The organism is uncultured Winogradskyella sp. (genome assembly GCF_947498005.1).
Classification (GTDB): Bacteria; Bacteroidota; Bacteroidia; order Flavobacteriales; family Flavobacteriaceae; genus Winogradskyella.
In genome coordinates, this window is the sequence record NZ_CANMIW010000008.1 from 1 (window position 1) to 57,671 (window position 57,671).

At 32.3% G+C, this 57,671-nt stretch carries 55 protein-coding genes (1 of these 55 running past the window's edge); 31 read left to right on the forward strand and 24 right to left on the reverse strand.

The window, feature by feature from the left end:
• Positions 1-2,003 (reverse strand): PKD domain-containing protein (locus Q0891_RS13985; protein ID WP_299102562.1); only part of this gene is annotated, 2,003 nt, incomplete at its 3' end.
• A 15-nt stretch (positions 2,004-2,018) separates the two neighbouring features.
• Positions 2,019-2,480, reverse strand: coding sequence for a hypothetical protein (locus Q0891_RS13990; protein ID WP_299102563.1), 462 nt, complete (start codon positions 2,478-2,480; stop codon positions 2,019-2,021).
• Positions 2,481-2,677: 197 nt separating this feature from the next.
• On the opposite strand from Q0891_RS13990, the gene folE reads away from it, so the two are divergent.
• From folE to Q0891_RS14020, 6 genes are all read left to right on the forward strand, one after another.
• Positions 2,678-3,355: a GTP cyclohydrolase I FolE gene (gene folE, locus Q0891_RS13995; protein WP_299102564.1), complete on the forward strand. Its 678-nt coding sequence runs from the start codon at positions 2,678-2,680 to the stop codon at positions 3,353-3,355.
• 34 nt (positions 3,356-3,389) lie between these two features.
• The gene (cysS, locus tag Q0891_RS14000) at positions 3,390-4,871 is read left to right on the forward strand and encodes a cysteine--tRNA ligase (RefSeq protein WP_299102565.1); all 1,482 of its coding nucleotides are present in this window, start codon (positions 3,390-3,392) and stop codon (positions 4,869-4,871) included.
• Positions 4,872-4,873: 2 nt separating this feature from the next.
• Entirely contained in the window at positions 4,874-5,107 is a 234-nt protein-coding gene (gene yidD / locus Q0891_RS14005; RefSeq protein WP_299102566.1) for a membrane protein insertion efficiency factor YidD, read from the forward strand.
• 65 nt (positions 5,108-5,172) lie between these two features.
• Positions 5,173-5,997 (forward strand): prolipoprotein diacylglyceryl transferase, encoded by an 825-nt coding sequence (gene lgt, locus Q0891_RS14010; RefSeq protein WP_299102567.1) that lies wholly within the window; start codon positions 5,173-5,175, stop codon positions 5,995-5,997.
• Positions 5,997-6,503, forward strand: coding sequence for a DUF192 domain-containing protein (locus Q0891_RS14015; protein WP_299102569.1), 507 nt, complete (start codon positions 5,997-5,999; stop codon positions 6,501-6,503). Before lgt ends, Q0891_RS14015 begins: the two co-directional genes overlap by 1 nt.
• The gene (locus tag Q0891_RS14020) at positions 6,496-7,359 is read left to right on the forward strand and encodes an alpha/beta fold hydrolase (protein ID WP_299102570.1); all 864 of its coding nucleotides are present in this window, start codon (positions 6,496-6,498) and stop codon (positions 7,357-7,359) included. The genes Q0891_RS14015 and Q0891_RS14020 overlap by 8 nt, the downstream gene beginning before the upstream one ends.
• A 56-nt stretch (positions 7,360-7,415) precedes the next feature.
• On the opposite strand, the gene secDF is transcribed toward Q0891_RS14020, so the two are convergent.
• The 7 genes from secDF to asnB form a co-directional block, all read right to left on the reverse strand.
• Positions 7,416-10,472 (reverse strand): protein translocase subunit SecDF, encoded by a 3,057-nt coding sequence (gene secDF / locus Q0891_RS14025; protein WP_299102572.1) that lies wholly within the window; start codon positions 10,470-10,472, stop codon positions 7,416-7,418.
• Between the two features lie 174 nt (positions 10,473-10,646).
• Positions 10,647-11,258: a hypothetical protein gene (locus tag Q0891_RS14030; RefSeq protein ID WP_299102573.1), complete on the reverse strand. Its 612-nt coding sequence runs from the start codon at positions 11,256-11,258 to the stop codon at positions 10,647-10,649.
• 39 nt (positions 11,259-11,297) lie between these two features.
• The gene (locus Q0891_RS14035; protein ID WP_299102574.1) at positions 11,298-12,203 is read right to left on the reverse strand and encodes a hypothetical protein; all 906 of its coding nucleotides are present in this window, start codon (positions 12,201-12,203) and stop codon (positions 11,298-11,300) included.
• 74 nt (positions 12,204-12,277) lie between these two features.
• Entirely contained in the window at positions 12,278-13,204 is a 927-nt protein-coding gene (mdh, locus tag Q0891_RS14040; RefSeq protein WP_299102575.1) for a malate dehydrogenase, read from the reverse strand.
• A gap of 129 nt (positions 13,205-13,333) precedes the next feature.
• Positions 13,334-14,380: a DUF6588 family protein gene (locus tag Q0891_RS14045; protein ID WP_299102577.1), complete on the reverse strand. Its 1,047-nt coding sequence runs from the start codon at positions 14,378-14,380 to the stop codon at positions 13,334-13,336.
• Positions 14,381-14,573: 193 nt separating this feature from the next.
• Positions 14,574-16,523, reverse strand: a complete 1,950-nt coding sequence (gene gyrB / locus Q0891_RS14050) for a DNA topoisomerase (ATP-hydrolyzing) subunit B (RefSeq protein ID WP_299102579.1) — start codon at positions 16,521-16,523, stop codon at positions 14,574-14,576.
• Positions 16,524-16,833: 310 nt separating this feature from the next.
• On the reverse strand, positions 16,834-18,498 hold the full coding sequence (asnB, locus tag Q0891_RS14055; protein WP_299102581.1) for an asparagine synthase B: 1,665 nt from the start codon (positions 18,496-18,498) through the stop codon (positions 16,834-16,836).
• Between the two features lie 172 nt (positions 18,499-18,670).
• On the opposite strand from asnB, the gene Q0891_RS14060 reads away from it, so the two are divergent.
• Both Q0891_RS14060 and Q0891_RS14065 read left to right on the forward strand, forming a co-directional pair.
• Entirely contained in the window at positions 18,671-19,948 is a 1,278-nt protein-coding gene (locus tag Q0891_RS14060; protein WP_299102583.1) for a YCF48-related protein, read from the forward strand.
• A 77-nt stretch (positions 19,949-20,025) separates the two neighbouring features.
• On the forward strand, positions 20,026-20,571 hold the full coding sequence (locus tag Q0891_RS14065) for a DUF2911 domain-containing protein (RefSeq protein ID WP_299102585.1): 546 nt from the start codon (positions 20,026-20,028) through the stop codon (positions 20,569-20,571).
• A 174-nt stretch (positions 20,572-20,745) separates the two neighbouring features.
• Here Q0891_RS14065 and Q0891_RS14070 read toward each other — a convergent pair whose 3' ends face one another.
• Both Q0891_RS14070 and Q0891_RS14075 read right to left on the reverse strand, forming a co-directional pair.
• Positions 20,746-21,291 carry an HNH endonuclease gene (locus tag Q0891_RS14070; protein WP_299102587.1) on the reverse strand — a complete coding sequence of 182 codons (546 nt, stop codon included), beginning with the start codon at positions 21,289-21,291 and terminating at the stop codon, positions 20,746-20,748.
• A 55-nt stretch (positions 21,292-21,346) separates the two neighbouring features.
• Positions 21,347-21,979: a 7-carboxy-7-deazaguanine synthase QueE gene (locus Q0891_RS14075; protein ID WP_299102589.1), complete on the reverse strand. Its 633-nt coding sequence runs from the start codon at positions 21,977-21,979 to the stop codon at positions 21,347-21,349.
• Positions 21,980-22,159: 180 nt separating this feature from the next.
• Here Q0891_RS14075 and Q0891_RS14080 point away from each other — a divergent pair, with 180 nt between their 5' ends.
• Genes Q0891_RS14080 through Q0891_RS14105 form a run of 6 tightly spaced genes read left to right on the forward strand, consistent with a single transcriptional unit; the run spans position 22,160 to position 26,713 of the window.
• Positions 22,160-23,698 carry a helicase HerA-like domain-containing protein gene (locus Q0891_RS14080; protein ID WP_299102591.1) on the forward strand — a complete coding sequence of 513 codons (1,539 nt, stop codon included), beginning with the start codon at positions 22,160-22,162 and terminating at the stop codon, positions 23,696-23,698.
• 14 nt (positions 23,699-23,712) lie between these two features.
• Positions 23,713-24,270 (forward strand): hypothetical protein, encoded by a 558-nt coding sequence (locus Q0891_RS14085; protein WP_299102594.1) that lies wholly within the window; start codon positions 23,713-23,715, stop codon positions 24,268-24,270.
• Between the two features lie 34 nt (positions 24,271-24,304).
• Positions 24,305-24,670 carry a cupin domain-containing protein gene (locus tag Q0891_RS14090; RefSeq protein WP_299102595.1) on the forward strand — a complete coding sequence of 122 codons (366 nt, stop codon included), beginning with the start codon at positions 24,305-24,307 and terminating at the stop codon, positions 24,668-24,670.
• A 4-nt stretch (positions 24,671-24,674) separates the two neighbouring features.
• Positions 24,675-25,502 (forward strand): alpha/beta hydrolase, encoded by an 828-nt coding sequence (locus tag Q0891_RS14095; RefSeq protein WP_299102597.1) that lies wholly within the window; start codon positions 24,675-24,677, stop codon positions 25,500-25,502.
• Positions 25,503-25,523: 21 nt separating this feature from the next.
• Complete coding sequence (gene rluF, locus Q0891_RS14100) at positions 25,524-26,291, forward strand: 23S rRNA pseudouridine(2604) synthase RluF (RefSeq protein ID WP_299102599.1); 768 nt, start codon at positions 25,524-25,526, stop codon at positions 26,289-26,291.
• Positions 26,291-26,713, forward strand: coding sequence for a VOC family protein (locus tag Q0891_RS14105; protein ID WP_299102838.1), 423 nt, complete (start codon positions 26,291-26,293; stop codon positions 26,711-26,713). The genes rluF and Q0891_RS14105 overlap by 1 nt, the downstream gene beginning before the upstream one ends.
• Here the strand turns inward: Q0891_RS14105 and Q0891_RS14110 are convergent.
• The 5 genes from Q0891_RS14110 to Q0891_RS14130 all read right to left on the reverse strand — a co-directional run bounded on the left by Q0891_RS14110 (position 26,695) and on the right by Q0891_RS14130 (position 33,089).
• Positions 26,695-27,426 carry a TIGR02206 family membrane protein gene (locus tag Q0891_RS14110; protein ID WP_299102601.1) on the reverse strand — a complete coding sequence of 244 codons (732 nt, stop codon included), beginning with the start codon at positions 27,424-27,426 and terminating at the stop codon, positions 26,695-26,697. The two genes, Q0891_RS14105 and Q0891_RS14110, sit on opposite strands and share 19 nt — an antisense overlap.
• 8 nt (positions 27,427-27,434) lie before the next feature.
• The gene (locus Q0891_RS14115) at positions 27,435-28,319 is read right to left on the reverse strand and encodes a bifunctional 5,10-methylenetetrahydrofolate dehydrogenase/5,10-methenyltetrahydrofolate cyclohydrolase (RefSeq protein WP_299102603.1); all 885 of its coding nucleotides are present in this window, start codon (positions 28,317-28,319) and stop codon (positions 27,435-27,437) included.
• A gap of 114 nt (positions 28,320-28,433) precedes the next feature.
• Complete coding sequence (locus tag Q0891_RS14120; protein ID WP_299102605.1) at positions 28,434-28,805, reverse strand: four helix bundle protein; 372 nt, start codon at positions 28,803-28,805, stop codon at positions 28,434-28,436.
• Positions 28,806-28,878: 73 nt separating this feature from the next.
• A complete protein-coding gene (gene ffh, locus Q0891_RS14125; protein WP_299102607.1) occupies positions 28,879-30,210 on the reverse strand; it encodes a signal recognition particle protein in 1,332 nt (443 codons plus the stop codon).
• A gap of 257 nt (positions 30,211-30,467) precedes the next feature.
• Positions 30,468-33,089, reverse strand: a complete 2,622-nt coding sequence (locus Q0891_RS14130; RefSeq protein WP_299102609.1) for a hypothetical protein — start codon at positions 33,087-33,089, stop codon at positions 30,468-30,470.
• A gap of 104 nt (positions 33,090-33,193) precedes the next feature.
• Between Q0891_RS14130 and Q0891_RS14135 the strand changes: the two genes are divergently transcribed.
• From Q0891_RS14135 to Q0891_RS14155, 5 genes are all read left to right on the forward strand, one after another.
• A complete protein-coding gene (locus Q0891_RS14135) occupies positions 33,194-33,709 on the forward strand; it encodes a sigma-70 family RNA polymerase sigma factor (protein WP_299102610.1) in 516 nt (171 codons plus the stop codon).
• A gap of 110 nt (positions 33,710-33,819) precedes the next feature.
• Entirely contained in the window at positions 33,820-34,716 is an 897-nt protein-coding gene (locus tag Q0891_RS14140; protein WP_299102612.1) for a FecR family protein, read from the forward strand.
• Positions 34,709-37,015, forward strand: coding sequence for a TonB-dependent receptor (locus Q0891_RS14145; RefSeq protein ID WP_299102614.1), 2,307 nt, complete (start codon positions 34,709-34,711; stop codon positions 37,013-37,015). Before Q0891_RS14140 ends, Q0891_RS14145 begins: the two co-directional genes overlap by 8 nt.
• A 34-nt stretch (positions 37,016-37,049) precedes the next feature.
• Entirely contained in the window at positions 37,050-38,324 is a 1,275-nt protein-coding gene (locus Q0891_RS14150; RefSeq protein ID WP_299102616.1) for an acyloxyacyl hydrolase, read from the forward strand.
• A gap of 3 nt (positions 38,325-38,327) precedes the next feature.
• On the forward strand, positions 38,328-38,870 hold the full coding sequence (locus Q0891_RS14155; protein WP_299102617.1) for a YfiT family bacillithiol transferase: 543 nt from the start codon (positions 38,328-38,330) through the stop codon (positions 38,868-38,870).
• Positions 38,871-38,925: 55 nt separating this feature from the next.
• Here Q0891_RS14155 and Q0891_RS14160 read toward each other — a convergent pair whose 3' ends face one another.
• From Q0891_RS14160 to argS, 3 genes are all read right to left on the reverse strand, one after another.
• Complete coding sequence (locus tag Q0891_RS14160; RefSeq protein WP_299102619.1) at positions 38,926-40,221, reverse strand: carboxypeptidase-like regulatory domain-containing protein; 1,296 nt, start codon at positions 40,219-40,221, stop codon at positions 38,926-38,928.
• Between the two features lie 94 nt (positions 40,222-40,315).
• The gene (locus Q0891_RS14165; RefSeq protein WP_299102621.1) at positions 40,316-41,374 is read right to left on the reverse strand and encodes a helix-turn-helix domain-containing protein; all 1,059 of its coding nucleotides are present in this window, start codon (positions 41,372-41,374) and stop codon (positions 40,316-40,318) included.
• A gap of 90 nt (positions 41,375-41,464) precedes the next feature.
• A complete protein-coding gene (gene argS / locus Q0891_RS14170) occupies positions 41,465-43,240 on the reverse strand; it encodes an arginine--tRNA ligase (protein WP_299102622.1) in 1,776 nt (591 codons plus the stop codon).
• Between the two features lie 460 nt (positions 43,241-43,700).
• Between argS and Q0891_RS14175 the strand changes: the two genes are divergently transcribed.
• Entirely contained in the window at positions 43,701-45,758 is a 2,058-nt protein-coding gene (locus Q0891_RS14175) for a tetratricopeptide repeat-containing sensor histidine kinase (RefSeq protein WP_299102624.1), read from the forward strand.
• A 44-nt stretch (positions 45,759-45,802) separates the two neighbouring features.
• On the forward strand, positions 45,803-46,429 hold the full coding sequence (locus Q0891_RS14180) for a chromophore lyase CpcT/CpeT (protein ID WP_299102626.1): 627 nt from the start codon (positions 45,803-45,805) through the stop codon (positions 46,427-46,429).
• Positions 46,430-46,432: 3 nt separating this feature from the next.
• On the opposite strand, the gene ctlX is transcribed toward Q0891_RS14180, so the two are convergent.
• Positions 46,433-47,365 carry a citrulline utilization hydrolase CtlX gene (gene ctlX, locus Q0891_RS14185; RefSeq protein WP_299102627.1) on the reverse strand — a complete coding sequence of 311 codons (933 nt, stop codon included), beginning with the start codon at positions 47,363-47,365 and terminating at the stop codon, positions 46,433-46,435.
• Positions 47,366-47,426: 61 nt separating this feature from the next.
• Positions 47,427-47,795: a hypothetical protein gene (locus Q0891_RS14190; protein WP_299102629.1), complete on the reverse strand. Its 369-nt coding sequence runs from the start codon at positions 47,793-47,795 to the stop codon at positions 47,427-47,429.
• A gap of 39 nt (positions 47,796-47,834) precedes the next feature.
• On the opposite strand from Q0891_RS14190, the gene Q0891_RS14195 reads away from it, so the two are divergent.
• Together Q0891_RS14195 and Q0891_RS14200 are read left to right on the forward strand one after the other, a co-directional pair.
• Positions 47,835-49,592, forward strand: a complete 1,758-nt coding sequence (locus Q0891_RS14195; RefSeq protein ID WP_299102840.1) for a M14 family metallopeptidase — start codon at positions 47,835-47,837, stop codon at positions 49,590-49,592.
• A 24-nt stretch (positions 49,593-49,616) separates the two neighbouring features.
• Positions 49,617-50,108, forward strand: a complete 492-nt coding sequence (locus Q0891_RS14200) for a hypothetical protein (protein ID WP_299102631.1) — start codon at positions 49,617-49,619, stop codon at positions 50,106-50,108.
• Here Q0891_RS14200 and Q0891_RS14205 read toward each other — a convergent pair.
• Complete coding sequence (locus Q0891_RS14205; RefSeq protein ID WP_299102842.1) at positions 50,105-50,686, reverse strand: NUDIX domain-containing protein; 582 nt, start codon at positions 50,684-50,686, stop codon at positions 50,105-50,107. The genes Q0891_RS14200 and Q0891_RS14205 overlap by 4 nt on opposite strands.
• A 119-nt stretch (positions 50,687-50,805) precedes the next feature.
• Between Q0891_RS14205 and pyrE the strand changes: the two genes are divergently transcribed.
• Both pyrE and Q0891_RS14215 read left to right on the forward strand, forming a co-directional pair.
• Positions 50,806-51,450 carry an orotate phosphoribosyltransferase gene (gene pyrE / locus Q0891_RS14210; RefSeq protein ID WP_299102632.1) on the forward strand — a complete coding sequence of 215 codons (645 nt, stop codon included), beginning with the start codon at positions 50,806-50,808 and terminating at the stop codon, positions 51,448-51,450.
• A 105-nt stretch (positions 51,451-51,555) separates the two neighbouring features.
• Positions 51,556-51,951, forward strand: a complete 396-nt coding sequence (locus tag Q0891_RS14215) for an SRPBCC family protein (protein WP_299102634.1) — start codon at positions 51,556-51,558, stop codon at positions 51,949-51,951.
• On the opposite strand, the gene Q0891_RS14220 is transcribed toward Q0891_RS14215, so the two are convergent.
• Positions 51,948-52,679, reverse strand: a complete 732-nt coding sequence (locus Q0891_RS14220) for a biotin--[acetyl-CoA-carboxylase] ligase (protein WP_299102636.1) — start codon at positions 52,677-52,679, stop codon at positions 51,948-51,950. The two genes, Q0891_RS14215 and Q0891_RS14220, sit on opposite strands and share 4 nt — an antisense overlap.
• A 94-nt stretch (positions 52,680-52,773) precedes the next feature.
• Here Q0891_RS14220 and rsfS point away from each other — a divergent pair, with 94 nt between their 5' ends.
• The 6 genes from rsfS to Q0891_RS14250 all read left to right on the forward strand — a co-directional run bounded on the left by rsfS (position 52,774) and on the right by Q0891_RS14250 (position 57,559).
• The gene (rsfS, locus tag Q0891_RS14225) at positions 52,774-53,145 is read left to right on the forward strand and encodes a ribosome silencing factor (RefSeq protein ID WP_299102638.1); all 372 of its coding nucleotides are present in this window, start codon (positions 52,774-52,776) and stop codon (positions 53,143-53,145) included.
• Positions 53,146-53,162: 17 nt separating this feature from the next.
• A complete protein-coding gene (ftsH, locus tag Q0891_RS14230) occupies positions 53,163-55,100 on the forward strand; it encodes an ATP-dependent zinc metalloprotease FtsH (RefSeq protein ID WP_299102640.1) in 1,938 nt (645 codons plus the stop codon).
• A gap of 107 nt (positions 55,101-55,207) precedes the next feature.
• Positions 55,208-55,816, forward strand: coding sequence for an LUD domain-containing protein (locus tag Q0891_RS14235; RefSeq protein ID WP_299102641.1), 609 nt, complete (start codon positions 55,208-55,210; stop codon positions 55,814-55,816).
• Entirely contained in the window at positions 55,816-56,637 is an 822-nt protein-coding gene (locus tag Q0891_RS14240) for a phosphatidate cytidylyltransferase (RefSeq protein WP_299102643.1), read from the forward strand. Before Q0891_RS14235 ends, Q0891_RS14240 begins: the two co-directional genes overlap by 1 nt.
• Complete coding sequence (locus tag Q0891_RS14245) at positions 56,627-57,280, forward strand: phosphatidylserine decarboxylase family protein (RefSeq protein WP_299102645.1); 654 nt, start codon at positions 56,627-56,629, stop codon at positions 57,278-57,280. The genes Q0891_RS14240 and Q0891_RS14245 overlap by 11 nt, the downstream gene beginning before the upstream one ends.
• 12 nt (positions 57,281-57,292) lie before the next feature.
• Complete coding sequence (locus tag Q0891_RS14250) at positions 57,293-57,559, forward strand: acyl-CoA-binding protein (RefSeq protein ID WP_173281873.1); 267 nt, start codon at positions 57,293-57,295, stop codon at positions 57,557-57,559.
• Positions 57,560-57,561: 2 nt separating this feature from the next.
• On the opposite strand, the gene Q0891_RS14255 is transcribed toward Q0891_RS14250, so the two are convergent.
• Positions 57,562-57,671: the end of a dimethylarginine dimethylaminohydrolase family protein gene (locus Q0891_RS14255; protein WP_299102647.1), read on the reverse strand. It continues 802 nt past the right edge of the window; the window shows 110 of its 912 coding nt (coding positions 803-912); its start codon lies off the right edge, out of view; it ends in the stop codon at positions 57,562-57,564.

The window sequence follows — 57,671 nt, forward strand, 5'->3', positions numbered from 1 at the left end:
GCATCTTCAAAATTTAAATGGTAACTAACCGTGAAATCTGTAGACGATTGACTTCCTAATATTAACGCCGTCTGTGTACTTAAATCGAATTCTTCAAAACCATCATTACTAGAATCATCACATAACTCCAAGTCTGAAACTGGATTGATTGTAGGTTGTCCCGCAACATTTAAAGTAAAAGATAAAATTTCATAACAATCCGTATCTAAATATTCTACTCTTACATGTATCGTTTCTAAATCTACACCTGAATAACTACTCGTATTAGTTATTGCAGAGGCATCTGCTTCCGCATCTGCGAATGAATTATGATATGTTACCACATAATCCGTTGAATTATCAGTATTTGCGAGAATCACAGAAGTATTCGACTCTAAATCAAATATGTAAGGAGGAATTCCTGTATCACACAAATATAAATTACTTGGTGCTTCAGTAACAATTTCTGGATAAACATCAAAACATACAACTTCCGTATACTCGCAACCAAAATCATCCATAACTCTGTAAGTATAACAATGTTGACCAGCTGTATCTGGCAGCACAGTTATATCATTACCTGATGTACTAGTAATTGTTGGGTCTGCATCCCAAGCTTCAGAAGTAATAACAGGTGTAAAAGAAAGTTCTGGTGGCTGCAAATTTGGATCGAAATTAATAACCCATGAAAAGATAGTACCATCATCTACGGTTAAATTATCAACTACTCTAATAGTCCAATCACCATTTAAGGGACTTCCTAATAAGCTTGAGAAATTATCAACAGGTAAATACGTACCAGGAGTCCATGATGCAGAAGGAGGATTCGATCCTGCTGTAATAGTAGGTCCTTGATTTAATAGAACTGATCCTGAAAGAGAAAAACAGTAATCTGCACCAATTCCTGGCACCTGATTATCTAAATTATTTGCTCCACCAAAATAGGTTCCACCTCCACCTCTATCATATAATTGGGCAACCTGACCTGATGGACTTATAATATCGATCTCTAAATCGTTAGACCATGAATGCTCCATGTTTATACAAATCTCAACAATCTGATTCACATCTGTTAAGGTTTGATTGGAATCATAACAATCTACAGTTATCGATGTTTCATAAGTAGCTCCTGATTGATCTGGTAAAACAGTAGTTCCACTGGCAGGAGGTGTACAATCATTTATAAATTCTACTGCATTAACCACACCCGAAATGGTAGTACTTTCTCCAAAACACAAACTTGGTGCATCAAACACAGTTCCTGCCGCTTCAGTGCCTGTAAAATCTGGTTCTGTAGCGACTTGTATAACTTGATTTATCAAATTCGTATTTGAACAACCTTCAGGAATTACAGTTGTATTAGTATCATTTATATTCAAATTAACAATATACACGCCTGGCGTGTCATAAGAAAATGTAGCTGTTTGACCGTCAACAGTATTTCCATCTCCTAGATCCCATTGGTACGAGGCACCTGTTCCATCTAACGAAAAATTTCCACTACCTGTTAATGTAATTTCTTCATTAGGACATACTCTAATATAACCATCACCATTTGGTGTTGGCGAATACGTATCAATTTGAGATGTAATAGTCTGACAAGGTGTTAAACATGAAATATTAGCTACCCATCCTGTGGTATTACCATTATCATTTGAAACAAATTCTATGGTAAGACAACCACTCGCATTTCCTGCTGTTGCAGTTACCAATCCTGGACTATCAACTCCAGAAAACGAACCAAAAGCGGTTGCTGCATCAACTACATCACCATTATAAATGGTCATAACGTCTGCATTTAACTGCGTGCTAAATTCCGTAAAGTCTATCTGTACTTTCTGTTCTGCATTTTCAGGACAAATCGTTAAAACAAAACTTTCATCATTTCCATAAGGTCCAAATTCTCCACCTGAGTCGTAAAAAACGCCTCCACATTGACTGACCGTTGCTGTTTGCATTAATACATCTTGCCCTATAACTAAAGAAGAACATAATAATGCTAAAATTGTAATTATATATTTCATATTATATAGCTTCTTTTATTGATATTGAGATTTAACTACTATATAATAATCAGTATTATCTACTTGATATATAGCGGCTGAACGAGAATGAAATTGAAAATTATACTTTAAAGGATTAAAGTTTGATGGATTAAAGTCTGAATCCCTTTCTAAATCTTTATTAAAGCTATTAAAAACGGTAACTTCAGATAGTTTTGTACAATCTTTCTTTTTTCCATTATTAGAGATTCTTTCTATAACAACTCTATTTCTGAGAATATTTTTTATACTCATTAAACGGAATGGATTATTATACACATACTTTTCTGCAAATTCTCCATAAACCTCATCAATTTGAGAACGTTCATTAGCTGTAAGCGGTAATTTTACGTTATCTCTAAATTCTATAACTTTTAAGGGTTGTTGCTTTGAAGATTGTTGACCTAATACTATTAAGGGTAGTAATGTTAAGGCCATTATAACAAATAGTTTTTTCATTATTCAAATGGATTTTTTAAAGTTTCGAAAATTAAGAAAATTTTGATTAAACCATTGTTAATTTGACAAGGATATTGACATTTTAACGGTTTTAACTATATAACAGTTATATAAATATTTTCCCTACCTAATTCATCCTATTTTTATTGTTTATCTTTGCAACTTGCTTTTAAAAACTGAAACACAATTATTTTAAAATGAAAATCGACAGTGATTTTAACGATATAGATGCTTTAGGAGATGACCACATTGGCACCTCTAGCGATACACCTTTAAGAACAGATGCTTTTAAGCTTTCGAGCAGTGAAAAAATTGATCTTATTAAAGATGATGTAAAACATATTTTAGAAACCTTAGGATTAGATCTAAACGATGACAGTTTAAAAGGTACTCCAAACCGTGTTGCAAAAATGTTTGTAAATGAAATTTTTGGAGGATTAGATCCTCATAAAAAACCAAGTGCCTCTACTTTTGATAATAAGTACAAGTATGGCGAAATGTTAGTAGAAAAAAACATAACTGTATATTCTACTTGCGAGCATCACTTATTACCAATTGTTGGAAGAGCACACATTGCATACATATCTAATGGTACTGTTGTTGGTCTATCTAAAATGAACAGAATTGTTGATTATTATTCTAAACGACCACAGGTACAAGAACGTTTAACTATTCAAATAGTTAAAGAACTTCAACGCGTATTAAATACCGATGATGTAGCTTGTGTAATTGACGCTAAACACTTGTGCGTAAACTCTAGAGGTATCAGAGATATTGAAAGTAGTACAGTAACTTCAGAATTTGGAGGAAAGTTTAAAGAAAAAGAAACACGAAGAGAACTACTAGATTATATTAAATTGGATACTAAGTTTTAATTCAATTTATTGATTCATTTTTCAAAATAGCATCATGTCATTATATAATACTCAAGAACTAAAAATATACAATACGCTATCTGGCGAAAAAGATGTTTTTCAACCTATTACGGAAGGCTATGTTGGCATGTACGTCTGTGGACCTACGGTTTACAGTAATGTGCATTTAGGTAATGTAAGAACATTCATGTCTTTTGATATGATTTTTCGCTACCTCAAGCATTTAGGCTATAAAGTAAGATATGTACGTAATATTACTGATGCTGGTCATTTAGAAAATGATGCTGATGCTGGTGAAGACAAAATTACTAAAAAAGCGCGCTTAGAGGCTATAGAACCTATGGAAATTGTACAACGTTATACTGTTGATTTTCATAATGTACTTAACACCTTCAACTTTTTACCACCTAGTATAGAACCAACAGCGACAGGTCATATTATTGAGCAAATAGATTTAATTCAGTCCATAATAGATAATGGTTTTGCTTACATAGTTAATGGCTCTGTATATTTTGATGTCCATAAATATAACGAAACTAATGAGTATGGTATTTTAAGTAAACGAAAGCTAGAAGACTTAATTCATAATACTAGAGCTTTAGATGGGCAAAGCGACAAGAAAAACCCACAAGATTTTGCACTTTGGAAAAAAGCTGAACCTACTCACATTATGCGTTGGCCTTCGCCTTGGAGTGATGGTTTTCCTGGTTGGCACTTAGAATGTACAGCAATGAGCACCAAATATTTGGGTGAGTTTTTTGATATTCATGGTGGCGGAATGGATTTAAAATTCCCGCATCACGAATGTGAAATTGCACAAAATCAAGCTGCAAAAGGACAAGCGCCTGTAAAATATTGGATGCATGCTAATATGCTAGAACTTAATGGCGCTCGTATGAGTAAATCTACAGGTAATTATATTAATCCGGCAGAATTGCTTTCTGGTAAAAATGACATTATGTCTAAAGCTTATAATCCTAGTGTTATTCGCTTTTTTATGATGCAAGCTTCTTACAGGAGTGTTTTAGACTTAACAGATGCTGGTTTAGCAGCTGCAGAAAAAGGATTTCATAGATTAATGGATGCGTATGGCCTCATTGAGAGCTTAAAAACAGATACAACATCGTCATTTAATGTAACAGAATGGAAACAGAAATGTTACAACGCAATGAATGATGATTTTAATACCCCTATTTTAATTGCCACACTTTTTGAAGCTGTAAAATTCATTAACCTAGTTAAAGACGGAACTGCATCAGTAACTCCAGAGGATTTAGCAAGCCTGAAAGAAACAATTGATACTTTTGTTTTTGATGTTTTGGGCTTAGTTAACATCTCTAAAGAAAATACAGGTAGTGACAGATTAGCTAGTGCTGTTGAAATTTTAATAAACCTTAGAAAAGAAGCACGCTTAAATAAGGACTTTGCGTTATCAGATAAAATTAGAGATGAATTAGCAGAAGCTGGTATTCAACTTAACGATAGTAGAGAAGGGACTACATTTACGACTAACTAAGCGTGAAAAAAATATTAACATACCCTTTTTTATTACTGATTAAATTCTACCAAACATTTATTTCTCCCATAACACCTGCTACTTGTAGATATCAACCAACGTGTTCTCATTATGCCAAGGAGGCTTTAGAAGTGCACGGTTTTTTTAAAGGTGGTTGGCTTGCGATTAAACGAATTTTTAGTTGTCATCCCTTTGGAGGAAAAGGATATGACCCAGTTCCGCCAAAAGACCATTAATATTAAGTTAATCTCATTTTCTATCATCATCAAAATAGTATCTTTACCACATAAATTGAATATATATGTTTTTATTACAGATTGAATGGGATCCTATAAAATTTATTGATTTAGGATTTTTTAAACTTCATTTTTACAGCCTAATGTGGATTACGGCCTTTATTCTTGGCTTTCAAATCACTAAGCGCATTTATAAAAATGAAGGTGAGTCTGAGGAATCTTTAGATTCATTGTTTATTTATTCTGTTTTAGGGATTATGCTTGGTGCAAGATTGGGCCATGTTATATTCTACCAGTCAGAGCTTATTACCGAAGACTTTTTTAGCATCTTTTTACCATTTAAATTTAAAGGTGGTTTTGAGTTTACAGGTTTTCAAGGATTAGCTAGCCATGGTGCAGCAATAGCAATGATTATTTCTATGTACTTATATAACAAAAAAGTACTCCATAAATCTGTCCTTTGGATTTTAGATCGTGTGGTAATACCTGTTGCATTAGGCGCTGTATTTGTAAGAATAGGAAACTTTATTAATTCTGAGATTATTGGAAAAGAAACGGGAAGTGATTTTGGTGTTATTTTTAAACAATTGGGAGAAACAGCCCCAAGACATCCTGCTCAATTATATGAAGCATTCTGCTACATATTTGTGTTCTTAATTTTATTTTACTTCTATTGGAAAACAAAAAAGTCTGAACAACAAGGTTTTTTATTTGGTCTATTCTTAGTATTACTTTGGTCAGTGAGATTCTTTGTGGAATTTGTAAAAGAAGCTCAGAACTTAGAACGTGCTTCTTGGGCACTCAATACTGGCCAATTACTCAGTATTCCGTTTATTATAATAGGACTCTATTTTATGTTTGTTTACAAACCCAAAACAAAACTAAGCTAATGCGACTCCTTCCTTATTTTAAAGTTACCATGATATCATTTTTTCTAATAATTGCGTCTTCTTGTAAAGAAGAAAAATCTACAAAAACGGAAGATAAAGTTATTGTTAGCTTTAAAAAAGAAGGTCTCCTTTCACTCAAAAAAGCGAATTCTGATTCTATAATTAAAACTATAGATATTGAAATTGCTGACACCGATTACGAAACGCAAACAGGTTTAATGTATAGAACTAAACTTGACACTAATCAAGGTATGCTCTTTATTTTTCCTAATGTACAGATGCGCAGTTTCTACATGAAAAACACAAAAATACCATTAGACATTATTTACATAGACGAAGACTTATCTATTGTCAGTTTTCAAAAAAATGCAAAACCTTTTGACGAGACTTCACTTCCTTCAGAGGCACCAGCTAAATATGTATTAGAAATTAATGGTGGATTATCTGATGAATGGCAACTAAGTGTTGGCGATAAGATTAGTTTCACTCAAACAACAAATGATTAAAGGTGCAGATGTAAATATCAACACACCCTTAGGACACCAAATAGGGCTAACCGTATTTAAACCTAAATCTTCAAACCAAAAAAGTATAATTATCTCATCTGCAACAGGAGTTCTTCAATATTACTATAGTAAATTTTCTGTTTATTTTTCTGAATTAGGTTACACTGTTTACACGTTTGATTATTCCGGAATTGGAAAATCTAATAAGAATACATCACAATTAAAGTCAAGTATAGTCGATTTAAAAACTTGGGGTGAAAACGATCAAGCTTCAGTTATTGATTATGCTATACTTCAAAATACTGATCATAAATTAATATTAATTACACACAGCATTGGTGGTCAAATTTTGGCTTTCAATAAAAATGTTTCAAAAATAGATACTATTATAACTGTAGCTTCACAAAGTGGCTACTGGAAACATTGGAAAGGTTTTGAACGCCTTAAAATGATTACGTTTTGGTATGTTTTAATTCCTGTATTAACGCCTTTATTTGGTTATTTTCCAGCGAAAAAAATTGGGCTTTTTGAAAATTTACCAAAGTTCATGGCCTATCAATGGCAGCGTTGGGGCAAACACAAAGACTACATATTGAGTGAATTTAAATCTGATGAACTTCAATTCAAAAATTTTGATAGAAGCATGTTAGCCCTGAGCTTCCCAAATGATGAATTTGCAAGCAAATCTTCAGTAGATTGGTTAGCAAATCAATTTGTAAATGCTAAAGTGGATAGACAACATATAGCACCTAATGATTTAAATATTGACAATGTTGGTCATTTTGGATTCTTTAGAAAAAAGTTTCAAGATTCATTGTGGAACATGATTAATGATTGGATAATAAATAAAGTGTAGACAAGAAAAAAGCCTTTCTATTAAGAAAGGCTTTTTGGTATTCTATTTAAATCAGCTTAAGCGTCTTCTTCAACTTCTTTCACTTTTTTCTTAAGCGCTTCAGTAGCATTTCCTTTCTTAGCTGTATCATACATTATAGGTGTTGCTATAAATACAGAAGAATATGTACCTACAATTACACCAACAATTAATGCGAATAATAAATCTTTTAATGAATCTGCACCAAAAACAAACATCGCTAATAATACTACTAAAGTAGTTAATGATGTATTTAATGTTCTCGAGATTGTACTGTTAATTGATTTGTTTATAGTGGTATCAAAATTCCAACCTAAGTTTTCATTAAAGTACTCTCTAATTCTATCAAATACAACAACGGTATCATTAAGTGAGTAACCTATTACAGTTAAGATTGCTGCAATAAATGTTTGATCTATTTCCATACTGAATGGCATAAAACGCCATGTTAATGAATAGATACCTAATACAATTAACACATCATGGAAAACTGCAGCTACAGCACCAAGTGAGAATTGCCATTTCTTAAATCTTAATAAGATATATAAGAATACCACAACTAAAGATCCTAAGATTGCCCAGATAGATGATTTCTTGATGTCATCTGCAATTGTTGGACTTACCTTACTAGATAACATCTTTCCAATTTTCTTGTCGCCAGAACCATCCAAGAATTCAGCATATGTCATTCCTTCAGGAAGATATTTTTGAAGTGATGTAAACAACATAGATTGAACTTTCTCATCTGCTTCAGTAGAACTATCTTCAACCATATATTTAGTCGAAATTTTTAATTGATTAGCTCCACCGATTGTTTTTACCTCAGCACTTTCAAATACCGCGTTAAGGTCGCTTTTAACTTCCTCTACACTCATATCTTGAGCAAAACGTACTTGGTAAGTTCGTCCTCCAACAAAATCAATACCTTGATCTAATCCTGTTGTAAATAATGAGCCTAAACTTGCTAAAATAAATACACCAGAAATGATGTAGGCGATCTTACGTTTTCTTAAGAAATCGATATTGATGTTCTTAAATAAGTTTTTAGTTAAACCTGTTGAGAAATCTAATCTACCACCTCTATTTACATACCAATCAACTAACAAACGTGTAATGAATATTGCTGTAAATAATGATGTTAAAATACCTATGATTAACGTTGTAGCGAAACCTTTTATTGGTCCTGTACCAAATACAAATAAAATTAATGCTGTTAATCCTGTAGTAATGTTTGCATCTAAGATTGAAGATAAAGCATTAGAAAAACCATCCTTAATAGATTCCTTTTGAGATTTACCTTTTGCAAGCTCTTCTCTAATACGTTCAAAAATAAGTACGTTAGCATCTACCGAAATACCAATTGTTAATACAATACCTGCAATACCTGGTAATGTTAACACAGCTCCTAAACTTGCTAAAACACCAAAGATTAATAAGATGTTAAACAATAAGGCGATATCTGCAAATCCACCAGCTTTTCCGTAGTAAAAAATCATCCAGATTAAAACAAATGCTAATGCTATAATAAATGATTTCATTCCACTATCAATAGCCTCTTGTCCTAAAGAAGGACCAACTTCATCAGCTTGCACAATCTCTGCAGATGCAGGTAATTTACCAGCTCTTAATACGTTTGCTAAATCTACCGCTTCCGCTAAAGTAAATGATCCAGAAATCTGAGATCTACCTCCAGAAATTCCTCCAGATTGTGTTACTCCTGGCGCAGAATAAACGATGTTATCTAAAACTATTGCGATGTTACCATCTGTTAAATTCGCTTCTTTGGTCATTTCTTCCCAAATTTTTGCACCTGTAGGATCCATTTGCATACTTACTGCTGGTCTATTTACTTGATCGTAATCTTGACCTGCATCAGTAATAACGGCACCACTTAACTTTGGCTCGTTATCTCTATTACCTTTTATAGCGTATAATTCTGAATACTCAGAATCTTCTGCTTGAATTCCCCAAGCGAACTTTACGTAACGCATTTCTGCCGGTAACAATGCTCTATTTTTAGCTGCATTTAAATTTGCTAATACTGTCTCTTTATCTTTCTTTAAGAAAATTCCGATTACAGATCCTCCTCTTCCGAACTCCTGAATACCAATTGGGTATATATCAGCTAAACTTGTAGCACTTGTAGAATCAGATTCTATTTGACCCGTTAAATCATCAATAGCATCTGAAGTTGCATCTTGCTCATCTTCTACTTCTGCAACTTCCTCTACAGTTTCTTTGGCTTTATTTTCCTCAACCATTTTCTGGTTAACTTCCATGATATATGGTAATACATCTTGTGCTTTGTAAGTATCCCAAAACTGTAATTGCGCTGTTTTAGTTACTAAATCCTTAACACGCTCTATATCCTTAGCTCCTGGTAATTCTAAAAGGATACGACCAGAGTTTCCTAAACGTTGAATGTTTGGAGACGTTACACCAAATTTATCAATACGTTTACGTAATACCTCAAAAGCAGATACAATAGACTCATCTATTTTAGTTTCAATAATACCTTTAACCTCATTATCTGACATATCAGAAGAAATAACTCCTAAATTAGATCGGTTAGCAAAAATATCTGGAGACGCTAATTTAGTATCTCCTTTTATTGCATCAAATGCTGTGAAAAATGACTGTAAATAAGAATCTTGTGAATCTTTTTGTAATTCCTCAGCATCATCTAAAGCTTTATTAAATAAAGGATCTTTACTATTATCAGATATTCCTTTTAAGATATCTCTTACTGAAATTTGTAGAATAACATTTATACCACCTTTAAGGTCTAAACCTAAATTCATGGCATTGTTCTCTACTTCCGTGTAGTCATATTGTGCTATTCCTAAATTATAGACATCAATAGACTCAAACTCGTCTCCTACTTTTATTTTCTCAGTTTTTAAAGAGTCTAAGTAATGTACTTCTTCTATACCTCTCTTAGTTTGGTAGTCCTCTACCGTGTCTGCGTATTTAGCTACTGCTGCTTGTTTTGCTTCATCTTCAATTTGATTCGCTTTAAACGTAAATGATAATTGATAAATACTTACCAAACCAAATAAAAGCGCAAATAGCTTAATTATTCCTTTGTTTTGCATTGTTGTTGATTTTAATATCGAATTGTATATTAGTATAAACTAGTTATCTAAAACTAGCGCGCAAATATAGCCTTTACACTATAATTCGACAATATTTTTTATGAATTAGATGTTTAGCTTTTTGATTGACAAAAGCTTATGTTTTGAAGTAGAATTTTTTCAGATTAAAATTCTTTAAACCATTGGTCCTGCTCTTACTTCAGGGATTTTGTAAGATGACGTATTTTTTAAAATTGCAGCTTTTTTATAAGTTGCAATAATAGAATTTACAATACAATTATTTGGTTCAGGATAAACCTGATTACCTAAGTTCTGTACTTTTAATGTATGAGATTGATCTGTTTTATGATTAAACTCAGCCACTTGTGTTCCTTCTAAATCCCAGGCAATTGGTGTTTGGGCCTTAATTTCAGAAACATTAATCTTATAATCATTTGCTTTCTGATTATCTGGAAACTCAGTGGATGACTGATCTGTTTTATTATTAAATATTTCAAAACCCTCTGCATTATACAGCGCATCTTGAATTTGCATTACATCTGCGGTACTGTAATAAGTAATTCTTAATAGACCAGAATTACTTTGACCGATTGTAATATCAGAAACACCAATACTTTTAAGCTTTTCTTGAATAGACAGAATAGCGTTTTCACTTTCCTCAATTGAAGTAGTTTCATTTGAAAACTGAATAACAATTTGCTGATTTGGTGCTTCGCCTTGCTCAAAAAACGTTCCTAAAAACGCTAAGAGTACAGCTAGTATTCCAAAATGCAATTTGGTTTTCATGGGACAAATATAAAAAAAATAAAGAAGGGACGTTTTTTATTATTTTTCAAGTTCTGTAACTTGTAAAAATTTCAGTTTTGGAATACGTTTATGAGAACTCAATATATACGATAGGTTTTGAGCTTCTTCTAAACTAAAATCTCCAGAAATTTGGCTGCGACCTCCTTTTATCGCTCCATTGCTAACCGTTGGTGCTGAGCGCACCACATCGTTAAGGCATATTGCTATACAAGTGCCAGTTCTGTAAGCATCATTTGTAACTTTCTCCCAACTATAAGCACCGTAATCATTCATATTAATACTTACTCCTGGCCTATTTAATTGATCAAAGTCTTGTATTACTTCTGTGATATGACCTTCGTTGACCAATGCTCTTCCTTTATCGTTAGTCTTAACACCATAAATATTTATATAGCCATTTACTGGCTCGTCATACAAAAACTTTAAATGCTTAAAATCTTCTTTAAAAAGTGTTTTAATATTTTCTTGATTTATAAATGTATTAAACGCTACAGTATCTGTAATCTTTACTGTAATAAGGCCTTTATCACTATAGGATTGCACCAATGTTTCTAGTATGCTCGATTTTTCATCATCTTGATTTAACTTGTCTGCATCAGATAAGAAAGTGAACACATCATAATGGGAATAACATGGCCAAAAATCTAATTTTCCTTCATTTAGAATAATATTATTTATGCGTTCTATTTTAAAATCTGATTTGAGTTTAATTAAAATTTCATCTTTAGAGTCCATAGTAACATCGACTCCTCCAGAAAACTTACTTAAACGTTTTTTAATCACTTCTAATGTTATTCTTTTAGCTTCGTTAGAAATATTCTCGGCATTGTCAAAACTATAACTAATCTCGTAAGCATACTTAGGTGTAAAATTAACACAAGAGTAAGCGAGGCAGATTACTAAAAAATAAAGTAGTTTTCTCATTTTATGAATTTACATAAAAATAAAAAAGACTGTATTTCTACAGTCTTTTTTATTTAAACAAAATATATTGAATCTTATAATTCTAAAAGTCCATTAGTTTTCTTAACACCTTCTGCACTTTCTGCCATGTGTGCCTTTTCTGCATCACTTAAAGGTACGTCAACAATCTTTTCAATTCCATTTCTACCTAAAATTACTGGTACACCAATACAAAGGTCGCTTAATCCATATTCACCATCTAATAATGTTGAACAAGGGAAAATTTTCTTCTGATCACAAGCAATGGCTTGCACTAAACCACTTACTGCTGCACCTGGAGCATACCAAGCAGAAGTACCTAATAATTTAGTTAATGTTGCACCACCTACTTTAGTATCTGCAGCTACTTGCTCTAAACGTTCTTCTGATAAAAACTCAGAAACTTTAATACTATTTCTAGTAGCATGAGATGTTAACGGCACCATACCTTTATCGCTATGTCCACCAATTACCATTCCGTCTACATCACTAATAGGCGCTTCTAACGCTTCAGCTAATCTGTACTTAAAACGTGCAGAATCTAATGCGCCACCCATTCCTATAATTCTATGCTTAGGCAAACCTGTAACTTTATGAGCCAAATATGTCATAGTGTCCATTGGGTTACTAACCACAATAAGAATAGTATTTGGAGAATGCTCTACTAAACTAGTAGAAACCGTTTTTACAATACCTGCGTTTATTCCAATTAATTCTTCACGAGTCATTCCTGGTTTACGAGGAATACCTGAAGTTATTACACAAATATCACTACCTGCTGTTTTAGTATAATCGTTTGTACTACCTGTTATTTTGGTATCAAAACCATTCAACGATGCACATTGCATAAGGTCCATTGCTTTTCCTTCTGCATAGCCTTCTTTAATATCTAAAATTACAACTTCTGAAGCAAAGTTTTTTATTGCAATATATTCTGCACAACTTGCACCTACTGCACCTGCGCCAACTACGGTTACTTTCATAATTATTTATGTTTATTTAATGTGAAACTATGTGTTATAAACGAACACAAATTTACGAATAAAAATACTTTAAAAGAAGAAAGCACAAGAGTAAATCTTGTGCTTTCTTTAATATTTAAAAAACTAAAATTATCTTACACTAAAGGCAATACCAACGGTTGCTGTATTATATTCTTGAAATGTATAATCGGCAAATATTTTAAATATACTTAGGTTAATTCTTGCTCCTAAAGTTGCTCGCATTCCACTTGTTTCAAAATCTAGATTTATTGGATCTGTTACACTCACATCTTCTGGAAGTCCTGCAGTATTTCCGTTTTCGTCCTCAATATCGTAAGTTAAAATATAATCACCTTTCATTTTAGTTGTTGTTTTTCCGCTATTATATCCTGCACTGCCATATATTGTTAGTAGCTTAAAATCTAATGATGCTAGAGCCTGAACTGTCCATGTATTCATCTTAAATTCTGCTTCCCCATCCATTACTTGAACATTATCTGAAGCATCTTCATCTGACATGGCGTAAGTAACACTCATGTTAGTAAAAGCGCCTAATATTGAAACGCTTAAAGGCGATTTATCTACTATCCCTAAATACTGTGTTAAATCGTGTTGCAAACCAAATCCTAATAATTTAGCCTCCACATCATCGTAACTTTGAGTTGGCACAAAACGTGCTTTTATATCAGTTTTAAAGGGTAAACCAAAACCAACTTGAACAGTTGGAGCTGGCACAGCATTAACAGGTAAGTCTTCTGTAATACCTCCTGGCATGGTAAAACTTACCACTTTGAATGTACCATCTCCATTAGGAATTTCAACATCTACCATTACTTCTGTGTCATCCTCACTCATTATGGTTTGTATCTCTGACTCATTATTTGGTAACGATAAATAAGAATAATCGCTAGGAATAAAAGCAAATGCCTTTGCCTCTTCTGGTACTAAAGAAGCATTAACGCCTATAGTTAAATCAAAGCCAAACTTTTTATGAACTTTAGCCGTTGTTGCCCATCCACCGTTCATACTATACATTAATCCTTCCATTGCTGGATTTAAATAGTTTTGCGAAAGTAAACTAGCATCATCCGCAGCTAACAATATTGTTTCTAAGTCTTGAGCCTTAGCGAATTGAAAACATGAGATTAAAACTATTGTAGCGATTATTTTTTTCATCTGTCAAGGATTTAATTTGCCGTAAACATATGAAATTAATTTTAAAAACATCGCTTTATCGGATATTTAAACACTTTAAACGGATTAATCATTTAGGTAAATTCAGTCTAATCAAAAAAAAAAAAAACACCCTTTTACGGGTGCTTTATATATCTGAGAATGTCAGATTTCATATTAAATTTTAAAATTCTAATTACGCATCAATATTTGCATAAATAGCATTCTTTTCAATAAACTCTCTACGTGGTGGCACTTCGTCTCCCATTAACATTGAGAATACACGATCTGCCTCTACACCATTCTCAATTTGAATTTGACGCAACGTTCTAAACTCAGGATTCATAGTAGTGTCCCAAAGTTGCTCAGCATTCATTTCACCAAGACCTTTATAACGTTGTATTTTTGCTCCATCACCATATTGCTCCATTATATCTGCACGCTCTTCATCATTCCAAGCATATTGCTTTTTAGCTCCTTTTTTAACTAAATATAAAGGAGGTGTTGCAATATAGATATGACCATTTTCAATTAACTCTTTCATATATCTAAAGAAGAAGGTTAATATTAATGTTTCAATATGCGAACCATCGATATCGGCATCACACATAATCACAATTTTATGGTATCTTAATTTTGAAAGATTAAGTGCTTTACTATCTTCTTCTGTTCCGATAGTAACACCTAAAGCTGTAAATATATTTTTGATTTCTTCGTTTTCAAAAACCTTGTGCGTCATGGCTTTCTCTACATTAAGAATCTTACCTCTTAATGGCAAAATAGCTTGAAACGCTCTATCACGTCCTTGCTTTGCAGTTCCACCTGCCGAATCTCCCTCAACAAGATAAACTTCACATTTTGCAGGATCTTGCTCAGAACAATCTGATAATTTACCAGGTAAACCACCAATACTCATCACAGTTTTACGCTGAACCATTTCACGAGCTTTCTGTGCTGCATGACGTGCTTGCGCTGCAAGAATTACTTTTTGTACAATAGTTTTAGCATCATCTGGATGCTCTTCTAAGTAATCTGTTAGCATTTCTGATACGGACTGACTTACAGCAGCAGAAACTTCACGGTTACCTAATTTTGTTTTTGTTTGTCCTTCAAATTGTGGCTCTTGCACTTTTACAGATACAATAGCGGTTAATCCTTCACGGAAATCGTCTCCAGAAATATCAAACTTCAATTTATCTAACATTCCAGATTCGTCTGCATACTTTTTAAGCGTATGCGTTAAACCTCTTCGGAAACCAGAAAGGTGTGTTCCACCTTCATGTGTATTAATATTGTTTACGTACGAGTGTAAATTCTCTGCATAAGATGTATTATACACCATGGCAACCTCAACTGGTACACCATTTTTCTCACCTTCAAAAGAGATAACATCTTTCATTAAAGGCTCACGCGTTGCATCTAAGAATCTAATGAACTCGCTTAATCCTTCTTCAGAGTGAAATGTTTCGCCTTCAAATTCACCATCTTCTTTTTTATGACGCTTATCTACTAAATGAACTGTAATACCTTTATTTAAGTATGCTAATTCTCGTAAACGACTTGCTAGAGTATCATAGTTATATTCTAAGGTTTGCTTAAATATTGTTGGATCTGGTTTAAAAGTTACTGTAGTTCCTCTTTTATCAGTATCACCTACTGTTTTTACAGGATACATCGCTTTACCACGCTCATATTCTTGCTCGTAAATTTTACCTTCTCTAAAAACAGTTGCTTTTAGACTTTCTGATAATGCGTTAACACAACTTACACCAACACCGTGTAAACCACCCGATACTTTATAAGAATCTTTATCGAATTTACCACCTGCACCAATTTTAGTCATTACAACCTCTAATGCAGAAACACCTTCTTTTTTATGAAGACCTACAGGAATACCACGACCATCATCTTCTGTCGTAATAGAGTTATCCTCATTAATAGTTACTGTAATATTATCACAGTGACCAGCTAAGGCTTCATCAATAGAGTTATCTACAACCTCGTACACTAAATGGTGTAAACCTCTAACGCCAACATCACCAATATACATGGATGGACGCATACGCACATGTTCCATACCTTCTAAGGCCTGAATACTATCTGCTGAATAATTATCCTTATTAAATTCTTCTTTCTTTTCGCTCATTATATTGAAATAATTTTAGTTCAAATTAAGGCATAAAAAAATGACACAAATGCATCATTTTTGAATACTAACAAATATAAGAAATTAAAAGACGTTTTAAAAGCTTTTTATGCATTGAAGGCAATAATTATTAACATTTGTTAATTAATTTAAAAGTGCCTTAAAACGCTTAAAAAATAGCTTAAACTTAATTTTGAAGATTTCAGTTACGCTACAAAACTAGAGTAAAACATAAAATCTCGCAGAAGCGAGATTTTATAAGTTAAGTTTGTAATGATTTGGTTTATAAAAACCGTTTTAACGTCATTTTCTAGTATGCCTTATCGTGCACATTAGCAATTGCTCTTCCAGAGGGATCATTCATATTCTTAAACGCTTCATCCCATTCTAAAGCTGTTGCAGTACTACAAGCTACACTTGCTTCTTGTGGTACACTTAATGCTGCTGCATCACTTGGGAAGTGTCCTTCAAAAATACTTCTATAATAATACTCTTCTTTATTTAAAGGTGTGTTAATTGGGAAACGGAATGCTGCATTCTCTATTTGCTCATCAGTAACTTCTTTATCAACGAGTTCCTTTAATGTATCAATCCAGCTGTAACCTACACCATCACTAAACTGCTCTTTTTGTCTCCATGCTACGCTTTCTGGAATCATATCTTCAAAGGCTTTACGAACTACCCATTTCTCCATACGTTCGCCATTAATCATTTTATCTTTTGGGTTAATGCGCATAGCTACATCCATAAATTCTTTATCTAAGAATGGTACACGTCCTTCAATTCCCCAAGCGGCTAAACTTTTATTAGCTCTTAAACAATCGTACATATGAAGCTTATCTAATTTACGAACTGTTTCATCATGAAATTCTTCTGCACTTGGTGCTTTATGAAAGTACAAGTAGCCTCCAAAAATTTCATCGGCTCCTTCACCTGATAATACCATTTTTATGCCCATAGATTTAATTACTCTCGCCATTAAATACATTGGTGTTGAAGAACGAATCGTTGTGATATCGTAAGTCTCAATGTTATAAATTACATCTTTAATAGCATCTAAACCTTCTTGAATTGTGAATTTAATTTCATGATGAACCGTACCAATATGGTCAGCTACTTTTTTGGCAGCAGCTAAATCTGGAGATCCTTCTAAACCAACAGAAAAGGAATGCAGTTGTGGCCACCATGCTTCTGTAGTATCATCAGATTCTACACGTTTTTGTGCATATTTTTTAGCAATGGCTGATGTTACTGAAGAATCTAATCCACCAGATAATAAAACACCATAAGGTACATCGCTCATTAATTGCCTGTGTACAGCCGCTTCTAAAGCTTCCTTGACCTCAGCAATACTTGTTTCGTTATCTTTTACAGCCTCATACTCTGTCCAATCACGCTTATACCATTTTACAAATTCTCCATCTGTGCTAGAAATATAATGTCCTGGAGGAAATAATTCAATTTTAGTACAAATTCCTTCTAAAGCTTTTAATTCTGAAGCCACATAAAAAGTTCCGTTTTTATCCCAACCGATATATAGTGGAATAATGCCCATATGATCTCTTGCAATGAAATACTCATCCTTTTCAGCATCGTAAATTGCAAAGCCAAAAATTCCGTTTAAATCATCTACAAAGTCTACACCTTTTTCTTGGTATAACGCTAGAATAACCTCACAATCACTTTCTGTTTGAAAATCGTACTTTCCTTCAAACTGTTTTCTTATATCTCTGTGGTTATAGATTTCTCCATTGGCAGCTAACACCAATTTACTATCTGGACTAAACAGAGGTTGTTTCCCAGAAGCTGGATCCACAATTGCCAAACGCTCGTGCGCCATAATTACTTTATCATCACTATATATTCCGCTCCAGTCTGGTCCTCTATGACGAATTGCTTTGGCCATTTCTAAAACCTGTGGTCTTAAACTATCTACTTCTTGCTTTATATCAAACGCGCATACTATTCCGCACATAACTATTAATTTTAATTATTATTTATGATACAAATATGAAATTAAAGTTTTGATTTAAAAACACAAAAGAACATTTAACTTACAATTTGAAACTAAAAAAGGTGTTTTTGTAATCAAAAATAATTATAAAGGCTAAAACAGATTCTTAACTTTGTAATTTGAAAGTTAAAATATGAGAACTATAAAGTTGTTACTACTTTTATTCGGAATGACTATCACAGCCCAGTCTTCTTGGCAAAGTGCTCCTAATATTATTTCAAACCCAAATGGCCAACGCTTTGATGATGTCTTTTTTTTAAACAGCAATTTAGGTTGGGCAGCAAATGGCTATTACGCTGCTGTCTACAAAACTACTGATGGAGGGCTCACTTGGACAGAGCAACTCAATGAAGACGACCTTTCTGATAGCTACTATTTTAGAAATATTGAATTCTTAAATGAAGATATAGGCTTTATTGGCACGTTGAATGGCACTGTTTTTAAAACTATTGATGGTGGTGCAAACTGGGCAGCAATTGAAAACATATCACCAAATCCAAATGCTATTTGTGGATTGAACGCTGTTGGCACGTCTACTGTTTATGGATGTGGCGCTTATTTTTCGCCAGCGCATATTATTAAATCTACCGATAGTGGAGACACTTGGACTTTTATAGACATGTCTAGTTACGCTGATGCTTTAGTTGAGATATCATTTATAGATGAGAATATTGGTTTTGTTAGTGGTAAGGATTCAAATGGTGCCATTATTTTAAAAACTACAGATGGTGGATTAACTTGGACTGAATTATATAATTCAAATATACCTGGTGAATATGTATGGAAGATCCAAACTCTAGACAATAACAGCAATTTTGTTTTTGGAGCAATACAGTCGGTTTCTCCTTTTAACGGTAAACTTATTAAATCTATTGATGGAGGCGCAAATTGGTTAGAATACGAAGCTGCAGAAACAGATATACAAGCGGTTGGCTTTTTAACAGAAACACATGGTTGGCTTGGTGGACATACCACTGGTTTTTACGAGACCTTAGATGGAGGCGACACTTGGACTAATCTTGAAACAGGAAATAATTTAAATAGAATTTTCGTCATTGATGAAACTACTGCATTTGCTGCAGGAACTACTGTTTACAAATACACTAATGAAAGTTTAAGTGTCTCCGATTTAGAATCGGAAACCATAACTAAACACATTAACATTAGCATCATAATAAACCCTATTACGGATTATATAGAACTTACCATTGACTATAAAAGTGATGACAATATTTTAATAGAACTCTATGATGTTAACGGTAAGCTTATTAAACAATTAAAGCGTGATGTTATCTTACAACCAATTATAAAAGATTACAAGTTTAATATTTCAGAATTAGCATCAGGAACCTATTTTATCAACTTGCATAATAACTCAGGTAGATCTTCAATTAAAATTGTTAAATCTTAAGTAATAATTGTAATCAACCCAATATTTTCACGACAACTTAAATTATAATCTTAAAAATTAATTCATTATCACAAATTATGAAAAATTCAACATTTATTTCAAGTATTGCCATTGCCTTAATGGTATTTCTATCTTTTCAATTAAATGCTCAAGACTTTAAAGGTCTAGACAAAAGCCCTATGGATGCTGCATCTTATCCTAGTTCGTATAAAGAATCTAGTAAATTAGTAAAAATCACTTACAGTCGTCCTCAATTAAATGACCGTGAGGTATATGATTTAGCAAAAGAAAACCAAGTATGGAGGACTGGAGCTAATGAAGCCGCTGAAATTACATTTTACACGGACACAAAACTTGGCGAAACAAATATAAAAGCTGGCACATATTCATTTTTTGTAATTCCTGAAGCATCAGAATGGACTGCTATAATTAGTACAGACCTTAATGTTTGGGGAAGCTACACTTATAACGAAGATAATGATGTTGCTCGTTTAACAATACCTGTAACTGAAGCTGAAGAATCTTTAGAAGCTTTTTCTATTGCTTTTGACAAAGGCGATAACGGAATAGAAATGCATTTAGGTTGGGGAACTGTTAGAGTTGCCGTTCCTTTTTCTATGTAAGTTGTTTGACACAATGCTAAACCTATAAAGTTCCGACTATATTTAATATGGTCGGAACTTTTTTATTGGTCTTTAACTCGGTCTTATTAAAATCGTTAAATTAAGCTTAACAACATGGACAATACTAATTTTTGCCAATCTTGAACTAAAAGGTCATCATTATCTAAACTACATTTATAATGATGGCACGTGTCCCCAATTTTCGCCAGTTTTAATCCTTTGAAGCTGCATTGTACTTACACCAAACCGCTTTGCAATTATTTTAAGCCTAGTTCTTCTTTCTGGATTATTAAGCATCTTTTTTATGCGTCTAACATCGTTTTCTGTTAGCTTGGCTGTCGTTAGTTTTTCTGGCTTTTTATAGGTAGGATTAGTGAACTGATGGATTTCTTTTTCGCGTTTTGTAACCCATTTAAGATTGTCTATGTGATTATTTAATTTATCATAATCTAAATGAATAACATAGATACCATCATTCTGCTCTAAAAAGTGTTGCGCAAGTATTTTATGCAAGTAATAGGTTTTGAATTTTCCTTTTTCATTTTTTTTCACTTTAAAATACAAATAACCATGCATATTATAAGGTTCAAAAAGAACTTTTTCTCCATTTCTAATTCGGGCTAATCGACCATAATTAGATAATTCGTATTTTTCATCAGGATGTACAACATCATCAAAAACAACGGTTTTCCATTGTTCTTTCCATAAATCTCTTATCATTTTATAAAAATTAAGGGTTTCTAAAAAAATAATAAAAACTAGTCTATTTTAGTTTCTAAGGTATATTCAAATATTTATGTGTTTGTAGGGAAACTTTCCATTTAGGGTTAGCCATAACATAATCAACAATTAGTGGCATCATTTTATCACGTTTACTCCATTCTGGCTGTAGGTATAAGATACAATCTCCACCAACTTTTGCTGCTTGTTCTTCGGCAAACTTAAAATCATCATTATTATATACAATACATTTTAGTTCATGTGCATTGTCATAAACCTCTTGCGTTGGTAATTTCATTTTCTTTGGCGAAAGACAAATCCAATCCCATTCACCAGTTAATTTATAGGCACCTGAAGTTTCAATATGCGTTTGCACACCTTTTTCTTTAAGTTGTTTGGTTAATGGTCCCATATCCCAAGTTAAAGGCTCTCCTCCCGTAACTATAATAGTGTCACTATACTTTACGGCATTTGCTACAATTTTCTCTGTTTCCGTTGGCGGATGCAATTCTGCCAACCAGCTTTCTTTTACATCACACCAATGGCAACCGACATCACAACCACCAATTCTAACAAAATATGCTGCTGTTCCTTTATGAAACCCTTCACCTTGTATGGTATAAAACTCTTCCATTAATGGCAGTAGCAATCCTTTATCTATTAACTCTTGTCTTTCTCTTCTTGTCATAAGGCTGCAAAGATAGTTATTTAGTTGTCTGTTTTAAGGCTTAGATTTCATCAAACTCAAGATTTGCATGATCTAACATCAATTATAGCACTAATTTGTCTTTTAAATACTGTGATTGCAAGGGCAAACTATTTCATACTTGATTAAAATTACATTATTTTTATCCAAATTTTATGACTAATGAAGAATTCTGAGACTTTCGTAAAAGAGATCACCGACGGAAACACGTACAAAGGCGACTATATTACTCTAGGTTCTGCTATGCTCAATGGCGAAACTATGACAAACACTTTTGTAAATGTTCCTTTAAAAACCATGAACAGACATGGATTAATTGCAGGAGCAACTGGTACCGGAAAAACGAAAACATTACAAGTTTTAGCCGAAAATCTTTCTGAAAAAGGTATCCCTGTTTTATTAATGGATATTAAAGGAGATTTAAGTGGCTTAGCGAAACCAAGTCCTGGCCATGTAAAAATCGATGAACGTCATGAAAAAATTGGACTTCCTTTTGAAGCTAAAGGTTTCCCAGTCGAGGTAATGACCTTATCTGAACAAGATGGTGTAAGATTAAGAGCTACCATTAGTGAGTTTGGTCCTGTATTAATTTCAAGAATTCTTGATGTTACAGAAACTCAAGCTGGCATTATTTCTGTTATCTTTAAATATTGTGATGACAATAAATTACCGTTATTAGATCTTAAAGATTTCAAGAAAATATTGCAATATGCAACAAGTGAAGGTAAAAAAGAATTTGAAGAATCTTATGGTCGTATTTCTACAGCTTCAACAGGAGCAATTCTCAGAAAACTTATAGAAATAGAACAACAAGGTGGCGATTTATTCTTTGGAGAAACCTCATTTGATACTCAAGATTTATTACGTATTGATGAAAACGGAAAAGGATACATTAACATTATTCGTTTAACAGATATACAGGATAAGCCTAAATTATTTTCAACATTTATGTTGAGTTTATTGGCCGAAATTTATTCTACATTTCCAGAACAAGGTGATAGCGGAAGACCAGAGCTCATAATGTTCATTGATGAAGCTCACTTAATTTTTAATGAAGCATCTAGCGCTTTACTAAATCAGATTGAAAGTATCGTAAAACTAATACGCAGTAAAGGCGTTGGTTTGTATTTTGTCACACAAAACCCGACTGATGTTCCTGAAGCTGTTTTAGGCCAATTAGGACTTAAAGTACAGCATGCCTTAAGAGCATTTACAGCTAAAGATAGAAAAGCTATTAAATTAACAGCTCAAAATTATCCTGACACTGAATATTACGATACAGCAGAAGTTTTAACCTCACTTGGTATTGGAGAAGCTTTGGTTTCTGCATTAGACGAAAAAGGAAAACCTACACCTTTGGCTGCAACGATGATGCGTGCTCCTATGAGTAGAATGGATATTTTAACAGAATCTGAACTTGGTGGACTATTAGCTCAATCTAAATTGGCAAAAAAATATAACAAAGAAGTTGACAGAGAAAGCGCTTATGAAATGCTCAATGAAAAAATTGAGAAAGCAGAAGCTGAAGAAGTAAAACAAAAAGCTAAAGAAGAAAAAGAAGCTTTAAAACGTGCCGAAAGCAAAAGAAAAACAAGTACCTCTAGAAGAAAAAGCACTAGAATGAATCCTATTGTTAAAGTTTTAACAAGCGCAACTGTAATTAGAGGTGTTCTTGGTATATTAAGTAAAATGATTAAATAATCTCAAATCAAAAAATGAAAAACACCTTAGTTGTTGCCCTTATTAGCATTGTATTATTAGCAAGTTGCGCCAAAGATAAAGCTCCAGACCCTTTTTTAATTAAAAAAAATCGTATTGGACTATTAACTGATTCTACACAAGTAAAAGATATAGACGCTATTTTTAGCTCAGATTCCGTTGTGCGATTCATTGCAGGCGACGAGTTTATAGGCTCAGTAAACACTATTGAAGTTTTTGAAAAAGGCGGTAAAAAGTTACTTGACATATCGCCAAGAGAAAGCTTAGACTCAACTTCAGTAATTGCTAGTGTTCGCATTTTAGATCAACGTTACAAAACGGACAAAAACATTACTGCCTTAAGCACATTTAAAGATATTAAAGATGCCTACAAAATCTCTAAAGTAGATAACCTTATAAATGTAATCGTAGTCTCTGTGAATGAAATTAATGCATCTTTTACAATAGATAAGAAAGAATTACCAGCTAGTATGCGTTTTGATATGGAAATGAATATAGATCCAATTCAAATTCCAGAAAAAGCAAAGATTAAATATTTCATGTTACACTGGTAATACTAGTTACTAATTACCCTTTTTAAATAAAAATATGCAGGAAAAATATAAAATCCAAAATTCTCCATTTGTTGTACCAACAGAAGATGGAAAAATAATTAAGGAGCATTTTGGCAATGCTACAGATGGCAACTCTAATATTAGCATTGCACATATGGTAGCGCCTGCTGGTTGGTCTGAACCTTTTCAAACACCAGAATTTGATGAGTACACCTTTATTATTAAAGGCAAAAAACAATTCATAATTGATGATGAAATAATTGTTTTAGAGGCTGGCCAATCCATTAAAGTAAATAAAAATACAAGATTACAATACTCTAACCCATTTACCGAACCTTGCGAATATTTAGCTATTTGCTTACCTGCATTTTCTATAGAATCCGTAAACCGAGAAGAATAAGCGTATGAGTAGTTTTGTTATGAAATCTATTGGCAATGCCCTTAACGCTACAAGTTTAGTGTCGTCAAAATTAGCGTCTAAAAAAGCATTATCGCTATTCGCTTCTCCAAGAAAAGGACGATATAATAATGATCAAAAACGCGTTATAGATTCAGCTTTCTTTGAAGAAATAAGCTATAATAATTTAGAAATCGCTACGTATCGTTGGGTTGGCAAAGGCAAAACTGTTCTTTTAGCACATGGTTGGGAAAGCAATGCATCACGTTGGGACTATATTTTAAAAGATTTAAAAGATCAAGATTATAACATTGTTGCTTTAGATGCACCTGCTCATGGAAGGTCTGGCGGCAAACAATTTAACGCTGTGTTATATTCGGAATTTATAAGCGTAGTTGCCAAAAAATTTAAACCAGAAGTTTTAATTGGTCATTCTGTTGGTGGCATGGCAAGCGTATTTAGCACGTATCTTAATGAACTTCCATTTATAGAAAAAATGGTTTTATTAGGCGCTCCTGCTCACTTCACAGGTGTATTCAGCAGATATAAATCTATGATGGGATTTAATAATAGAATATCTAATGGATTAGACAAAATAGTTCTTGAACGTTTTGGTCAACCTGTCTCCTATTTTTCTACAGCAGATTTTTTAAAGTCTACTACTGCAAAAGGCTTAATTATCCATGATAAAAAAGACAGAATCATTCCTTTTGAAGATGGACAACTTTTGGCCAATCGTTATGACAATTCTGAATTTATCATAACCACTGGATATGGACATGGTTTAAAAGACACTTCTTTAACACCTAAGATTATTGGGTTTATTAATGACTAATCTTTATTGTATTTTTGCTGCATGTCAGAAGATTTAAAACGCCTTAACAAATACCTCAGCGAAGCAGGTTATTGCTCGCGTAGAGCCGCAGATCGCTTAATAGAAGCTGGTAGAGTAACCATAAACGATGTTATCCCAGAAATGGGAACTAAAGTAGCACCAGACGACGTTGTTAAAGTATATGGAGAAATCATAGGCGAACGCAAACAAGACTTTGTTTATCTAGCATTCAACAAACCGGTTGGTATTGTTTGTACTACAGACACACGTGTAGAAAAAGATAATATTATTGATTATATAAATTACCCAAAACGTATATTCCCAATTGGTAGATTAGATAAACCAAGTGAGGGATTAATTCTTCTTACCGACGATGGCGATATTGTAAACAAGATTTTAAGGGCAAGTAATAATCACGAAAAAGAATATATTGTAACTGTAGACATTCCTATTTCTCAAACTTTTATTGAGCGAATGTCGGGTGGCATTTATCTTGAAGATTTGGGTAAACGCACCAAAAAATGTATCGTTAAAAAAATAGACAAGTTTACATTCAGCATTATTTTAACACAAGGATTAAACAGACAAATCCGTAGAATGTGCGAATATCTTAATTACGAAGTGCAGACGCTAAAGCGTGTTAGAATTATGAATATAAAGCTTGATTTACCCTTAGGTCAATATCGAGAATTAACAAAAGAAGAGTTTAAAACACTAAACAATCTCATTGCTGATTCAGTAAAAACTTATGAGGACAACCAAGAATCATATAGAAAATCTAGACGCTAATTATGGCTTTATCACCTTTTCATTTGGCAATTCCTGTTTCAAATTTATCTGAATGCCGAGACTTCTATACCAATATTTTAAATTTTGAAGAAGGCCGTAGTAGTGAGCATTGGGTAGATTATAATTTCTTTGGACATCAATTAGTCATTCATTACAAATCAAAACCAGAAGACGACGCACACACTAATTTGGTTGACGGTAAAGATGTACCTGTTCCGCATTTTGGTGTTGTTCTTGAATGGGATAAATTTCAAGAATTCGCAGAATTATTAAAACTGAAAGACATTACATTTTTAATAGAACCTTATATTAGATTCAAAGGTCAAGTTGGTGAGCAAGCCACTATGTTTTTTAAAGATCCATCAGGAAACGCTTTAGAGTTCAAAGCTTTTAAGAATACGGATCAGCTATTTGCTAAGTAGTTATTTTTTTTACCTGAAAGATAGAACGGTAAATATATTATTAAAAATAACGGAATAACAATTAATTGAACCACCAAAATGTAATAAGGCCATTCTCCGAAATAGTCTAATATTGATGCTGATTTTGGCTTCTCATTTAAGTAAAAATAATTAGCATCTAATATATAATTGACACCTACCATTATAACAACATAAATTTGTAGTGCCGAAAATGACTTAAATACACTTCTTAAATTAGGCCTCATGTTAAAAACGGATATGAAATAAAAGATAACGGAAAACAAACCTAAGTGTACAACCCAATATCTAAAATAATCAAAGCTAGGAAAACCTGTAGTAATATCTGGCGTAATAATGCCTTGTAAAGTTCCTCCAATTACCCAAAACACTAAAATTTCGAACATCCAAAATTTACGATATTTCGTAAAAACTGGAATTAAAAGCCCCATTAAACTGCAGAGATATAACGGTAAATCGGTTTTAAAGTTATAATTACCTGAGGCTATTCGATATAAGTGAAAACCAATAACTGTAATGGAAATAAACCAACCTAGATAATGAATGGTTTTTCCTTGCTCAGTTTTCGTTAATCGTTTTCTAGAATAATTAATAAGAAACATAGTAAATATAACACCAAAAAGAATAGGAGTTATATGCTGAAAACTACCTATTGTAACTTTTGATGGTACAATAAGTAGTTCTAATAAATTCATATAAAATATTATCTGTTATGCTTTCTATGTTGCTCTCTTGCTAATAATGTGTTTTTTAATAACATCGCAATAGTCATTGGCCCAACACCTCCTGGAACTGGTGTGATAAAACTAGCTTTTTTACTTACAGCATCAAAATCTACATCACCTGTAATGTAGTAACCTTTTTCAGAATCGTCTGGCACTCTTGTAATTCCTACATCAATAATAACAACATCATCTTTTACCATTTCAGCCTTTAAAAATTTAGGAATACCCAATGCCGAAATAATGATATCTGCTTGAGATGTTATCTGTGTTATATTCTTTGTATGACTGTGTGTTAGTGTTACTGTAGAATTTCCTGGAAAACCTTTTCTTCCCATTAAGATACTCATTGGACGACCAACAATATGAGAACGACCTATAACAACGGTGTGCTTCCCTTTAGTTTCAACTTCGTATCTATCTAATAATTCTAAAATACCGAATGGTGTTGCTGGTATAAAAGTTGACATGTCTAATGACATTTTACCAAAATTCATTGGATGAAATCCATCAACATCTTTATTTGGATCAACGGCCATTAATACTTTCTGCGTATTAATTTGAGGTGGTAATGGCAATTGAATTATAAAACCATCAATATCGTCATTATTGTTAAGCTCATCAATTTTATCGAGCAACTCAACTTCACTTGTGGTATTAGATAAACGGACCATTGTAGATTCAAATCCTACACGTTCACAGGCTCTCACCTTACTACCCACATAAGTTAAACTCGCACCATCATTACCAACAATCACTGCTGCTAAGTGTGGTACTTTTTCATCATTCGCTTTCATCTTATCGACTTCCGCTTTGATTTCGTTTTTAATGTCGTTACTTACTTTTTTTCCGTCTAGAATTGTCATCTCTATAAGTTTTCAGTCACAGTCACAGTATTCAGTAAAACAATCTTATTATATAAGTTTTCAGTCGCAGTGTTCAGAAATTACTCTTGCGGCTTTAACTAAACTATAAAAAAATCATTCTACTTTTACTCCGAATTTTCCTGGATTATTAATCATATAATTTATTAATTTACCAATTTCAATTCCTTGATTTGATAAATTTTCGTGTTGTTCAATCGAAATATATTTACAAGCCAAAGCAAAATCTAGCCATGTATTTGTTTCTGAATTTTCAGCATCAGAATCTGTTAGTTTGCTCACAAAATGCTTTGGGTACCTTCTTTTTCTGTATGCTTCTGCAATATTAGCATTAACAGAACGAGAACTGCGCCTAATTTGATCAGTTAAAGAATATCTCTCTTCTTTAGGAAATGATTTAGATATTTCAAAAATCAACATAGCTAAGTCAAATGCTTTTTGATATGCTAATAATTTCTTGAAATCCATATATATTTCTTTTCCTCAAATTTTAAATTCAAACACTTCTTAAGTAAAACTGAGACTGAGACTGTAAACTAAGTTACTTAGGCATATTCTTCATCATCTGCATCATGCGTTTTCCGCCTCCACCTTGCATCATCTTCATCATCTTACTCATTTGAGTAAACTGCTTTAAGAGTTGATTTACTTCTTGTACAGATGTACCTGAACCTTTACCAATTCTCTTTTTACGACTTGCGTTAATAACTGATGGATTTGAACGTTCTTCTGGTGTCATAGAGTGAATAATAGCTTCAATTCCTTTAAAGGCATCATCATCAATATCAATATCTTTCATCATTTTTCCTGCACCAGGAATCATACCTACTAAATCCTTCATGTTACCCATTTTCTTGATTTGTTGAATCTGTTTTAAGAAATCATCAAACCCAAACTGGTTTTTTGCTATTTTCTTTTGGATTTTTCTTGCCTCCTCTTCATCAAACTGCTCTTGTGCACGTTCAACTAAAGACACAACATCACCCATTCCTAAAATACGATCTGCCATACGAGAAGGATAGAAGACATCAATCGCCTCCATCTTTTCGCCTGTACCAATAAATTTAATTGGCTTGTTTACCACAGACTTAATAGAAATTGCTGCTCCACCTCTAGTATCACCATCTAATTTAGTTAAGATAACACCATCAAAATTTAAGATATCATTGAAGGCTTTTGCTGTATTTACAGCATCTTGACCTGTCATAGAATCTACCACAAACAATGTTTCTTGTGGCTTAATAGCTTTATGAATATTAGAGATTTCTGTCATCATGGCCTCATCTACTGCCAAACGACCAGCTGTATCAATAATCACTACATTATGACCATTAGCTTTTGCATGTGCAATACCAGCTTGCGAAATTGCAACAGGATCTGTATTTCCTCTATCACTAAAAACCTCAACACCTATTTGATCGCCTACAACATGTAATTGATCTATTGCTGCAGGACGATAAACATCACATGCCACTAATAAAGGTTTCTTAGTTTTTTTATTTTTTAAATAATTAGCCAATTTACCAGAAAAGGTTGTTTTACCAGAACCTTGTAAACCAGACATTAAAATAACACTAGGATTACCAGAAAGATTAATACCTTCTGCATCGCCTCCCATAAGTTCAGTTAACTCATCTTTAACGAGTTTTACCATTAATTGACCTGGTTGTAATGTTGTTAATACATTTTGACCAAGTGCTTTTTCTTTAACTCTAACGGTAAATTCTTTCGCAATTTTAAAGTTAACATCGGCATCTAAAAGCGCACGTCTAACTTCCTTGAGAGTCTCAGCAACATTAACTTCTGTTATGCTACCATGACCTTTTAATACGTGTAACGCTTTATCTAACTTATCACTTAAATTATTGAACATGTTTCTAGTATTCTATTTTCAGTCTGCAATGAAGCAGTCTGTAATTATTTAATAAGCTGCAAATTTAAGAATTTATGAGGGAATTACTAATGTGTTTGATGAATAAGTTTTTAGCCTTAATTGTAGCTTTCAATTGCTAAATATTCAGCCTAACGAAACGCTTCCTTCTTAGTAAAAAACGAAAAGAGCCACTCATAACGAGAGACTCTTTTCAATCAACTTAACTTACTAAAATTACTAACCTTTAGCACTTTTCTTTATTCACAGGTTCTATCTAGAACTATTTCATTACTACTATCATTTATATTATGCAAAACCAACTGACTTGCAGTACATTCTACTACATACCAACTCCCATTTACAGCCTGAATATTTGGACCAGCTACATTTGAGAATTCAATAATCACGGTGTCATTTGGTTGTGATGTAGACCAATTAGCATCTATGGTATTTGAGGCATTATAGATGACAACGACTCCTGTACTTTCTTCAAAATGAAAATTATAATCGCTTAGATTATCACTTCCGTTGTAATTGGTAACATTCCAAATGCATTCTGTTAATATGCCATCTATATTGCCTTCTGTACAGCTTCCTATATTACAGCTAATGACGTTTAATTGAATTGGAAATATTTCTGTTTGATTATTAATTTCTACCCTAACAAATACCGTAGAATTAATATCAACCGTATTAAAACTTGATGGGTTGGCAATAGCATTGACTCCAATATCTGCATCTGACAATGTTACATAATACGTTACATTATCTGCACTTGGCGTACAGTTTGAAAAAGCAACAGGCAAATTAAACTCATATGGTCCATCGGTTCCATTATCACATACTTCAATCACGGCATCGAAACTTTCAAAACATTCAAAATAATTACAATCTTCAGTATTTAGATAAATTGTATAAACTTCAAAATTTCCACTTTCTGCCTCAATTCTTAAATAAACTTGAGACTCTAACGTAGCATATGCTTCTGTGTTAGCAATAGGATTAACATTGCTCTCTGCATCTGCTAATGTTACGTGGAATGAAGGTAAAAAGGATCCTGAACAATCTACTAAACCAATGGTGTTTGCACTTAAATTATAAATAGGAATATTGTTCGGTTGTGTACATTCTACAATCTCAAAATCTCCAAAACAATTAAATAGAATTTCATCATTTTGTAGATCACAATCTTGCGACAAACTGATAAAGTTATTGTCATTAACAAGATACAGCATATCATCTACACACTCAACAATTTGCCATTGTCCGCTTAAGTTTTCAAATCCTTGATAAAGGTTTAGTTCCATATAAATATCGGAACCAACAGTAATCAATTCCCAAGTTCCTATTTGACTTTCTGGTATATCATTATTAGCATTGAAAACGCCTCCATTTTGCATAAAATAAAGATAAAAAGGTACTAATGAATCAAAAAGATTGGACTGCAACTCCCACGCACACTCTAATAAATTAATATATATTTCATCTTCAGAACAATCTAAATCGCCAATACAATCTTGCTCTAAAACAATAGTTTGATTCGCTCTACTAATCACTATGTCATCCTCATCGCACTCAGTTATTAACCAATCTCCTCCTAATACGTTTTGAAATGCTGTGAGCTCAGAAAAGGTTAAAACAATACCATTATCTGAAGATTCTAAACTCCAATTACCACCAATTGCAGAGGTTGCTATGCCTTCTGAAATTAATAATTCACCATTGTCGTTAAAAATTAATTGATGATTCTGAAAATTCCCAGTTCCATCCGAAAAATCCCAAGGACATTCTTGTAAAATATTACTAATATCTGAGATTGAACAATCCAAATCATCGTCACAATTCTGCTCTAAAAACATACCTGTGCCTTCAATAGAAAGGTATTCTAAACTAATATTATCGTCATCACATTCTACAACTAACCAATTTCCTAATTGTGCTTCATAATAATACAATGATTCAATATGTAACACCAATCCGTTGTCTGTAGTATTTAATTCCCAAGTTGTGATGTAAGGATCAGGAAAAATTCCGGATACAATAACATTACCATCATCACTAAAGGCAAAACTCAATGGGCCATCTAAATTCTCTAAATCATTATTGGTATACAAATAAACATCCCAAGGACATTCTATTAAACTAAACGCTAGTTCATCTTCTAAGCATTCATCATTTTCATTATCACAAAACTGCTCTGCATTTTCAATGGCTGCTGACAATTCTTCATTTGAATTTACCTCTATAATTTCGCCATTTGCGTAGATTATTGAAACAGGAAAATTTAAACTCACAATCAAAGCATTTTCATCGTCTTCTAATTCATCTAAGAAATCATATAAGGTTTCATCATTTTCAATAACGATGGTTTCAACTAAATTAAAGTCTGAATTAAAAACAGAAAACGAAACAGGATAAACAAAATCTGCGCACTCAATAATATCATCATCATTTTCATTTATACATTCATCAATAAATGCTTGTAACTGATCTGTATTTGCAATAACAACCTCTTCGTAATTATTATAAACAATGGTAATTGGGAATATAAAGTCTAATGCGTCTTCATCTACAGAAACATTATCAAGCAAATCTTCTAAATCTTCTAAATCTGCCTCTGTTTCAATAATGATTGTAATATCACTTACTACAATGGTAACTGGCAATTCTACAGAAAAACAACTTGAGTTATCTAAAAAATCATCAATAGCGCCATTATTTGTAACAACATTACTCATAAGATTAGCCAATGAAGAATTAGGAACAATAGTTTCTTGATCGTCTGGATTCTCAATATCATTAACTTCATCCTGACAAGATGTAAAAGCTAAAAGGGCAAAAAGGATAACCGAAAATAGATAATTGATTTTGGTTTTCATAGCAACGTAGATTTAACTATTTATTATATAACAGATTAAAAGATAAAAACCCTACTCTTAAATATTAAAAATTTATTTATAATTTGTAGCGCCTAATTAGACCTATGAGTAAACCTTTACACAACAACATTTGTGAATCTCAATTATTTGAACGCTTGTATAGAAAACATGCCAAAAACCTGCATGATTTTTTGTATTACAAGTTTGGCGAGCACTTAAATCCGCAAGATCAAGTTCAAGAGGCTTACATAAAATTATGGCAAAATTGTGGTAAAATAAAACCCGAAAAAGCAAAGAGTTATTTATTTACCACAGCAAATAATCTAATGCTTAATGTCATTGCGCATAAAAAAGTTGTTTTAAAATACACAAAGCAACCTCAAAAACATGCAACAAATGAGACACCCGAATTTATTTTACAAGAAAAGGAATACCAAATAAAATTACAAAAAGCTATAGGTAATTTAACCGAAGCACAACGCGTCGCTTTTTTAATGAATAGAGTTGAAGGCAAACGTTTTAAAGAAATTGCAGCACTATTAGATATCTCTGTAAAAGGTGTAGAGAAACGCATTTATGGCGCACTGAAGAAGCTGCGTGAGGAGATAGATGGGATTTAGTTGGTTGTTGGTTGTAAAAAACGTAAAGTCCTTAAATTTTAAAACTTTGAAACCTTTAATATCAGGTAGGGATTTTTAAACGTAAGCTGTTATATACCTGAATTACGATTATGAAACGAGAAGAACTCATAAAAAAATGGTTAGATAATAACCTAAATACTGAAGAGCAAAATGCTTTTGAGCAGCTAGAGGATTATTCAGAATTAACTAAATTAGATGCCACCTTAAAAGGTTTCAAGGCACCAGAATTTTCTGTAGATCAGAGTTACAAAAAGCTGTTACCTCAGCTTAAAACTAAGAATTCTAGCACTAGGCAATGGTTAAAACCTTTGCTAAGGTTAGCTGCCGTTTTGGCTATAGCTCTTAGTGTATATTTCTATACCTCAAATACAGATACACAAATTAACACCATCATTGCTGAGCAACAAACTATTGCATTACCAGATAATTCAACAGTAGAATTAAATGCTAATTCTTTATTATCTTTCAATGAAAACAAATGGGAAAATAACAGAGAGGTTAGACTACAAGGCGAAGCTTTTTTTAAGGTTGCTAAAGGTCAAAAATTTGATGTCATTACCTCAAAAGGAATTGTAAGTGTTTTAGGTACACAGTTTAATGTAAAACAACGCGAATCTTACTTTGAAGTTACGTGTTACGAAGGCTTAGTAAGTGTAACTCACAACAATAAAACTGTAAAATTAAATCCAGGACATACTTTTAAACTTATTGATGGGAAACTATTGGCTGACGAGAAAGAAAACGCTGTGCAACCCAATTGGTTGCATGGCGAAAGCAGCTTTAAAAATGTAGCTCTTAAACACGTCATTACTGAGTTTGAAAATCATTACGACTTTAAGTTCAATACAGATAAAATTGATACCTCGCGTTTATTCACAGGAAGTTTTACTCATAATAATTTAGATTTAGCCCTGAAATCTGTTACAATACCATTAAATTTAAACTATAGCAAATCAGGAAAATCTATTTTATTAAAGCGTGAATAAAAAATTACTCTGTTTAATTTTCTTCATATTATCTTTTACCTTCTGCAACCTTTCTTATAGTCAGGATCAGGAAAAACAACCGCTTGCTCAAATTATTACAGCGCTTGAAGAAAAATACAATGTAAAATTTTCTTTCGAAACCAAAACCATTGAAAATATAACTGTAGCGCCTTTATATCCTGAGCTATCTCTAGAACAGGTTATACATCAGTTAAAATTAAGAACACCACTTAATTTTGAAATATTAAGTGAACGGTTTATTGCCATTACACCATTAAAATCAACAGAGTCACTATCTAGCATACAAAAACTAGAGGAAGTTGTCGTCACAAATTACTTAACTAGAGGTATTTCTAAAACCAATAATGGAACCATTGAAGCTAATAGTAAAGCCTTTGATATTTTACCTGGATTAATAGAACCAGATGTTTTACAAATTGTTCAAAATCTGCCAGGTATTATTAGTGTGGATGAACGTATTTCTAACATTAATGTTAGAGGTGGAACTAACGACCAAAATTTAATTTTGTACGAAGGTATAAGAATGTACCAATCTGGACATTTTTTCGGATTAATCTCTGCATTCAACCCTTATTTATCTGAAGACATTACCATATCAAAAAATGGCACAAGCGCCAAATTTGGTAATGCGGTATCGAGTACAATTGCTATAAAAAATGACGATGAGATCGATGGAAACAGTTCTGGAGGTTTAGGTGGAAATATGTTAAGTGTAGATGGTTTTGCTAAAATCTCCCTTAGCCATAAAACAGAATTACAGTTAGCTGCCAGACGTTCCTTTACAGATTTGGCCGTATCAAAAACGTACGATTCCTACTTTGATCGCATCTTTAGAGATTCTGAATTAAACACCACAAATAATACACTATTAGCACTAGATGAACGCTTTTTGTTTTATGACTTTAATGCCAAGTTTTTATACAATATTGATCCAACCTCAAAACTAAGAATCAATTTCTTAAACATGTATAATAATTTAGACTATGATCAGGTTTACATTGCTTCAGACAACAGTATCCAAGAATCTAAAAGTATTCTGAATCAAGTTAGTTATGGTGCAAGTGCAAATTATTCTAAACAATTACAAAAAGGATTTAATTTATCTGCTCAAATCTATTATTCCAATTATGACTTAGATGCAAAAAACACTAATGTAACCAGCAACCAAAGTTTAGAACAAGAAAATATAGTTGAAGATTACGGTTTAAGAATTGACCTATTAAATGCCCTAAATTCAAATTTAAACATCAATCTTGGCTATCAATTTAATGAGGTTGGTGTTACTAATTTTGAGGACGTTACCAACCCTAATTTTGTAAGTCTTAAGAAAGAAATAATTAGAACACACGCCATTTTTGGAGAAGTAGAAAGATACTCTAAATCTAGAGACACACATTTAAGATTAGGCGCGAGAATTAGTTACTTTGGCAAACTACAAGAATTGATAATTGAACCTCGTTTTGCTTTTAATCAAAAAATATCAGATTATTTTAGATTAGAAATATTGGGAGAACTAAAAAGTCAGTCAATTACCCAAATTACAGATTTACAACAAGATTTTTTAGGTATCGAAAAACGAAGATGGCAGCTCGCCAATAATAGCAATATACCTTTAATTAAAAGCCAACAAATTTCCTCAGGTCTAAGTTATAACCAAAATAAATTGCTTATTTCATTAGAGGCATACTACAAAAACGTTGCTAGTATTACAGCGCAAAGTCAAGCGTTTCAAAATCAGTTTCAATTTATTAATGACATAGGCTCGTACACTATAAAAGGCATCGATTTTTTAATAAATAAACGGTTTAATAATTTAAGTACGTGGTTAAGTTACTCGTATAGTAAGAATGATTATCATTTTGAAAATTTAAATAATGGCAATGCATTTCCCAACACCTTAGATTTGAAGCATGTCGCTAATGCATCATTTACATACAGCAAAAACAATTTTAAAGTAGGTTTTGGTATAAATTGGCATTCTGGCAGACCATTTACGTCGCCTTCTAGCTCTCAGGATAATGGAAATTCTGTTATTGAATATAATGCACCAAATAGTGAACGATTACCAGCTTATATAAGAACTGATATCTCAGCAATTTATAACTTTAAGTTTTCAAAAGGTGTAAAGGCAGAAGTTGGCGCTTCTATTTGGAATATCTTTAACCAAACCAATATAATTAATAGATATTTTAGTCTTAACGCTGACGATTCCATCACTGAAATCAATAATCGTTCTTTAAAATTAACTCCAAATATTAGTTTTAGAGTCAAATTTTAATTGTTTATTGTACTACCAATCATCATAACAATTAATGCAAACTAAAATCTATTTAAGGTATTTTATAGGAATAGCTTTTGTTATTTTTTTTCAAAATTGTATTTGTCAATCAACTCCAGCTTCAAATAACTCTTTTCTTTTTTTTAGTCCAGAAATATTAGTCGGAAAGACTTTAGAAGCTAACACGCATTTCCCAAAAACCAAACTTCAAAAAAACATATTTCTAAGCCTTGGACACTATAATTTTAATAAAAATAAAGAATGGGCTGCACGACTAAATTACCCAAAAACCGGAATTTCATTTGGCTACACTGATTTTGGGAATTCTGAAAAAGTTGGACACGCTTACAGCATATTACCGTTTATAGAATTTTCAGTTTTAAAAAAACGCATTAGAGGCTTAAACCTCCTCGTTAGTTTTGGAGGCTCATACATGGATACACAATATGATGAAATCACAAATGAATTCAATAGGGCTATTACAACTAAAATAAATTGGTCCTTTAGATCTTTTTTATACTACGATATTTTCAAAACAAATAAAATAGATTGGCGTTTAGGGTTAGGCCTAATACATCATTCTAATGGACATACCAGTTTACCCAACCAAGGGTTAAACTCTTTGGCCGCAAGTATTTCTGCAAAAATTGATTACAAACAACATGAAATTTCAACTCTAGACAAGCCAAAATTCAAATCTAAATCTCAAACCTATTTAGCATTTAGATTTGGTTTAGGACAAAATGTATTATCTAAGGAAATGAACACCAGAAAAGAAGTTTATTCCGTAACCGCTTCTGCGGGCACAATTCTTAATAACACTTTTAAATTTGGTGGTGGTTTTTATTATAGATTTTACGAACACTATTACGATTATATTATTAACAAAGAGGCACTGATTGAAGAGCAATTTCCGCATTACACTAAAAACCCGTTTGGCTATGCTACAAACTTTGGGTTATTTGCAACCTCAGAGTTATTAATAGATCACATTGGTCTTGAGTTTGAGCTCGGTCTTAATATCTATAAACCATTCTATAAAATTGATTGGCAGCTTAACCAAGGTTATTCCTATGAAAACGGAAACGGAGAAACCATAGAAGTCTTAGGAGAATTAGATTGGTATTATGAAATAAAACGAACCATTTCATCTAGAATGGGATTAAAATACTATTTGTGGACTACTAATAATAGACCAAAACACAATATCTTTATTGCTGCACATATTAATGCCAATCTTGGTCAAGCAGATTTTACTGAACTCAGTTGTGGCTATGTGTATCGTTTTGATTTAAAAGAAAAAAAATAAAATATGACGGAAAAAGAATTACACCAGTTAAAGTATCCTATTGGCGAATTTAGTAAGCCAGATGTAATTACTTTTAAGGAAATAGAACATTGGATTGCTTCAATTGAAACCTTACCAAAGTCAATAATTTCTATAACGGAAGACCTCAGCGAAGCTGAACTAAATTATATATATAGACCAGGTGGTTGGAACATAAAACAAGTGGTGCATCACTGCGCAGATAGCCACATTAATAGTTTACTTAGATTTAAGCTGACACTGACAGAGGACTCTCCTACGATAAGACCTTATTTTGAAGATCGTTTTGCAGAATTAATCGATTACAATGAGCCTATTGATTCATCCATTTCGATACTAATTGGTGTTCACAAAAAACTAGGTATTCTGTTAAAAAATCTAAGCAAGGAAGAGCTAAAGCTTGAGTTTATTCATCCAGAACATGGCAAACGCTTTTCATTAGCGGAAACCATAGGAATATATGCTTGGCATAGTAATCATCATTTAGCACACATTAAACAGGCACTAAAGTTTAAAGATCAATTTTAATTAAAAAACCCTGAATTTTATTCAGGGTTTTTTAATGTCTTAACTTATAAGTAGCTTATGGTCTACCATTAATTATTTTTCCTTTTTCACGTTGTTCTTGCTTTTCAATATTCTTCTTAATTTTATTGATAGCAGATTCTATGGACTTATCTGGTTCTATTAAATTAAATTCTCCCCAAAAATTAGGATCTGTAAATCCTGAAATAGCATCTGTAATTATTACCGAAGGTCTTAATCTATCTTTGCTTTTAATTTTTCTATCGGTAGTGTTAACTTCCCAATCGGTTACAGCCATTTCACTAGACAAGGTATAAACCTTATTAAAAATTTCACGTTTTTTATTTACTTTAAATTTTAAACTTAGGTTAGAGTAGCTATAATACCATTTGTTTCCTTTTGCCTTATAATCTACTTTATAAACGGCCTCTAAAGGATAAACGACTATGTCACTTGGTTTCTTTTTAACCAATAGGTTTTTACTTTTATTCATATCACTCACATCTAATGAATAATTGGCACTAACAAGCGCTAAAGTTTCTACGTCAATGAAAAGTTTACCAAGGTAATTTATCTCTAAATCATCACTATTAGGTTTAAAGTCTATTACATATACGTTTCTGTTATTAATTGTTGACGGTTCATTAAATGCAAAATCATAAGATCTTATGCTCTCTTCTGTAAAAATATATTCAGGATATTTCATTATATCTAAATATACTGTAGAAAATGGTCCACCTTGTAATTTAACCGAAACCGTATCTAATCGCTTATAATCAGTACTTTTCCTAGCCTTACCAAGTTGAATAGCATCACGACTTTTAGATTCATTTGGTTGTTTTAATATATTAACAACAGCTTCAGTAAGTGATACATTTCTACTTCTACGCTTAATAGTTTCGCGGTAAAAGGCTGTCATGTAAACAGACTCATTTTCAAAATTATTGTTATTATCGTTAAACACTTTTTTAATTAAACTCTTAGCATCTTTAAAAGCCGAAATACTAACCGCTGATAATTTAGTAACAGCCGAATAAAGTTTTACTGTTTTATTTTTTGATAATTCAGATAACGGAATTACATAAGTATTATAACCGAGAAGTGAAATCATCACTTTAGAGTCTGAATAATCTACAGGAACTTTTAATGTAAATTCGCCATCAGAATTTGAAATAGTACTAATATTTGTGCCATTTATATTTAAGCTTGCCGCTTCTAATACTTTATTGGTTTTACCGTCCACAATCTTCCCATTAAATTCTTTAAAATCCGTTTGTGCATTTAAAGAAAAGGTTAAAAATAAAATTGAAAAGAGAGAAGTGACATAAATTTTCAGAGATTGAGATTTTTCCATAACATTAGTTTTTAGTTAGATAATTTGTTCTTACTAAAATACAACAAATCATATTTTTTGATTAAAAATGCCCTTGCAAAGCCGTAAACAATTATTATTCTTCACTTTTTAATTTTCTAAAAGCAGATGGTGTATGTGCCGTAAACTTAGTGAATGCCTTATAAAACGTCACTTTATTATTAAAACCACTTTCTAAGGCTATGGCTTCAATTTTATAATGCTTGTATTTAGCATCGTGCAGGTATTGTTTCGCAATTTCTATTCTATGCTTATTTACGTAGTCATTAAAATTCTCAGAAATGAGTTCAGAAAATGTTTGAGATACATGATGTTGTTTTTCATTTAATAATAAACTTAAACCCGAAATATTAAAACTACCATCTAAAAATACGTTGTCATTTTTAAACGCTAATTCTATTTTAGATTGAATTCTCTTCATGTCATTCTCACTAAGATTAGATCCGAAATATTTCTTTTTAATCTGAAGTAAAAAATCCGGATTATTAACTAAAAAGTAACCAACTCCAAAAATTAAAAAGGTTAGAATAACATAAAACCAAGCAAAGTCTCTCCAATTATTGGCGTAATGCGTTAAGTAGGCAATTAACAATGAAGAACATACATAAGCGACTACAAGGAATACAGCATATTGCAGTCGTTTTGCAGATAATTTAATGCTATTACGGAAAAGAAAAATTGAACATCCAATTGCATAAACCAGCATTTGAAACGCTAAAAGATAGTTCCAAATCATTGTACGAGAATAGAAATGCTCTCTTACATATTTTATACGTGTATCACCATCCATTAGCAAAACATCGCCATAACCAATCCAATATACCAAAATTGGCAATAAATGTAAGGCATCTGTTGGTCTTAGTTTTTGCTTATTTAAAATAAGGCACTGCAAGTGAATGAAGACTAATGGACCGAATAGAAAAGCGACTTCAAAATAAAACCAATCTATTAAATCCGTATACAGCATTCCTAACCTGCTAGAACCGTATAAAAAAATTAGAATATGAAAGCCAACTAAAGCTATCAGCAAGGACAAGGTATTGTTTCTAAGCTGTCTATTTTTAAAAAAGACACCTCCTGCAACAAAAAATGCGGCAAAAACTTGAGTTAGTAATATGTAACGAACAATTTCCAAAAAGCAACCTAAATTGAGAAACTACAATTTAAGGCTTATTTTTCGCTATCGGAAAAATGCATACTAAAAAACCAAAATGAAACTACAAAATTACATACGCTCAGGAACCTGAATTCCTAACACTTGAAATGCATTTTTTATAGTTTGACTTACTAATTTAGACAATTCAACTCTAAAGCTTTTTTCTATTTCGGTATCTGCTCCTAGAATAGATACATTTTGATAGAATGAGTTAAATTCCTTAACCAAATCGTAAGTGTAATTTGCAATTAAAGCAGGACTGTGCTGTTCTGCTGCATTTTGTATAATTTCTGGAAATAACTCCAACTGCTTAATAAGTTGCTTTTCTTTATCATGTAGCATTACATCTTTAGTATCAAACTGATAACTATTAGAATCAGCTTTTCTTAAAATAGACTGAATTCTTGCATAGGTATATTGAATAAATGGTCCAGTATTCCCCTGAAAATCTATAGATTCTTTTGGGTCGAATAAAATTCGTTTTTTAGGATCTACTTTCAAGATGTAGTATTTTAAGGCTCCTAAGCCTATAGTTTTATAAAGCTCTTGTTTTTCCGCCTCATCATAATCATCAAGCTTACCTAAATCCTTAGAAATATCTTCAGCTGTATCTGCCATTTCTTTAATTAAATCATCAGCATCTACAACGGTTCCTTCTCTACTCTTCATTTTTCCGCTTGGTAGATCCACCATTCCATAACTTAAATGGAATAAATTTTTAGCCCAATCAAATCCTAATTTCTTTAAGATTAAGAATAAGACTTTAAAATGGTAATCTTGTTCGTTACCTACAGTGTAAACCATTCCGCCAACATCTGGATAATCTTTAATTCGCTGAATTGCCGTACCAATATCTTGGGTCATGTAAACCGCTGTTCCATCGCTACGCAATACGATTTTTTCGTCCAGTCCATCTTCGGTTAAATCGCACCAAACAGAACCATCTTCTTTCTTAAAAAAAACACCTGTTTTTAAACCTTCTGCAACAAATTCCTTTCCTAGTAAGTAGGTATCGCTTTCATAATAATAGGTATCAAAATCAACACCAATATTTTTGTAAGTAACTTCAAAACCGTCATAAACCCATTGGTTCATTTTTTTCCAAAGTGCCACTACGTCGTTATCACCTGCTTCCCAATTTCTAAGCATCTCTTGTGCTTCTAGTAAAATAGGTGCATTCTTTTTAGCTTCTTCTTCAGTTTTTCCGCTTGCTATTAAATCTGCAATTTCAGCCTTATATTCCTGATCAAACTTTACATAATAATTACCAACTAGTTTATCGCCTTTAAATTCTTGAGTCGGTGTTTCATTATTTCCAAACTTCTGATACGCCAACATACTCTTACAAATATGAATTCCTCTATCATTAATAATCTGCGTTTTGTAGACTTTCTTACCTGAGGCTTTCAATATTTCCGCAACACTATAACCTAAAAGCACATTTCTTACGTGCCCTAAATGCAAAGGTTTATTAGTGTTAGGCGAAGAATATTCTACCATAACCGCTTTATCATCCTTTTGATCTACATAACCATAATTGGTTTTATCTTTTATAGACTGAAAGAATTCTAGGTAATAAGAATCACTTATCTCAATATTTAAAAACCCTTTTACAACATTAAATCCTTTTACCAATTCTACTTGGTCTAATAAATACTGACCAACTTGCTCACCTATCACAGCAGGATTTCCTTTTACAACACGCAGCATAGGGAAAACGACTACCGTAATATCTCCAGCAAACTCTTTGCGAGTGGCTTGAAATTCTACTGATTCTAATTCCGATTGAAATAAAGCTTTTATCCCAGCTTTTACGTGTAATTCTAAAGTCTCTTGAAGAGTCATAATTCTGTTCTATTTTGGCATTTGAAAACGTGTGCAAAGATAGCAGTTTTATTGAGTTTTACGCAGTTGCATATACATAAATATTACTCAATTAAATTTTTTGCAACAATACAAAAATATACACAAACAACTGATTATCAAACAATTAAACAATTCATGTATTTCGTCGATGAAAAAGTATTACTCCTATGATTTTTACCGTTAATCGAAATGCGGTTTTTAGATAAAAATTTTTCGAACCGTTTATCTAATTTATTCGTATTAAAACTTAATTATTAGCATATTTGTATCGATAATAGCATTTTTGAATTGCTATTAATCTAATGTCCCAAACATTAATGAAGCTTGATAATGAAACTTTAACCAAGTTGTTATTGTTTAGTGTTAACTTACTTTTTCTATCCCTCTCTAAAAGTTTTTCTCACCAAAACAGCACAATTCGTTTTAACGCTATTATAAGATGAAACAGTTATTTACTTTAGCTGTTTGTCTGATCTCGTTTGTCGTTTTTTCTCAAAATGAAAAAATAGAAGAACTAACGGTTCAAATAGCATACATGAACGCAGACTCTACAAAAGTAGACAAATCTCTTGTGCTTATAAGTGAACTATATGCTATAGACAAGTTTGACAATGCGTTGTTATTTGTTAATCAAACTTCAAAATTATCTAAAGAACTCAACTATATTAAAGGTCTTGCTGAGAGTACGTATTACAGAGCATTAATTTATACCGAACGTAATGACTACTTTAATGCCATAGATAACTTTAATAAATCTAGAGAATTATATCTTCAAATTAATGATTCCTTAGGTGTTGCCAAAGTAAGTAATAGTATTGGACTTATAGAAATTGAACGCGGTAACTATGCTGTTGGTTTACAAAATTCTTTATCTGCTATTTCTATATTTGAAAAGCAAAATTTATCCACAGAATTAAGCGCTGCTTATAACAATTTAGCGGAAGCTTATTTTAAAACCAACCAAGTTGATAAAGCAATTGAATTTAATTTTAAAGCTTTAGAGGTAAGAAAAAAAATTAAGGACAAAGACGGTATTAAAAACTCTACTAAGAATATTGCTGAATTATACTCAATACTTAAAGAACATAGAAAAGCGATTGAATATTACGAAAAAGCTTTAGATATTTTAAATCCTAAAACAGACCAAGATTTAAGAGGCGAAATTTTACCTAAACTTGGAAGTGAATATGTACGTTTTAAGGAATTTGAAAAAGCATCTGAATATTTAGTTGAAGGCTTAAAATACAACCGAAAACAAGATAATAAAGAAGGGCTTTTAAGAGCTTTAAATGCTGTTGGAAATTTAAACCTTCAGAATAAAAAGGTTAAACTAGCTGAAAAACAACTTAATGAAGCTTACGCTATTGCTCAAAAAACAAATAACAAGAAAGAGCTTTTAGAGAATTACAGACTTCATGTCGCTTTAGATTCCACTCAAGGTCAGTTTCAAAATGCATTCTTTTGGCAGAATAAATTCTATCAATTAAAAGACTCACTTGCCAAAATAGACCAACCTGTTTTCCCAACAACGGTAGATCCTTTAGATTTAAATCCAGAGCAAAATACTCAGAACTCCGTAACAAATCCTGAGAAAGAAGTTGAACCACAAATTACAGATAAAAAAACTTGGAGTAATAACTCAGGGCTTTTTTATGGTCTAATAACTTTACTCGCCATATTAGCTGCTCTTGTTGTGTACAGTTTATTAAAAACAAAATCACATAAAGAGGCTTTAGAAAAGCAAAAGGATAAATTAGCGCAAGAACAAGAAAGAACAGATGCTATTTTAGAGCAAACTCACCATTTAGAAGAAGTAAACCAAGTAAAGGACAAGCTTTTTTCTATTGTATCTCATGATTTAAAAGATTCTATCTCATCAATTAAAGCATTTTTAGATTTGTTGAAAGAAGACAGTATAACTAAAGATGAGTTCTATGAGTTAATCCCTGAATTGAGTGAAAACGCTAACAACGCAAATTCACTTTTATACAATTTATTAAACTGGTCTAAATCGCAACTACAAAATTTAGAGCCAAAACCTGAGTTATTTAATATTCAAGATGTTTTTCATACTAAGATAGCATTAGTAGAACAGAAAGTTGAAGACAAACGCATAGTACTTATTGATGAATCTCAAAAAGGATCTGTCTACGCAGATCGTAGCATGGTGGAAATAGTAATTCAGAATTTAATTACTAATGCTGTTAAATTTAGTAGAGTTGGCGATGTCATAACGATTTCTAATCAGCAGAAAAATGGAAAAACTACAATCTGTGTTGAAGATACAGGTGTTGGTATTGCTAAAGAAAATTTAGATAAGCTTTTTGCATCTCATAAAAACTTTACTACTGCTGGTACTAAAAACGAAAAAGGGACTGGTTTAGGCTTAACCATTGCTAAGGATTTAGTAGAACTAAATAATGGTAAAATTTGGGTAGAAAGCACAGAAAACGTTGGTAGTAAATTCTTTATAGAATTACCAAGTGTAATTAAATAGTTGCAATCCTTTTTTGTTATATTTAGCTTCAAATCAAATTATAAATGAAGCGCATTATTCCTATTTTAATACTTTTAATCTCTGTATTAAATTGTAAAAACAACATAGAACCTGAGATAAAAGAAGACGCAGAGCTGAAAGAGTTATTTACTTTAATGCAAGGTTCCTTTAATTCTGCTATACAAGCTGAAGTAGATTCTACTTACTACAATATTACATTACACATGTACCCTATTTGGGAGGATAAAGGGAATTTTTTATATGTAGAGCAAGCTCTTACTAGTACACCAAACAAACCGTATCGCCAAAGAATTTATGAAATCACAAAAACTACTGACAGTTTGTTTAGTTCTGTTATTTATAAATTAGATACAGATTCGCTTTGGGTTGGTCAATGGAAAAACCCAAAAGCATTCGACTCTATTTCCATAAATGACATTGCTCTAAAAGATGGTTGTGAAGTTATCCTTAAACGTTATGGTCCAAAACAATTCAGAGGAAAAACAGCTGATAACACTTGTATAAGTACTATGCGTGGTTCCTCCTATGCTCGTAGCGAAGTAGAAATCTTAGAAGATAAAGTTATTTCTTGGGACCGCGGATTTGATGCCGATGGAAACTATGTTTGGGGAGCCGAAAACGGCGGCTATATTTTTAATAAAATTGATTAAAGCTTAAGCCTTTGGCAAAAACACCTCAGCCATCATACAGCGAGCACTTCCGCCGCCACAGGTTTCTATAGTATCTAAAGAACTCGATAAAATTGGGCAATATTTCTCTATTGCCTTAATTTGATTAGCTGTTAAACTCTTGTGAGCTGCTTCACTCATTACCAAATATAACTGGTTATTCTTACCGCGTAACTGTAACATATTACCTGCAAATCGATGCATCTGTTCTTCTGTGATAGAAATAATTTCTTTTCCATCTTGTTTTAAATGTTTTACAACATTTTTACGTTCTTTTTTATCATCAATTGTATCTAAACATATTACAGCAAAATTCTCTGCTAAACACATCATTACATTGGTATGATAAATTGCTAAACGCTCATCATTAACTGTTTGATTCGCCGTAAATACAACGGGAGAAAACTCAAAGTCTTCGCAAAACTCTATAAATAATTCTTCATCTGCTCTTGGCGATAATGCACAATAGGCTTTTCTATTTACCCTGTCTAATGCAATACTTCCTGTACCTTCTAAAAATACACCTTCGAGTTCTGCAGAGGTATAATCAACAATGTTTTCTATTTTAAATCCGTCTTCTTCTAACCTAATAAACACCTCATCTCGTCGTTCTTTACGTCTATTCTCAGCGAACATAGGATATTTGGCAACATCACCATTACTATGAAAACTAACCCAATTGTTCGGGAATATAGAATCTGGTGTGTCTAACAAGATATCGTCATTTTCTACAACTACATTTATACCTGCAGAACGTAACTTTTCTACAAAAACATCAAATTCATTTTGTGCTTTTAGATTGATCTCAGAATTCTTTAAATCTAAGTCTTCTTGAAAATAATTATTTACAGCAGTCTGCTCGTTCATCCTGAAGTTTACCGGACGAATCATTAGAATTGTATTTGTAGTTTGTTGCATATTATTATAGTTAAGGGATTTTGCAAAGTTATGTTTTTTTAATCCGAAATTAACTATAAAATCAGTCTTGATTTTCTAACCATATTAGAGCCTCTTCTCTTGTTCTAAAAGTGCTAATATTCCAATCATTACTGTCATTAAAAGCTATTAAAAACTCCGTAGATTTTTTACCAACATAACCTTTAACAACTACTGCCATGGCTTGTATTTCTTTTAAATTAGCAATTTTTTTTTGAGCCTCAAAGGTATATGTGTAGGCGTGAACTTTGTTAATTAATAAAGAGAATGGCGCTTCTAAATGAGTTAATAAAAAGCTATGATACTCTTCAATCATTTCCATATCCATTAACATACCACTGTTAATAATCACTTCTGCCAAATTAGACTTGAGTATCGTGATTTGGCCAAAGCTTAATTGATGTGTTTTCATATCGATAAATATAATTAAATTTATAAAAAAATTACTATGATGAAAAAACTCTGTATTCTATTTTTAATTTTTTGTTCTTGTGGAGATACAACCGAAAATGAAAGTGCTAAACCTGCAAATGTTCAAATAGATTTCACTACCGTTTTTGAGAAAAGCAAAGGACTAGAAACAGCTACATATTCAGAGACGATTAAATTTTACGAGGATTTAGCCAAGCAGTATTCTGAAGTTACTATCCAAACCATAGGAGAAACAGATTCTGGAGAACCATTACATGTAGTAACTTTAAATTATAATACTTCTGAGGGTAATTTTGAAACCCTAAGAAAAAGTAATAGAATTCTATTAATTAATAATGGTATTCATCCTGGAGAGTCTGACGGAATCGATGCCACAATGTTGTTATTTAGAGATATTGTTCAAGATAAAATTGAAGCCCCACAACATACCATATTAGTAACTATACCAATTTATAATATTGGTGGAAGTTTAAATAGAAACTCAACATCTAGAACTAATCAAAATGGTCCTATAGAATATGGTTTTAGAGGTAATGCTAGAAATTACGATTTAAACCGAGATTTCATAAAAGCTGACACTAAAAACGCAAAAACATTTGCTCAGATTTTTCATAAAATCCAGCCAGATGTTTTTATTGATAACCACGTAAGCAATGGCGCAGATTATCAATATACGTTAACCCATTTATTTACGCAGCATAATAAATTAGGTGGTCAGTTAGGCGAGTTTATAAATACGGAAATGATGCCCAAATTAGAACAAAAGCTTCAGGCTAAATCTTGGGACATTACACCGTACGTCAATGTTTTTAACCGAACACCAGATTCAGGATTTACGCAGTTTTTAGATTCTCCGAGATATTCAACTGGCTACACAACACTTTTTAACACTTTAGGAATGATGGTAGAAACTCACATGCTTAAACCCTATAAACAACGTGTTGAAGGTACATACGAATTAATGAAAAGCATGTTAGAAATTACGGAAGAAGAAGGCGAAAAAATCGCTCAATTGAGGAAAGCACAGAACAAATTATGGACCGCAGGAAAAACTTATCCTTTATCATGGGAAATTGATACTTCAAAATCCTCAACGCTTAAATTTAAAGGTTATGAAGGCGAATTGATCTCAAGCGAATTAACAGGAGCCAAACGATTAAAATATAATAGATCAAAACCGTTTACAAAAGATATCGATTACCAAAACTATTTTAAATCAATTAATGACATCACTATACCAAGCGCTTATATCATTCCTAGAGGTTGGCATAATGTTCTGGACCTATTAAAATTGAATGAAGTTAAATTCACACAATTTGAAAAAGATACTATAATAATGGTAGAGTCTTATAAAATTGGGGCTTTTGATACCAGGAAATCGCCTTACGAAGGTCATTACGCTCACTACAATACCACTGTAAATGTTTCTGACCAAAACGTACAATTTAGAAAAGGAGATTATCTAATATCTACCAACCAAAAAGCAATACGTTACTTATTAGAAACATTAGAACCTTCTGCAACAGATTCATTTTTTAACTGGAATTTTTTTGATACCATTTTACAACAAAAAGAAGGATTCTCACCTTATGTTTGGGAAGATAGAGCTGAACAACTTTTAAAAAACAATCCTAAACTTCAAATAGAATATAACGTAAAAATTAGTTATGATGAAGATTTTGCAAACAGTTGGTATGCGCAATTAGATTGGCTACATAAGCAAAGTAAGCATTATGAAAAAGCACATTTACAATATCCTGTTTATCGTATTAAATAACAATAAGATTTAGACGAGACTAAAATGATTCAAGCGAAACACTGTGATTTGTGTAAATTTCCTAATAGAGATTTAAAAATTGGCTTAACCTGCAGTCTAACCAACACAAAACCAATCTTTAAATCAAAATGTACAGATTTTGAATTTGATAACTCTATCAAACAAGATTTTACTGATCTTTTAGATGAAATAGAAAACATTCTAGACAGTAAAACATATGTTTATTTAAACTTTATTCTATTAAGTACACTGGGTTTATTAATAATTTTAGGCGCCTATTTTGAATTAAGGGACAGTTCTGTTGTAGAATTTAGTTACTTAGGCTATAAATATTTTAGTATTAGTTACTCCTTCTATTTTCTAGGAACTACAGCTATATCTTTGGCATTTTGGAAACTGAGTAAATACAAAAGAACATTGAAAGCACTCAAAGCTGAAAAACGTTATTACAATAACACGCTTAAAGCTTACAATCTCAGTATTGATCAACTATTAAAAAACGAAAAGCGATCTTAAACCAGAATCTTTATGTTAGCGTAACTATTTTCTAAAGCCTTTTTAGAAGCCTTTTCATCTAACCATTCCACTTTGGTAATCCCTTCCTTTATTTGTGGATAAAGTTTCCCCTCAAATTCGGTTTTCATTTCAAACCAGTAGGTCACTTTTATTTTATGCTTTCCGTTACGCTTAAAAATATGATATGTTGTTGGTAAAGGTTTTGTAATTTCTAAGCCTTTTACACCTGTTTCTTCTTCAACCTCTCTAATCGCAGTTTCCTCAATAGTTTCTTTATGTTCTATTTTTCCTTTTGGCAAATCCCACTTATCATTTCTGTAGATAAAAAGAATTTCATTATTTGTATTATAAACTTTGCCGCCTCCTGCAACCACATTAGGCAAAAGTTTAAGAAATTTTTTGAGTAGCTTGTCTGGGTTTTTATGAATTAAATGTACAGCTTGTAAATCTGTCTTGTTCAAGGTTTTTATAACCTTTCCAATATTTACAGATTTTAAAAGATAAGATTTAAAATCCGTTTCTTTTTGTATTTCAGAAGTTAAAATAATAGGCTTATCACCTACATAAATAGTGTACATTGCTAGGTTTGTTTTACTATGGTAATGTAAATTTATTATTTTTTCTGAGAAACCATTTGAAATGAAATTTATTTTCATTTAAAAATTTTATAACCTTTATAATTCATTATTTTTGTATCATGATTTTTAACAAAGATACCGCTAAAAAAACAGCTGAAGTTTTATTGCAAATTAACGCTATAAAATTACAACCCAATGATCCTTTTACTTGGGCCTCTGGCTGGAAATCACCAATCTATTGCGACAATAGAATTGTATTATCATTTCCTCAAATAAGAAATTTTATTAGAGAGTCAATTGCCAAAAATATTGAAGAACTCTACGGAAAACCAGACGTTATTGCTGGTGTAGCAACAGGCGCAATAGGTATTGGAGCCTTAGTCGCAGAGTATCTTAATTTACCCTTTGTTTATGTAAGACCAGAAGCAAAAAAACATGGTCGTCAAAACCAAATAGAAGGCTATATAGAAAAAGGGCAAACTGTAATTGTGGTAGAAGATTTAATTAGTACAGGTATGAGTAGCCTTAATGCCGTAAAAGCATTAAATGAAGCTGAAGTAAATGTAAAAGGTATGGTTGCTATATTCTCTTATGGGTTTGATATTGCTACAAAGAATTTTGAAGAAGCCAATGTTGAATTACATACCCTCGGTAATTATGAGAATCTATTAGAACAAGCCTTAGACACCTTTTACATTACTAAAGAACAACAAGACATTTTAGCACAATGGAATGCTGACCCAAGTAAATGGAACGCTAATTGATATATTATTATTAAATCGTTTAGTTGAACCGTGTTTTAGAATATGGTTTTATAATTTGAAATACTTCAACTGTACAACTAATAAAAACGAATAAACATTTTTAAAATGAAATTAGAATCACCAAAAGTTACCCTAGATAAATCAGCAGAAGAAACATTTACTTTCCTATCTGACGTTAAAAATTTTGAAAGCTTAATGCCAGAAAACATCAGCAAATTTGAAGTTTTAGAAAACGACAAATTTCTTTTTGCTTTAAAGGGAATGCCAGAAATAGTATTAAAAAAGAAAGAAGCGGTACCTAACAATAAAATTGTTTTAGGTGCAGCAGGCGGAAAATTAGATTTTGCATTAATAGCAGATATTATAGAAGTAGAAGCTAACAAAACAGATGTTAAGTTAAATTTTGAAGGCGAATTTAATGCAATGATGGCAATGATGATAAAAGGCCCAATTGGAAAATTTATTGAAACTTTAGTTACTAATATGAAAACGGCTATTTAATACAGCAGTTTTATTTCTTTTAAGTCAAAGGTTTTTATAATATCATCTTCAGTCCATACTTTTAAGTGACCATCATTGGTAATCCCTTTTAAAATTCCAGAAAATTTTTCATTATTTGGTGTTTGGAAGGTCGATGGTTTGTTTCTTCTGAAAAGTAAATCTTCGTATTCTAATTTGATTTTATCAAAATTCTTTGACTCTAAAATCTCAAAATAATATTTGAGTTGTTTTATTACTTCAGATAATATTTCATCTTTACTATAGACAACACCTGTTATTTGGCACATGGATGATGCCTTTGGTAGATTAGTAAAAACTTTTTGGTTGACGTTAAGCCCAAATCCTATAATTGAACCTTGTAAATTGTTGTTTTTTATGACATTTTCAATTAAAACGCCACAAAGTTTAGTATCTACTGACAAAATGTCGTTAGGCCATTTTACACTTAATTTCGGAATTTTATAAGTTAATAATGCCTTATAAATTGAAATTGAAACAGCCATGCTAATATAAAATTGATCTTGTACTCTATAACTTGTAAGACGCTTAAACACACTAGCAGTAAGATTCTTACCACTTTGCGTCTGCCAAACTGAGCCCATTTGACCTCTACCATTTGTCTGTGATTCAGTAACCACAACTGTAAAATCCTTAGGTATAGCAACTGATGCCAAGCCCTTTAAATAGGAATTTGTGGAGTCAATGGCATTAAGTTTGATTATGTACATTGAAAATGCAATTTTATTTTATGGTTTTCTTATGACAAATAGCGCTCGCAAGAACTAAAAAAATAATAACTTTGCACAAAATTAACACAATTTAATGACGAAAGATAAAATCCCTGTAGATCAACTCATCACAACGATTATTGGCGGTATAGAAGAGGTTAAAGGAAAAGAGATTACTTTATTAGATTTAAGAGAAATTGAAAATACAGTTTGTGATTACTTTATAATCTGCGAAGGAACTTCTAATACACAAGTAAATGCCATCGTTAATTCCATTCAAAAACAAGTTAGTAAAACACTAAAAGACAAGCCGTGGCACATAGAGGGTACAGAAAACTCTGAGTGGATTTTAATGGATTATGTTAATGTAGTAGTACATGTTTTTCAAAAACAGATTAGAGAATACTACGACATTGAAAGTCTTTGGGGAGACGCTAAAACTGCGCAAATAGAAACAAGTTACTAAAACGATACACGCTACTAATGGCTAAAGACAATAAAAATACAAGCAAAAAACCTAAAATAAGTCCTTATTGGATTTACGGAATAGTAATCGCTATATTCTTAGGAATTCAATTATTTGGAGGAAGTGCTTTTCAAAATACTAAAGAAATAAAAACTTCGGAATTTATAAACTATCTAGAAGATGGTGATGTAAAAGAAGTTATTGTTGTAAGTAATACAAAAACGGCTAAAGTTTACCTTACAAAAGCGGCTTTAGAAAAAGAAGTTCATAAAAAATCGAAATCAAAAAGCTTTCTTCCAACAGGAAGTGAAGCAAATTATACCTTAAAGTTTGGTGATCTTCAAAATTTCGAGAACAGAATTGATACTATTATAACTGAAAAAGGATTATCAACAACACGTGATGCTGATATAGAAAACAATGCTTGGGGAGACATTTTAATATCTCTTTTACCATTTGTTTTAATTATTGGTGTTTGGATTTTTATAATGCGACGTATGTCCTCTGGAGGAGGTGGTGGAGCTGGTGGCCAAATATTCAACATTGGTAAATCTAAAGCAAAACTTTTTGACGAAAAAACTGATACTAAAACATCATTTAAAGATGTTGCTGGTTTAGAAGGCGCAAAAGAAGAAGTTCAGGAAATTGTTGATTTCTTAAAATTCCCTGAAAAATATACAGCTTTAGGTGGTAAAATTCCTAAAGGTGCTTTATTAGTAGGACCTCCAGGAACTGGTAAAACCTTATTAGCTAAAGCCGTTGCTGGTGAAGCTAAGGTACCTTTCTTCTCATTATCGGGTTCTGATTTTGTGGAAATGTTTGTGGGTGTCGGAGCATCTAGAGTAAGAGATTTATTTAAGCAAGCGAAGGAGAAATCGCCTTCAATTATTTTTATTGATGAGATCGATGCTATTGGTCGAGCGAGAGGAAAAAACAATATGTCTGGTTCTAATGATGAACGCGAAAACACTTTAAACCAACTCTTAACTGAAATGGATGGTTTTGGGACTAATACAAATGTAATTGTATTAGCCGCAACCAACAGAGCTGATGTTTTAGATAGTGCATTAATGAGAGCAGGTCGTTTTGATAGACAGATATATGTAGACCTTCCAGATGTAAGAGAGCGTAAAGAAATTTTTGAAGTTCATTTACGTCCACTTAAAAAGGAAGAAACATTAGATATAGATTTCTTATCTAAACAAACTCCTGGTTTCTCTGGTGCAGATATTGCTAACGTTTGTAACGAAGCAGCATTAATTGCAGCTAGAAAGGGTAAAAAAGCAGTAAATAAGCAAGATTTTTTAGATGCTGTAGATAGAATAATTGGTGGATTAGAAAAGAAAAACAAAATCATTACACCATCTGAGAAAAGAGCCGTTGCTTTCCATGAAGCTGGTCATGCAACTGTAAGCTGGATGTTAGAGCATGCAGCGCCTTTAGTAAAAGTAACTATTGTACCAAGAGGACGATCACTAGGTGCAGCTTGGTATTTACCTGAAGAACGCTTAATAGTTAGACCGGAACAAATGCTAGACGAAATGTGTGCTGCTTTGGGAGGACGTGCTGCAGAAAAGGTGATTTTTGATAAAATATCTACAGGAGCATTAAGCGATTTAGAAAAGGTAACAAAACAAGCTAGAGCTATGGTCACTGTTTATGGCTTAAGTGATAAAGTGGGTAATCTTACCTATTACGATTCTTCAGGACAATCTGAATATGGATTTTCTAAGCCATATAGTGAAAAAACAGCTGAGCTTATTGATAAAGAAATTTCTAATATTATAGAAGAGCAATACCAAAGAGCTATTAACTTATTAGAAAACAATAAAGACAAACTAACTGAACTAGCAGAAGTGCTGTTAGATAAAGAAGTAATATTTAAAGACAACCTTGAAAAAATATTCGGTAAGCGTGCATTTGAAAATGCCGTTATTACAGAAGAAGAGGAATAGTCTACTTTTAACACAGTCACATAAAAAACTTAAATTAACCTAATGTTAATTTAAGTTTTTTTATATTTGAAATTAACAGAATTACTAGTAATAATCGCAACTATTGAATGAGCTTATTTCGTAAACTCTTCGGAAAAAAGTCGGAACAGACTGAAGAAGACATACCTAATCAAGAGCGAGGCAAATATATGCCTGAAGTGAAGCTACCTGCAGATGAACGTTTTACCATAAACTTCAAGGCAAATGGTGGTAAATTTCTGTATTGCGAAAATCTAGAAGAAGTTAAGGATTGTTTTAATTCTATATTAGACGAAAACAATTGGCATAACGATATGGTCTTCTTAATAGATCAGCGATTAACAGAACTGTTTAAAGATTTTAATTTAAACAGCACAAAAAAGCTTTCTGAAAGCGCTTATTTTTTATCCACTTGTGAATATCTCATTTCAGACGATGGTTCGTTATTAATATCTTCAAATCAAATTGCTGAAAAGAAACTTGTTGAATTACCAGATCACTTTATCATCTATGCTACAACAAGTCAGTTTGTTGAAACCATAGGAGAAGGATTAAAAGGAATTAAAGCTAAAAGCAAAGCAACAATACCAACAAACATTACCACTATAAAGCACTTTAAAACTGCTGATGATAAAGATTTTCTAACGTATGGAAGTAGTTCTAAGAACTTGTATTTACTTCTATTAGAAGATTTATAATGAAAGAGCTATTAATTAGAGCACTTTCTGGTGCTATATATGTTTTACTACTCATAGGATCTCTATTTGTAAAAGAAACTTCAGTTATTCTGATTGGTGTTTTTGGTTTTTTAAGTTTAGCAGAGTTTAGTAAACTGATAAAGCTCAAGTCAGTTATTCAGTATGTTATCTTCTTTATTTTGTATTTCAGCTATTGGTATTTCTGTATTCACAACTCTAATAAAACAGAAAGTAAAGAAGTTATTCAAATCATATTAGTGATTACCATTTTTGTTAATCTGATATTAATAAAAGACTTATTTGCATCTAAAAAAATCCCACTGTTTGAGTCCAAAAGATATATCGTGACTACCTTTTATTTAACTAGCGGTTTTTTATTTATGCTTCTTATCGCTAATTTTAATAATGAGTTTACTCCACTTTTATTATTAGGTTCATTTATTCTTATTTGGGTTAATGATAGCGCAGCCTATATCGTTGGTAAAAACTTTGGAAAGCAAAAACTGTTTCCTAGTATCTCTCCTAAAAAAACGGTAGAAGGCTTTTTGGGTGGTTTGTTCTTTGCCTGTATTTCAAGTTATTTCATTGCCAAGTTCACAGAAACACTCAACTTTAATATCTGGCTTATTTTGGCGATTATAGTGAGTGTCTTAGGCACTATTGGTGATCTTATAGAATCAAAATTTAAACGTCAAGCAGGCGTTAAAGATAGTGGAGTTATAATGCCTGGTCATGGAGGATTATTAGATCGGTTAGATAGTATTATATTTGCTGCACCATTTATTTATTTATTTCTAAGAATTTCAAGTCATGTTTCATAAAGAAGGTCATAAAATTATATTCATAACATTGGTTATGGTAGTCGGTTCATTTTTTTTAATTGATGAATTCATTACTAACGAGTGGTTAAGAAAAGGTTTAATGCTAGCTATTCTAGTGTTTTTTGTTCTTATACTACAATTTTTTAGAAACCCTAAACGAAATACTCATATAAATAGTAAACAAGCTTTATCTCCAGTTGATGGTAAAGTTGTTGTTATTGAAGAGGTTGAAGAAAATGAGGTTTTTAAAGACAAACGTATTCAGGTATCAGTATTTATGTCTCCAATAAATGTGCATGTTACACGTTATCCTATTGCAGGTAAAGTTACTTTCAGTAAATATCATCCAGGTAAATTTTTAGTGGCTTGGCATCCAAAAGCGAGTGAAGAAAATGAGCGTACTACAGTGGTTGTAGAAAATGAAAGTTTTGGTAAAGTATTACACAGGCAAATCGCCGGTGCTTTAGCGAAACGAATTGTTAACTACGCGAAGGTAGATACAATTGTAGACCAAGGTACAGATTCAGGTTTTATTAAGTTTGGCTCTCGAGTAGATTTATTCTTACCTTTAGATGCAGATATCAAGGTGGAACTTAATCAGAAAGTTCGTGGAGGGGAAAGTGTGATTGCAGAAATGAAATAATTTCTAAAGAATATGGTTTCTAAAGAATTAGACATAGAATTTAACACTGCTGTGGATCGTGTAAATGATCATACAGAACCTTTTCCTGCTGATTTTCTATTACGTCTATATGCCTACTATAAAAAAGCGACTAACAATTACACACGTCCTAGTAGCCGTAAACCTATTATAAATGCATTTAAGACCAATGCTTTGTTCCAAGTTAAAGATATTACAGAGGATGAAGCTAAACAAGAATATATTAATCTTGTAAATAATTATTTTCTTTACAGAAAATAAGATTACATTCTAATTAACGGCATTGTAGAACAGCGAAGTAAACCTTCTTGCTTTGCTATTTCAGCATAAGGAACTTCCTCCACTGTAAACCCTTGTGCTCTTAACCACCCAT

What these genes read in the sequence shown, in the direction of transcription:
- Q0891_RS13990 (WP_299102563.1), bottom strand. Translation starts at nt 2,480, where the DNA reads ATGAAAAAACTATTTGTTATAATGGCCTTAACATTACTACCCTTAATA.
- Q0891_RS14015 (WP_299102569.1), top strand. Translation starts at nt 5,997, where the DNA reads ATGCGACTCCTTCCTTATTTTAAAGTTACCATGATATCATTTTTTCTA.
- ctlX (WP_299102627.1), bottom strand. Translation starts at nt 47,365, where the DNA reads ATGCAACAAACTACAAATACAATTCTAATGATTCGTCCGGTAAACTTC.
- Q0891_RS14060 (WP_299102583.1), top strand. Translation starts at nt 18,671, where the DNA reads ATGAGAACTATAAAGTTGTTACTACTTTTATTCGGAATGACTATCACA.
- asnB (WP_299102581.1), bottom strand. Translation starts at nt 18,498, where the DNA reads ATGTGCGGAATAGTATGCGCGTTTGATATAAAGCAAGAAGTAGATAGT.
- Q0891_RS14020 (WP_299102570.1), top strand. Translation starts at nt 6,496, where the DNA reads ATGATTAAAGGTGCAGATGTAAATATCAACACACCCTTAGGACACCAA.
- Q0891_RS14245 (WP_299102645.1), top strand. Translation starts at nt 56,627, where the DNA reads ATGTTTCATAAAGAAGGTCATAAAATTATATTCATAACATTGGTTATG.
- Q0891_RS14035 (WP_299102574.1), bottom strand. Translation starts at nt 12,203, where the DNA reads ATGAGAAAACTACTTTATTTTTTAGTAATCTGCCTCGCTTACTCTTGT.
- Q0891_RS14160 (WP_299102619.1), bottom strand. Translation starts at nt 40,221, where the DNA reads ATGGAAAAATCTCAATCTCTGAAAATTTATGTCACTTCTCTCTTTTCA.
- Q0891_RS14130 (WP_299102609.1), bottom strand. Translation starts at nt 33,089, where the DNA reads ATGAAAACCAAAATCAATTATCTATTTTCGGTTATCCTTTTTGCCCTT.
- Q0891_RS14190 (WP_299102629.1), bottom strand. Translation starts at nt 47,795, where the DNA reads ATGAAAACACATCAATTAAGCTTTGGCCAAATCACGATACTCAAGTCT.
- Q0891_RS14110 (WP_299102601.1), bottom strand. Translation starts at nt 27,426, where the DNA reads ATGAATTTATTAGAACTACTTATTGTACCATCAAAAGTTACAATAGGT.
- Q0891_RS14205 (WP_299102842.1), bottom strand. Translation starts at nt 50,686, where the DNA reads ATGTACACTATTTATGTAGGTGATAAGCCTATTATTTTAACTTCTGAA.
- gyrB (WP_299102579.1), bottom strand. Translation starts at nt 16,523, where the DNA reads ATGAGCGAAAAGAAAGAAGAATTTAATAAGGATAATTATTCAGCAGAT.
- Q0891_RS14220 (WP_299102636.1), bottom strand. Translation starts at nt 52,679, where the DNA reads ATGTACATAATCAAACTTAATGCCATTGACTCCACAAATTCCTATTTA.
- Q0891_RS14155 (WP_299102617.1), top strand. Translation starts at nt 38,328, where the DNA reads ATGACGGAAAAAGAATTACACCAGTTAAAGTATCCTATTGGCGAATTT.
- Q0891_RS14240 (WP_299102643.1), top strand. Translation starts at nt 55,816, where the DNA reads ATGAAAGAGCTATTAATTAGAGCACTTTCTGGTGCTATATATGTTTTA.
- Q0891_RS14065 (WP_299102585.1), top strand. Translation starts at nt 20,026, where the DNA reads ATGAAAAATTCAACATTTATTTCAAGTATTGCCATTGCCTTAATGGTA.
- mdh (WP_299102575.1), bottom strand. Translation starts at nt 13,204, where the DNA reads ATGAAAGTAACCGTAGTTGGCGCAGGTGCAGTAGGTGCAAGTTGTGCA.
- folE (WP_299102564.1), top strand. Translation starts at nt 2,678, where the DNA reads ATGAAAATCGACAGTGATTTTAACGATATAGATGCTTTAGGAGATGAC.
- secDF (WP_299102572.1), bottom strand. Translation starts at nt 10,472, where the DNA reads ATGCAAAACAAAGGAATAATTAAGCTATTTGCGCTTTTATTTGGTTTG.
- Q0891_RS14120 (WP_299102605.1), bottom strand. Translation starts at nt 28,805, where the DNA reads ATGGATTTCAAGAAATTATTAGCATATCAAAAAGCATTTGACTTAGCT.
- Q0891_RS14195 (WP_299102840.1), top strand. Translation starts at nt 47,835, where the DNA reads ATGAAAAAACTCTGTATTCTATTTTTAATTTTTTGTTCTTGTGGAGAT.
- Q0891_RS14045 (WP_299102577.1), bottom strand. Translation starts at nt 14,380, where the DNA reads ATGAAAAAAATAATCGCTACAATAGTTTTAATCTCATGTTTTCAATTC.
- pyrE (WP_299102632.1), top strand. Translation starts at nt 50,806, where the DNA reads ATGATTTTTAACAAAGATACCGCTAAAAAAACAGCTGAAGTTTTATTG.
- Q0891_RS14140 (WP_299102612.1), top strand. Translation starts at nt 33,820, where the DNA reads ATGAAACGAGAAGAACTCATAAAAAAATGGTTAGATAATAACCTAAAT.
- Q0891_RS14085 (WP_299102594.1), top strand. Translation starts at nt 23,713, where the DNA reads ATGAAAAACACCTTAGTTGTTGCCCTTATTAGCATTGTATTATTAGCA.
- ffh (WP_299102607.1), bottom strand. Translation starts at nt 30,210, where the DNA reads ATGTTCAATAATTTAAGTGATAAGTTAGATAAAGCGTTACACGTATTA.
- rsfS (WP_299102638.1), top strand. Translation starts at nt 52,774, where the DNA reads ATGACGAAAGATAAAATCCCTGTAGATCAACTCATCACAACGATTATT.
- Q0891_RS14180 (WP_299102626.1), top strand. Translation starts at nt 45,803, where the DNA reads ATGAAGCGCATTATTCCTATTTTAATACTTTTAATCTCTGTATTAAAT.
- Q0891_RS14070 (WP_299102587.1), bottom strand. Translation starts at nt 21,291, where the DNA reads ATGATAAGAGATTTATGGAAAGAACAATGGAAAACCGTTGTTTTTGAT.
- Q0891_RS14175 (WP_299102624.1), top strand. Translation starts at nt 43,701, where the DNA reads ATGAAACAGTTATTTACTTTAGCTGTTTGTCTGATCTCGTTTGTCGTT.
- rluF (WP_299102599.1), top strand. Translation starts at nt 25,524, where the DNA reads ATGTCAGAAGATTTAAAACGCCTTAACAAATACCTCAGCGAAGCAGGT.
- Q0891_RS14115 (WP_299102603.1), bottom strand. Translation starts at nt 28,319, where the DNA reads ATGACAATTCTAGACGGAAAAAAAGTAAGTAACGACATTAAAAACGAA.
- Q0891_RS14080 (WP_299102591.1), top strand. Translation starts at nt 22,160, where the DNA reads ATGAAGAATTCTGAGACTTTCGTAAAAGAGATCACCGACGGAAACACG.
- Q0891_RS14075 (WP_299102589.1), bottom strand. Translation starts at nt 21,979, where the DNA reads ATGACAAGAAGAGAAAGACAAGAGTTAATAGATAAAGGATTGCTACTG.
- lgt (WP_299102567.1), top strand. Translation starts at nt 5,173, where the DNA reads ATGTTTTTATTACAGATTGAATGGGATCCTATAAAATTTATTGATTTA.
- argS (WP_299102622.1), bottom strand. Translation starts at nt 43,240, where the DNA reads ATGACTCTTCAAGAGACTTTAGAATTACACGTAAAAGCTGGGATAAAA.
- Q0891_RS14200 (WP_299102631.1), top strand. Translation starts at nt 49,617, where the DNA reads ATGATTCAAGCGAAACACTGTGATTTGTGTAAATTTCCTAATAGAGAT.
- Q0891_RS14215 (WP_299102634.1), top strand. Translation starts at nt 51,556, where the DNA reads ATGAAATTAGAATCACCAAAAGTTACCCTAGATAAATCAGCAGAAGAA.
- Q0891_RS14030 (WP_299102573.1), bottom strand. Translation starts at nt 11,258, where the DNA reads ATGAAAACCAAATTGCATTTTGGAATACTAGCTGTACTCTTAGCGTTT.
- Q0891_RS14235 (WP_299102641.1), top strand. Translation starts at nt 55,208, where the DNA reads ATGAGCTTATTTCGTAAACTCTTCGGAAAAAAGTCGGAACAGACTGAA.
- Q0891_RS14090 (WP_299102595.1), top strand. Translation starts at nt 24,305, where the DNA reads ATGCAGGAAAAATATAAAATCCAAAATTCTCCATTTGTTGTACCAACA.
- Q0891_RS14250 (WP_173281873.1), top strand. Translation starts at nt 57,293, where the DNA reads ATGGTTTCTAAAGAATTAGACATAGAATTTAACACTGCTGTGGATCGT.
- ftsH (WP_299102640.1), top strand. Translation starts at nt 53,163, where the DNA reads ATGGCTAAAGACAATAAAAATACAAGCAAAAAACCTAAAATAAGTCCT.
- cysS (WP_299102565.1), top strand. Translation starts at nt 3,390, where the DNA reads ATGTCATTATATAATACTCAAGAACTAAAAATATACAATACGCTATCT.
- Q0891_RS14095 (WP_299102597.1), top strand. Translation starts at nt 24,675, where the DNA reads ATGAGTAGTTTTGTTATGAAATCTATTGGCAATGCCCTTAACGCTACA.
- Q0891_RS14135 (WP_299102610.1), top strand. Translation starts at nt 33,194, where the DNA reads ATGAGTAAACCTTTACACAACAACATTTGTGAATCTCAATTATTTGAA.
- Q0891_RS14150 (WP_299102616.1), top strand. Translation starts at nt 37,050, where the DNA reads ATGCAAACTAAAATCTATTTAAGGTATTTTATAGGAATAGCTTTTGTT.